This is a genomic window from Enterobacter sp. MGH 16 (assembly GCF_000493175.1).
Taxonomy (GTDB): domain Bacteria; phylum Pseudomonadota; class Gammaproteobacteria; order Enterobacterales; family Enterobacteriaceae; genus Enterobacter; species Enterobacter roggenkampii.
Map to the genome: position 1 here is coordinate 2,660,258 of NZ_KI535695.1, position 57,671 is coordinate 2,717,928.

A 57,671-nucleotide genomic window follows, 5' to 3' on the forward strand; every position below is an offset into this window, starting at 1 on the left:
ATTTTAAGTTTATAAGGCGCCTGGCCCGTTAGGTTTAACGTGCCATCTTTGCGCTGCAGGCCGCTGAACAGTTTTTTACCTGTCGCGTCAGTCACTTCCAGCCAGCAGTCGGCACTGAAGTTCATTACCAGCGCGTTAGGGTCGGCTGCGGGTGTCGCCGTACCCGCCGGGCTGGTTGGCAGAGACGCTGCGGTATTGTCTGCAGGCTGAGTAGCCGCAGGCGCGTTCGCCGCAGTATCAACATTCGCCTGAGAAGGGGCAACCACCGCGTTTTGATCCTGAGCCTGAGGCGCAGCGGTGTTAGCCGTTGCTGCCGGAGCCTGCGCAGCATTGGTCGCTGTCGCATCTGGCGCTGCGGTCTGTGGCTCGCTGGAAGTCGCTGCACCGTCGGTATTCAGCGGCACGCTCTGGGCGTTATCCGTTCCGGCCTGGTTGAGTTCGGCGGAGGATTGATCGGCCATAGTGGTGATCTCTTCCTGCTGCGCCTTGTGGTTTTGCCACCACCACGCACCGGTCAGACCGACCACCACAAACAGCACCAGCCAGGTAAAGCTCATCAGCCAGCCATCACGTTTTTTACGACGTTTCCCCAGGGAGAAGGTCTGCATCGGCGCAACTTTTGCTGCACGGACCGGCGCCTGCTTCTCCATCATTGGCAGTAATTCGTTTTCGGGGATGTGCACCAGTTTTGCGTAAGAGCGGATATAACCGCGCAAGAACGTTGAAGCCAGATCGGCGGGTGCCTTATCTTCTTCAATATCGCGAACCGTGGAAACCTTCAGGCACAAGCGTTCTGCGACGGCTTGCTGGCTGAGTCCGAGTTGTTCACGGGCGTTGCGAAGACGAACGCCAGTGGAGAGTGCTTCATGTTGGTCGTGAGTGGCTTCAGTATTCATTCGCTACAACTACTGGTACGTGAAAAAAAGGGTTCAGGCGCCGGTGAGTCACAATGCCACCCGCACCGCGAAACTTCTGGTCAGTTAACCTTGAACACAGAGTATAAGACTGTCAGCCCGGAGATGACAGTACAGCCCTGCCCGTACGGCTAAACTGTTGTTACGTCGTTACATACTGCCCGAAAGTCGGATGAAACGCACCGTAATTATTGATCAGTCTTCACGAATCTGACTGATTATTCAGTAAGGTTATGTCTCACGGCGCAGATAATGCGCCGTGAGTGCATAATAATCAAACAGCTTTAACCGCGATCGTCTCGCCCTGCATGCGTTTACGCAGGGTACGCTTGGTACGGTCAATAACATCACCAGCCAGCTGTCCACATGCGGCATCAATATCATCACCACGCGTTTTACGCACGATGGTGGTGAAACCATACTCCATCAGCACCTTGGAGAAACGGTCGATACGGCTGTTCGAGCTACGGCCATACGGCGCGCCCGGGAACGGGTTCCACGGGATCAGGTTGATTTTACATGGCGTATCTTTCAGCAGTTCAGCCAGCTGATGCGCATGTTCGGTACCGTCGTTGACGTGGTCCAGCATCACGTACTCGATAGTGACGCGACCCTGGTTGGCGTTGGATTTCTCCAGATAGCGACGTACGGCAGCGAGGAAGGTTTCGATATTGTACTTTTTGTTGATTGGCACAATTTCGTCACGAATTTCATCGTTTGGCGCGTGCAGGGAGATCGCCAGCGCGACGTCAATCATATCGCCGAGCTTGTCCAGCGCAGGCACAACGCCTGAGGTCGACAGCGTGACGCGACGCTTGGACAGACCAAACCCGAAGTCATCCAGCATGATTTCCATCGCCGGAACGACGTTGGTCAGGTTCAGCAGCGGTTCACCCATCCCCATCATCACCACGTTGGTGATTGGGCGAGTGCCGGTCACTTTTGCCGCGCCTACGATTTTCGCAGCACGCCAGACCTGGCCGATAATTTCTGAAACACGCAGGTTACGGTTAAAGCCTTGCTGCGCGGTTGAGCAGAATTTGCACTCCAGCGCACAGCCAACCTGGGAGGAGACACACAGCGTCGCGCGGTCTTCTTCCGGAATGTAGACGGTTTCAACGCGCTGATCGCCCACCGCAATCGCCCATTTGATGGTGCCATCCGCGGAGCGCTGCTCTTCCACTACTTCCGGGGCGCGGATTTCAGCCACTTCTTTGAGCTTATTGCGCAGGACCTTGTTGATGTCAGTCATGTCATCAAAATTGTCGCTGCAGTAATGGTACATCCACTTCATGACCTGATCGGCACGAAACGGCTTTTCGCCCATCTCTTTGAAGAACTCGCGCATCTGCTGACGGTTCAGATCCAGCAGGTTGATTTTTCCATTTTTATTGGGAACCGCAGGAATGGCGACTTCGGAGGTATTCACTAATTCAGACATAATATTTACCGGCCTCGTTGTTACACGTTATGGCCCATGGAGGGTTGAATAGAAACGCCCCGGAAAGCGGTCTGCTCGTCCGGGGCGTTGCATTGTACAAAGTCTGGCGCAGGGATGCCACGTCTGGACGCGGCATTTACGAAAATAATGTGTAAACGAAACCGTTAAATTAACGGGTACGTGGACACACTTCGCCTTCTGCGAAGAAGAAAGCGATTTCGCGTGCAGCAGATTCAACAGAGTCAGAACCGTGGGTACCGTTCTCGGTGAAGCTGTCAGCGTAGTCAGCGCGCAGAGTACCTGCCAGCGCGTTGTCCGGGTTGGTTGCGCCCAGCAGGTCGCGGTGACGCTGTACGGCGTTTTCGCCTTCCAGTACGGATACCACGATTGGACCGGAGGTCATGAACTCAACCAGGCCGTCAAAGAATGGGCGACCTTCGTGCTCAGCGTAAAAGCCGCGCGCCTGCTCAACGGTCAGGTGCAGCATTTTGGTACCAACAATTTTGAACCCTGCAGATTCAAAGCGAGCGAAGATGCTGCCAATAACGTTTTTTGCCACCGCGTTTGGTTTGATGATGGAAAAAGTACGTTCAATAGCCATGATAACCTCTGTCAATGTTCTGTTGTTTTGCATACCTGAGTATGGTGTGGCGCGGATTATAAAGAGCTATAGCGCTATTGCCTATGGTTCTGCATAACATTTTTTTAAAATGAGACGAAGATTAGCAACAGTCCGGGTTTCGCATATCGTGTTGATGGTGAAAACAGAGCGGACACTGCTTTTCATCAGGCGTAAATGACCAGAAATGACGGTGGCACGTCAGGCAAACGGCTTCATATGCCAGTATGGCCACGTTTTTCGCCGTTCCTTCTGTTTGCGTCACTTTTATCGCCGCATGCTGGCATACCGCTTCGCAGCCGCAGCAACCGGTACAACGTCCGGTTTCGACGATCAGTTCAGCGTTCTCAAACCGAATCGCGTTTTCCGTACAACTCCGCCAGCACGCGCCGCACAATACGCACTTTCCGGCGTCGAGATCTATCTCTGCCTCACTAACCCCAGAAAACGCTCTGCGCAGTTCACGCTGACCGGGCACGACGCTACAGGTCCGGACATCCTCACGGGGAACGTGCATCAGCGCACGGCGGGCGATATTAACCTCGTTGACGGGTAAAAGTTTAAACGCCCATGCCGCTTCACCGCGTCGACGAAGCACAAGATTAAGCCGGGCAATCGCCAGCAGCCAGTCAGGATACTGCTCCACGTCGATACTGATAAAACGAACATGGTGCTGTGCATGCCAGAGCAGCAGTTCATTCACATCCGGCGCACGTTCAGTAAAAGGCCCGACAAGCGTATCGCCACACAAAAAGCGTTTTCGCGGCGTGATGCCGGTGATGGCCTCAGTGGGGCAAACAAACAGGCAGTCACCGCATTCAATACAGCGGTTCTCATCAACCGAGATATCTGCGTCCGTAAAAGAAAAAGCCTGCACGGGACAAACGTCAGCGCAGGCACAACAGGAAGCATGGCGAAAACGGCGACGGACGCACGCATGCGTCACGTCCATCGCCGGGCCAAACGTTAATCTGCCCATCAGCCAATACTGAAGAAAACGAAGCGCAGCATCAGCTCACCCGCAATCAGCAAGGCGCTGCCCAGCAGCATCGTGCCTCGCGCCGCTTTTAACCCGCCTGCAGCAAAGCACAGCATACCCACGACAGACACACACCAGCTCAGCAGATGCACGGTGCGCAGTTGTTGCAGCATCTGTAACGGCGCATGAGGGAACGTCACCACGGTGTTGTCCATAGCCGAGATGTCGGCCAGCCAGACGGGCTGCATCACCAGACGCACAAGCACCAGCAGCGTGATAATGACCACCGCCGCACGCAGAGTAGCCCGGGAACGCATCCCAACCGCCATGCAGGCTGAACCAATAATGCCCACCGAGCCGATAAACAGCACCAGCGTGTTGATATGCTGCCACGTCACCACGGACGCATGCATGTAGATCTGCGCCATGCAGAACACATCCACCAGCCCGACAAGGCCCGCCGCCGCCAGAAGCAGCTTCCAGCCTGGCTTTTTGGCGAACATCAGCAGCGTCGCGAGCCCCAGCGCCGCCAGGTAAAGGCTGGCAAAGATAATCTCACGGCTCAGCCAGGAGCTGGAGACATGGCGCAGCGCGTTGAGAGCATTGAGCGGATAGCCCATGTGCAGCGCCGAGGCGAGCAATCCTAGGCTTGCGAGCACAAACGCCCCGGCAGAAGGCAGAAGCGCGCTACGCTGCGAAGCATGCGCCCCCCCGAACGCCAGCCAGAGCGTCACGCCTACCGAGCCCTGCAGGAACAGTGTAAAAATCAGCAGCGGTAACTCATGCATGGCGTTTGCCCTCTTTCTCTGCACCCTGATGCGCTTTGATCACCAGATTCGGTTTTGTGATGGAAGAATCAGGCAAGCCTTTCACGTCACAGACCGCACCATACTTCGCCCGCAGTTCATCAATCGGCCCGAATTTAATCGCTTCGAGTGGACAGGTTGCCACACAGACGGGCTGCTCCCCCTTCGCCTGGAGATCCACACAGAAATCGCATTTTGACATCTGCCCGGTCTGCTCGTTGAGCTGTGGCGCGCCGTAAGGGCATGACCACGCACAGTAGCCGCAGCCGACGCACTTATCTGTATCAACGCGCACAATGCCGTCTCCCGGACGCTTGTGCATCGCCGTGGTCGGACAGTTTTTAGTGCAGATGGGGTCTGCACAGTGGTTACAGGAAATAGAGAGCGTGTAGGCAAACACATTGTTGCTGACGCCGCCCTGCCCGGTGGGGATGAAATTCCCGCCGTTGACTTCGTACACGCGACGGAAACGACGTCCGACCTCAAGGTTGTTTTTATCTTTGCATGCCACCTGGCAGGCTTTACACCCTGAGCAGCGTGAAGAGTCGATATAAAAGCCCAGCTGTTTGTCGCTCACCGGCGCGTAGTGTTTAAACTGACTCATGCTTTTGCCACCTCCACCAGCATGGTTTGATGTGAATTCCCTTTCGCAAGCGCGGTAATACGAGCCGAACTGAGCACATTCGCGCAGCCGCCTTTATCAATGCCCTTCTCATCCGGCTGCCACCAGGCACCTGCCTGCATGGCTACCACCCCAGGAATGATGCGCGGCGTAACCTCCGCCGGGATCTCACAAATGCCGCGTGCGTTATGGATACGCACGGTATCTTCCTGCGCAATGCCGCGCTTCTGCGCGTCCTGAGGGTTAATCCACAGCTTTTGCTGCTGCGCCTCAATCAGCCACGGGTTGGCGTACTGGGTAGAGTTGGCGCGGTTTTTCCCTTTCCAGGTGATCAGCTGCAGCGGGAAGGTTTTCGCCAGTTCGTCTTCCGGCCCTTCATGGGCAGGCACGTAGTGCGACAGCGCCGGAATCTCCGGGTGCTGCATGTCGTACAGACGCTTCGAGAAGATCTCAATTTTTCCGGACGGCGTCGGGAACGGATGATTTTGCGGGTCGCGAATGTTGTCTTCAAAGGCGACAAACGGCGCGCTTTTGAAGAGATGCTGACGCGTCTTTTGCAGCGTCGCGAAGTCTGGCAGGTTTTCCTCCGGCATCGACAGCTTTGTCTGCTCCCAGATGTGCTCAATCCACGCCTTTTCGTCACGCCCTTCGCTGAATGCCGGTTCGACACCAAGCTTAGCAGCGACCTCCCGCAGCCAGTCGTAGTCTGAACGGCGCTCAAATTCAGGCTCAATCAGCTTTTCCGACAGGATCAGATAGCTTGCAGTACCCCAGGTTTCGCCGATATTCCAGCGTTCCATAAAGCTGGTTTCCGGCAGGAGAAGATCGGCGTATCGGGCGCTCGGCGTCATAAACAGATCGCTCGCGACGATAAACTGGATTTTCGACTCGTCTTCCAGCACGCGGGTTGCCTGATGAAGATCCGGGTTCTGGTTAGCCAGATAATTGCCCGCCAGCGAGAAGAGGATGCGGATATTGCTGTCCAGCTTTTCGGCATCCTTCAGGCCGACTTCCGCCGTTACCTGAGAGGCATCGTCGGCGGCCTGCACCCAGTTCATCACCGATATTTTGGCTTTCACCGGGTTATCCGGCATCTCCGGGCCTGCGGCAAATTTACGGTTAGCACAGCCGCCATAGCCAGCCGCCCAGCCGCCTTTCACCCCAACGTTACCCGTTAGCGTGGCCAGTAACGTCGAGCCGCGCGCGGTGCGCTCGCCGCAGTTATGGCGCTGCGGTCCCCAGCCCTGGATCAGCGCGGCAGGCTTCGTCGTGGCATAATCGCGCGCCAGCTGGCGAATGGTTTGCGCAGGCACGTGGGTGATCCTCTCTGCCCACTCGGGCGTTTTTGCGACGCCATCTTTTGCGCCGCTCAGGTAAGCCATCAGGGATTCATTGGCCGGAACGCCTTCCGGCATAGCGTCTTCATCAAAGCCCAGGGTATAGCGCAGAATAAAGTCGCGATCGTGCAAGTTCTCCATGACGATCACGTACATCATGGCGTCCATCAGGGCGTTATCGGTTGTTGGCAGCAGCGGGATCCACTGGTCGGCAAGGGAGGACACCGTATCTGAATAGCGCGGATCGACAACGATGAAGCGGGTGCCGTTTTGCTTCATCTTCTGGAAGAAGTAGTTGCTGTGACCAAAAATCGTTTCCGTCGGGTTATGTCCCCAGAGGATGACCAGCTTGGTGTCCAGCAGCGTGTCCAGCGAGCTGCCGCTGGCGGCGGTACCGTAGGTATAGGGCGTTGCCGCTGCGGTGTTGCCCATACTGACCGAGTGATAGCTTTCGAGATAGCCACCCGTTAAATTAAGCAGACGACGAACCATTTTATCGCCGGAGAACGTTCCTCCCGAAACTGCGGTGCCAACATGCACATAGCGCGAAGCAGCACCGTATTTTTGCGTAATGGTTTTTAATTGATTCGCAATAAGCGTTGTGGCTTCATCCCAGGTAATACGTTCGAATTTTCCTTCGCCACGTTTACCCACGCGTTTCATTGGATATTTAAGCCGATCGGGATGATAAACAAATTTCCGATACGCGCGTCCACGAACGCAGGCGCGCATCACCGGCATTTGAGGATCCAGTTCATTATCCGGACGCGTAGAGATGCGTGTGACCACGCCGTCGCTGACGTGCGCCCGAATATCGCATTTCCCGCCACAGTCAAAGGTGCTGCAGGTTTGAATGACTTTTTCTTCGGGTTCGTTCTCTGCCGCAGGCATTGTCGCCGCCTGCGCTTTTCCGCCTTTTACCACAAACGGCAGAGCGGCAAGCGCGGACCCGGCCTGAATAAAGTGACGCCGGGAGAGAGCGGGATTAAGACTCTCTCTCAGTTTCTTATTTTTTTTCATTGCTCGTTCCTTCAAATAAAAACGCATTCTCGTTTTTTTGCAGAACCGAACATTGATAATTATCAAGCTAACCCTTCTGGATTATTTTAATAAGCCATTTCGAAATTCACCGTCGCTATTTGGCCAGTTTCATCCATTACCATTAATTGATATTCACCCGGCAAATATAATTTCAGCGAATATTTATATTCATGTCCCTCTAAAGGCTCGCCATTTAAAAACCACCATCGCTGCCCTTCTCCACCGCTGGTTGAGAGAGAAAGCGTTATAGTTGTCTCACCCGGAAGACGCTTGATGACGGCCCCCTCTCTGACCCCTGACAGCATAAGCGGCGCGATATTGCTGTTATCCAGAGGCGGGCAAACTGTTGATGCTGCCGGGAGACGCGCCGCTCTTTTTTCCGCAGCGGGCAGCCACGGCTCCAGCGGCAGCGGCCAGACATCCAGGACTTTTTCAGTAGCATCCGGGCAATCTGCGGCCACGCGTTTGCCGGTTTTATCCAGCCAGACCGGGAAACGAATGCCGCGTATGCCCTCCTGTTCAGGGAGAAGCAGCGTGGGCGGTTCACTCCCTTCCAGCAGCCAGGTCGACAGGCGACGTCGACAGTTTTCACTGCCTTCCGGTAGCGACTGGCCGCCCGGCCAGCAGATCACGCCCCGCCCGACGCTCTCCGGACGCGGATCGCGCGGCAGGCGGGCTTCGTCTACCGTTGAACGTGACTGAAGCAGATTATTGACCTGGTTTAACAGCGGAACCGCGCTGGCAAACCCAAACTGTCCCGCCACGGGCGTGCCGTCCGGTCGTCCGGTCCAGATGCCTATCACATAACGGGCATTCAGACCGATGGCCCAGGCATCACGGTACCCGTAGCTGGTGCCGGTTTTCCACGCCAGCGGCGCAATCTGTGGCAGCGCATTATCCGGCAGCGGCTGCGCTTCATTGGCAAGAATACGGCGAATAATCCACGCCGAGCCTGGCGATAACAGCGGGCGTTCAGTCAGCGGATCGCCCGGCTGTAACCGCAGCCTTCCCGCCTTACCGTGTCGGGCAAAGGCGCTATAGGCCGCAGTGATATCTGCCAGCCGCGCGCCCGCCCCGCCGAGGATCAGAGACAAATTCGGCTGTGCCCCCGCAGGCAGGATCAGCGGCAAGCCTGCGTTGCTTAGCATCCCGGCAAATCGTTTTGGTCCGTAGGCTTCCAGCACCTGAACGGCCGGCAGGTTGAGGGAGCGGACCAGCGCTTCACTCATGCTGACCGGTCCATGGAACCCGCTGTCAAAATTCCCGGGACGATAATCACCGGTTTTTCTTGGCACATCCTGAAGCAGCGAGGCGGGATGGATCAGGCCATCATCCAGCGCCATGCCGTAGATAAAGGGTTTTAAGACCGATCCTGGGGATCGGATCGCATTCACCATATCCACATGGCTAAAACGCGTGTCATCGTTGATATCCACCGAACCAACCCAACCGCGTACTTTCATATCGGTATGATCGACCACGATCATCGCCAGCGAGCTGCGGGCCGGCAGACGCGATTTCCAGTTCATCGCCAGCTCTTCCAACTGCCGCTGCAGTCCGGCATCCAGCGTGGTGACAATTTTCGTGTCGCGACTTTTGCCGAGCATCATGCGTGCAAAGAGCGGCGCCAGCTGCGGCATCTGCCGGGGCGCCAGCCATACTGATTCCTCACGGGACTCTTTGACCTGCTTTGCGGACCAGACGCCCTGCGTCGCCATGCGGTCGAGCACTTTATTGCGCGCCGCTTCGGCCCGTTCAGGCCAGCGGTCCGGGCGTAAACGACTCGGTGCCTGCGGCAGCACCGCCAGCAGCGCCGCGTCGGAATAGCTGAGCTGCGACGGCGGCTTGCCCAGATACGTCCAGCTTGCCGCTCCCACGCCCTGCAGCGTACCGCCAAAAGGGGCGCGATTGAGATAGAGCGTCAGGATTTCGCGTTTGGAAAGATGCCACTCCAGCTGCATGGCACGCCAGAGCTGGCGAATTTTGCCGCCAAAGGTGCGCGGATGCGGGTCCAGCAGTCGCGCGACCTGCATGGTGAGCGTGCTTCCGCCAGAGATGACTTTCCCGGAACTGAGATCCTGCCAGGCGGCGCGCAGGACAGAGAGCGGGTTTACGCCGGGGTGATCCCAGAACCAGCGATCTTCGTACTGGATCAGCGCCTCAAGATAACGGGGAGAGACCTCTTCGATCGTCACCGGATAGCGCCAGATCCCGTCGCTATCGGCAAAACGCCAGAGCGGCGTGCCCTTCTCATCCACCACCACCCGGGCAGGGTTAACCTCTTTCAGCGGCAACGGCCACAGGCGATCGGCGACGAAAATCAGCCCCCCTAAAATGAGAAGCGCTCCCGCCAGCCACAGCCAGCGGGAGCGTGTCAGACGTGCCATTCGCATATTACGGAACAACAATCAGCGGGCCGCTGGCCGCCCCCGTTGCCCGCCACTGCGGAACGTACATAGACTCCACCATCGGCACCGGGACCTGGTAGGTTCCCGGCGTCACGGCGCGCGCCAGATAAACCAGCGTGACCGGCTGACCTTCATTTACCGGCACGGCGGCCACAAAGCGGTCGTCGCGGAATTCCATATGCTGAATGTCCGCCTGCTGCATCTGGCTGAGCAGGTTCTGCACCTCACTGCCGCTGTCCTGCAGGCTGGCGCTGCTGCTTGCCAGGTTCTGGTTTTCCAGCTCCAGCCCCGCAGGCAGGAGATCTACCACCAGCGCGTCCGGCACGTTCTGGCTGGCTTTAACTTCCAGCCACACCAGCACCAGCTCGCCGCTCTTCAGCGAAGAGAGTGATTTCGTACTGCCGTCGGTTGCCAGGATATGACGTTCGACCTGCAACACGTTCGCGCTCGGCTGAGGGGCATATTCCGGATAGCCGGTGCTGTCCAAACGTACCCAGAGCGGTGTCGTTCCGGTATTGGTGACCTGCAGCGCGCCAAGCTGGTCGCCGCTCACGTTTTGTACCTGCGCTTTATCGCCACCTGATGCGGAATCTGACAGGGAGGTTTTCGCCTGCCATGCACCGGACAGAGTTTGCAGCGAACGTCCGGCCAGGAACAGCGCGTTGCTCTCCTGAGTGGACAACCAGCGCTGGCTGAAGGCCTGTTCAGACAGGGCATTCAGCAGCGTATTTTGCGCATCCGGCAGCAGTTTGTACTCCTCCAGCAGGGAGAGCATCAGCGCGTTATCGCGAAGCTGGCTGCCGTAATCGGCCATCCAGGTTTTGCTGTCGTTGCGCGGCGTTTTGAGCGCCAGATCCAGCGCCTGCTGGCTGCGCGGGGCATCGCCCATCAGCCTGAGCGCCATGCCCAGCTGCATCAGCGGCAGGCCGGACGCCGCCTGAGCGTGACGATCCCAGATTTCACGCAGCGCGCCCAGCGGCGCTTTTTGCTGACGAGCCAGCACCAGGGCGGCATAGGCCTGAACGGCAAATTTACTGGCCTGAGTATCGTCGCTGTAGCGAATGGACATCATGCCCGGATCCTGCAGATAGCGCAGCAACCGGCTATTGGCGTTATTCACCGCATCGGCAGGCACGCTGTAGCCCTGCTCGCCCGCCCGCACCAGAAAGTCAGTCACGTAGGCCGTCAGCCAGTACTCTTCCGGACCGTTTTTATCCCACAGCGCGAACCCGCCGTCTTCACGCTGCATCTGCAGCAGACGGGAAATACCGATATCAATGGCGGCACGGCGTTTATCGTCCGTATCACCTTTGATGCCAAGCGCCGTCAGCTGCGCCGCGTTAGTGTAGAGCGACGGGAACAGGCCGCTGGTGGTCTGCTCCAGACAGCCATACGGATAGGCCTGCAGTTCGCGAATATAGCGCGCCAGGTTGAGCGGTGGTTTGCCGCTCAGCAGCAGTTGCCCCTGCAGGGTGGCAGAAGAGAAACCGTTACTGTGCTGCGCCGGTGCGGTCCAGGACTCGCCAGGGTTGAGCATGGCACCGGTATTCACCGTCTGTGCCGGGAATGCCGGACGCACGCCGATTTTCCAGCTCTTCTGCTGTGGTGCAAAGGTCTCGCCCGGAAGCTGCAGGCCGGTAACCTGTGCTGTTACCTCTCCGTCACCATACCCCTCCAGCGCACGCACCGGAATAAACAGGGTGGTCCGCGCCCCCGGAGGCAGCTGCACCGGCTGCGGCTGCTCACCTTCCAGCGACAGTTTGCCTGTCGCGGTCAGGGCAACGTTCAGCGTTTGCGGCTGGTCGGTCAGGTTGGTGAGATCCAGCGTCAGGCGTGAGGTGTCTCCACTTGCCAGGAAGCGCGGCGTGTTGAGCTCGGTAATAACCGGCGCGGCCACCACAACCTTGCTTTCGCTGCTGCCAAAATCGTCTTCCGTCCAGGCCTGCGCCATCAGACGCAGCTCGCCGTTGAAATCACCAATTGGCAGCGTAATCGTGCCTTCCCCGTTGGCATCCAGCGTAACCGGCTGTGCCTGCTGGGCAATGATGGTGACGTGGTTCACCGGCGGTTTGCCGCCGCGCTTCAGTTCATCCCCATCGCCACCGAAGCGCAGCGCGGCCAGACGACCCTGCCCTTCAATGACCTGGCCGTATATATCGTAGATATCCGCGCCGTAACGCTTCTGGCCAAAGAAAGCCTGCCACGGATCCGGCGTGACGTAATCGGTAATGTTCAGCACGCCGCTGTCCACCGCCGAGACCAGCACGTTCACCTTCTGCGGCACGGCCCCCTCTTTCACGCTGGCTTTCACCTTCACCGAGAGCGTCTGGTTTGGACGCATTTTCTGCGGGTTATCGAGCGCAATATTCAGGCGGCGATTTTCATCGCCCATCGGCAGATGCAGCAGACCGACCGCACGTTTCGGCGTGGCGGATTTGGATTTATCGCCCGGACGCACCACCAGCGTGCTGAGGTAAAGATCGTGACGTTTCCACGCTTTATCCACCGGAATGGAGAGATCGAGACCGTTTGCCGGCACGTCGATCTCTTTCCACCACAGCGGCCCTTCGCTGGATTCGATCATCGCATAGCCCTTGCCTGCGGCCGGCGCGGCGATGTGCAGTTGGATGGTGTCGCCCGGCTGATAGGCTGGCTTATCCAGTTTCAGCGTCACGCGGTCAGGGCGCGCGGCCCCAGTGCCATCGCTGTTATCCTGCCAGCTGTAGCCTGCCCAGAAGCGCACGCTGCTGACCATTTCATCAGGCGCTTTGACTTCCAGACGATAAGAGCCCCACTCTACCGGGAAGGTAACTTTACCCGTTTCATCGGCCTTAAGCGTCAGCTCCTGCTCGCCTTCGACCAGGTCTTTCTGATCGAACTGAGACTGCCAGCCTTCGCTCTCAGACCAGTTCCAGAAGTAGTCCCGACGCTCGCGAATCAGACGAACCTGTAACCCGGAAACGGCCTTTTTCGCGCCGCTGGCATCGGCATACACGATGTCGAAACTGGCGTTGCCGTTCTCATCAACAATCGGCTGGTTGACGGTCGTATCGGTGCGGTAGTCGTAAACGGCTTTACTGGCGAACTGAGGGCGAATACCCGGCAGCTCAGCCGCCGGCCAGATAGCCTGCTCAGCGCGACGCGTTACCGGACGACCGCCCGACTCCAGCAGGCTGGCCTGCAGGATCAGCTGCAGCGGAGAGTGCACCTCTTTCCACTGGCTTTCGGTAGAAACCTGCCCACGCCCCTGCTCGTCCAGCGTAAGCTGAACTTCATCCAGGCTGCGGCTCAGGTTCTCTTCGGCGATATCACCAAACTGGAAGCCCGGCAGCGCGGCCACCGCGTCACGCAGCGGACGCAGGAAGAGCTGGCCCTGCAGAGAGTTACCGTTGGCCGGTGCGCCATACAGGTAATAGCCGACCACGTTAAAGTCGACGTTATCCTGCGGTGAAACCGGCGTTTTTTGTCCGCTCAGGTTGAGCGCCATGCGCTCTGGCATGAAGTCTTCGACGTGGAAGTCCCACAGGCGCTGCAGGTTATCGCCCGTGTTGGCGCGGATATGCCACATGCCGGTCTGCGCCCCGCTGTCCAGCGGGTAGTTGAATCGGTAGAGACCGTTTTCAGGCTGAACAACGATCGAGCGAGCCACCTGACCGTCAGGGCGCAGCACGTCAAGCTTCACGGGCTGATCGGGAAGCGGTTTACCGTCACTGTCGCGCAGCAGGCCGTTGAGGATCACCGTTTCGCCCGGGCGATAGAGATCGCGTGGGCCAAACATGAAGAATTGCTTGCTGTAGCCCGGGCTCCCGGCAATATCAAACTCCGCCAGATCAAGAGCCGGTAGCTTGAGGTCAAGCAGCGTGGTCTGGCCGTCTTTACTCGCCAGAATCAGGGCAGCCTCTTTGTCGGTCTCAAGCTTTGCGTGGCCATCGCCGTCGCTTTTCGCTTCGGCAAGGGTCTGCCCTTTGTCATTCAGCAGGGTAACGGTAACCCCGGACTGCGCCGCACCGTTCTCCAGACTCTGGGTGAAGATGTCCAGGCGATTATGATAACGGTGAGCGGACAGGCCAATATCGCTTAAGGTAAAGAGCGTCGCGGCGTTGCTGTAGTTATAGTGCCCGGCCTGGTTCATGACCGCGATGTAAACCCCAGACTGCTGGAGCGGTTTAATATCCTTCAGGGGCAACAACAATTTTTCGCGCGTGTTGCGCGCCGGATTAAGATCGAAGCGACCGGTGTAAACCAGCTCCGCCATCTTTAGCAGGTTGTCGGATTCCCAGTTGGTGAGGGAGTTGCGGTATTCCCACTGGCTGACAAAAGAGGCCAGCGATTCCGGCTTCACGCGGTAGAAGTTCACGTCCACGTTGTTGACGTTAAGCGCCATCACCGGCAACCCTTCCACCACCTTGCCCGGCAGCAGCGAGCCGCGGCTGGCAAACCCGACAGTAGGCTCGACGTCCCGGGTGATGAGGGCTTTTTCATAATCAATGCCGAACGTCGCCTTATTCAGCGCCTGCAGGCCCCGTTCAACGGTGACGACCAGGTTGCGGTTGGGCTCCAGATGACGCAGGCGAAGCTCTTTCAGGTTAGGCGCAAGTTCCCACGCCCCGTCAACTTTGCCGCTTTTTTTGTCCACGACATGCACGGTTTTCGCGAAATCCTGATCGGGATTCAGCGGAACCGAGAATGTCAGCACCAGCGTGGCGGCACCGTCGAGCTGAACTTCAGAAGCATCCAGCAGGGTCAGCGCTTTTCCCTGACTCTGGGCGGCTAGCTTAGCCAGCGTTTCAGCATTTGGCTTTTCCGCGGCTTTTGGTGTGGATGCGGTGGATGCCGCGGGAGCCGCAGCCTGAGGTTTATCGTCACTGTTATCACAGCCGACAAGCGTAAACGTGGTAAGCAGCGCAAGAGAGAGCGCGGCTAAGCGAAACGGTTTCATCCTTTGTCCCTGGCCCAGAGGGGGCCTGTTGGTCGTCGTCCGGATAAGTATTATCCGCAAGTTTCATTAATTCAAAAAGTCCAATTTTAGAATCTGGAAAGCGCCTCGCAGAATGACATCACGCCGCTACGCCGGGATGGAACCGCGATCACAGCGCATAACGTCATATGTTACCTTTCACGTCATTTGTTTTTAAAACAAGAAGATAGCTGGATAAACACATCTGAAGACTGCTAGTTTTATGACCATGACGCACCCCGAGTGCGCGGTTCAAAAAGAGAGAAAGCCATGAAACGAGCCGTGAACGCCCTACAAAATTTCGGAAAATCATTGTACGGACCGGTGCTTATCTTACCGATCGTCGGTCTGTTTATCGCCTTTGGTAACGTGCTGGGTAACGGTAATCTCGCCGAGTACCTGCCGTTTCTCGGTCATCCGCTGATTCAGCATCTTGGTCAGTTGATCGCAAAATCTGCCGTGTCGGTGCTGGTTAACCTGGCGCTGGTGTTTGCCGTCGGTATGCCGATTGGCCTGGCAACGCGCGATAAAGGCTATGCCGCGCTGATTGGTCTGGTCACCTTTGTCGTATTCATCAACGCCATGAACGTCACGCTGCAGCTGCAGGGCGCGCTGGCGCCAGCGGCGCAGATGAAAGCGGCCGGACAGACGATGGTACTGGGCGTGCAGGTGCTGGAGATGGGGGTCTTTGCCGGGATACTGACCGGAGCGCTTTCCGGCTATCTGTACAACAAATACTCCGGCGTACAGTTTAACGGCGCGATGGCGATTTACTCCGGCCACTGTTTTGTCGCCATCGTCATGCTCCCCGTCTCCATGCTGCTCGGCGTGGTGATGAGTGAGCTTTGGCCCTTTGCCCAGCACGGCATCAGCGCCCTGGCGCTGGCCATCAAAGGTTCCGGGCCGTTTGGCGTGGCCATCTACGGTTTCCTGGAACGCATTCTGGTCCCCACCGGCCTGCACCATCTGGTTTATACGCCGTTCCTCTATACCGAGCTGGGCGGCACGCAGGAGGTATGCGGCGCAACCTATCAGGGCGCGCGCAATATCTACTTTGCCGAGATGGCCTGCCCGGACGTGAAGCAGCTCAGCAGCACCGTGGTGTGGGACGCCCGCGGCATCAGCAAAATGTTTGGCCTGCCTGCCGCGGCGCTGGCGATGTATATGACCGCCAGGCCAGAGCGTAAAGCGGCGGCGAAAGCGATTCTGATCCCGGCGGCACTGACTTCGCTGCTGGTCGGCGTGACCGAGCCGATTGAGTTTTCCTTCCTGTTTGTCGCCCCGCTGCTGTTCGTGGTGCACGCGGTGCTGACCGGCATCGGCATGATGCTGTTCTCGCTGCTGGGCGTTCACGCCATCGGCGCCAACGGGATTATCGACTTCATCCTTTACAACCTGCCGCTCGGCACGGCCAAGTCCAACTGGCCGATGTACATCGTTGTCGGGCTGATCATGTTCGCCCTCTACTTTGTGGTATTCCGCTTCCTGATCCTGCGCTTCAACATGAAAACGCCGGGCCGTGAAGATGAGGACCAGGAGACGCGCCTCTACAGCAAGCAGGAGTACCAGGCGAAGGGCAATAACGACGGTCTGGGCGAGTCCATCGTGGTGGGGCTGGGCGGTCGGGAAAATATTGAAGTGGTGGACAACTGCTACACCCGCTTGCGCGTCACGGTAAAGGACGTCGCCATTATCGACGAGCCGCGCCTGAAGGCGACTGGCGCGAAAGGGATTATCAAACAAGGTAACAACGTTCAGGTGGTCTACGGGCTGCATGTCAAAAAAATGCGAGAAGCCGTTGAGACGTTTCTCTGAAAGGAGCTAAAGATGTTAACACCCCCATTCATTCTGTCGATTGCCGGCGGCGGCAGCACCTACACGCCGGGCATTGTGAAAAGCCTGATGGTGCGCCTGCAGGATTTCCCGCTGGCCGAAATTCGCCTTTACGATATCGACGAAGCGCGTCAGAACACCATTGCGCCGGTCGTCGAGAAGGTCATTCGCGACCACAGTCAGCGCATCACATTTACCGTCACCAGCGACCCGGAAGTGGCCTTTAGCGGCGCGCATTTTGTCTTCGCCCAGATGCGCGTCGGCCAGTACAAAATGCGTGAGCAGGATGAGAAGATCCCGCTGCGTCACGGCGTGGTGGGCCAGGAAACCTGCGGCCCCGGCGGGCTGGCTTACGGCCTGCGCACGATCCTGCCGATGGTGGAGCTTATCGATCTGGTCGATCGCTACGCGCATGAGAAAGCCTGGATCGTGAACTACTCCAACCCGGCGGCGATCGTCGCGGAAGGCGTGCGCCGCCTGCGCCCGAACGCAAGGGTGCTGAACATCTGCGATATGCCGGTTGCCGCGATGCGCAATATGGGCGCCATTCTGGGCGTGGATCGTCATAAACTGGAAGTGGACTACTTCGGCCTGAACCACTTCGGCTGGTTTACCCGCGTGCTGGTGGACGGCGAAGACAAGCTCCCGGCGCTGCGTAAGCATATCGCGAAGTTTGGCCTGCTGACGGAAGATGCGGCTAAAACCGACCCTCAGCACTCGGATCCGTCGTGGGTGAAAACCTGGCGCAATATCAAGCCGATCATGGACAACTTCCCCGAGTATCTGCCGAACCCGTATCTGCAGTATTACCTGATGCCGAACCAGATTGTGGCGCATCAGAACCCGGACTATACCCGCGCCAACGAAGTGATGAACGGGCGCGAGAAAAAGCTGTTCGCCGCCGCCGAAGAATATCAACGCACCGGAATTTTACCGGATGCCTTCCACGTGGGCGTCCACGGTGAATTTATCGTTGACGTCGCCTGTTCGCTGGCGTTCAACCTGCGAAGCCGCCATCTGGTGATGGTGGAAAACCGCGGGGCGATTACCAACCTGCCGTACGATGCGGTGGTGGAAGTTCCCGCTTATATCACCGCCGAAGGCCCGGAACCGATTCGCGTCGGCCAGGTGCCGCTGTTCCATCAGACCCTTTTGCAACAGCAGCTCGCGTCTGAACAGCTGCTGGTAGAGGCGACAATCGAAGGCAGCTATGAAAAAGCGTTGCAGGCATTTACCCTGAACCGCACCGTGCCGACCATGGAACATGCAAAAGCGATTCTGGATGAGATGATTGAAGCCAACCGCGACTACTGGCCAGCGCTGCAAAAAGCCTGGCAGGACGGCGAACCGGTGAAAAAATAGGGGCTTGCTCGCGAGTTGAACGTGGTTTGCTTGTCGGTGTCAGAAAAAACACCGACAATCCTTTTTTACGGAAAAGAATGGAGGCAACCCATGTCCACCTCATATTTTGTCGCTGCCGACTGGCTGATTGAGCACGGCGGCGATCCGGAAGTTCAGATTATCGACGCGCGTATGGCCCCGCCGGGGCAAGAGCATCGTGACGTGCCCGGTGAATACCGCGCAGGGCATCTGCCGGGTGCGGTATTTTTTGATATCGAAGCCCTCTCCGATCACACCTCTCCCCTGCCGCACATGCTGCCGCGCCCGGAAGCGTTTTCCGTGGCGATGCGCGAGCTGGGCGTCAGCAAAGACAAACACCTCGTTGTCTATGATGAAGGTAACCTCTTTTCCGCGCCGCGCGCGTGGTGGATGCTGAAAAACTTCGGCGTGGAAAAAGTCTCGATTCTGGCGGGCGGCCTCGCGGGCTGGAAACGTGACGAGCTGCCGCTTCAGCAGGGTGACGTCACGCTGCCGGAAGGCGAATTCGATGCGACCTTTGACGCCCACGTGGTAAAACGCCTGACCGACGTGCTGGTCGTGAGCCATGAAAAAACGGCGCAAATCGTCGATGCCCGTCCTGCTCCGCGCTTTAATGCCGAAGCGGATGAACCGCGTCCGGGGCTGAAGCGTGGACATATTCCGGGCGCGCTGAACGTGCCGTGGGGCGACCTGGTGTTTGAGGGCGAGCTGAAAACCACCGACGAGCTGCGCGCCATTTTTGAACGTCAGGGCGTGGATTTGCATCGTCCGATTATCGCCAGCTGCGGTTCCGGCGTAACGGCCTGCGTGGTCATTCTGGCGCTCGCCACGCTCGGCGTAAGCGACGTCACGCTCTACGACGGCGCCTGGAGCGAATGGGGCGCGCGTGACGACCTGCCGGTTGAACCCGCGAAATAATGGATAACCGCCTGGCCACGCTGTTAACGCGCGGGGCGTCATTGACCCGCGCGGAGTATCGCGTCCTCGCCCACCTCACGGAGCATCCGCTGCTGGTGGGCAACATCACGGTTCGCGAGCTGGCGCAGGCGACGTTCGTTTCTACCGCCACCATCATGCGGCTGTGCCAGAAGCTGGGGTTCAGCGGCTTTAGCGAATTCATCTGGCACTGCAAGCAGCTGCTCTCCGACACGCCGCATATTGCCGCTCAGGCGCAGTCGCGTCCTGAACTCCCGGTGCTGTTTAACCAGTTTATCGCCAACTATCAGCACACCTTTCAGTGGGTTACCCAGGACAAACGCCAGCAGTTTTCCGACCTGCTGCGCCAGAAAGAGAGTTTCTTTCTCTACGGGGCCGGGTTTTCTTATCTGTTTGCGGAGTACCTGACCAAGAAGCTACAGGTAATGGGCAAAACGGCGTTTATCTCCGGACCGGGCGACAGCCGGAACATTTTTCTCAGCAATGCCGCCCGCTATCAGGTGTTTATTGCCGTCTCGCGCAGCGGCGAAACGGAGCAGGTGCTGGATAAAGCGCGGATAGCCAAAAACGTCGGCATGACGATCGTCGCGTTTACCCGCGCCTCGGCCAACACGCTGGCGGAGATGGCCGACGTGCACTTTGCGCTCTATGACGAAGCGGTGCACTTTGCCGCCGAAGCCGCAGGGGTGACGTCGTTTGAGTCGAATCTGGTGCTGCTGATGGATTTACTGCTGCTGGAAGCAACGGGGTGATATTCACCCCGCTGTCATCAGATGATGCGGTTAGTTTTGAGATCGCGCAGGAAGCCGCCCCAGCGACGCTCATAGAACGGCGTAATGTGCTCGGTAATAAAGTGGCTAATGCCCTTCTCACCGTTTTTCACCTGGCAGATATCAATTGGTTCATCGCCCGGTAGCGTGTCGGTCGCCACGCTTCCCGCTGCCTGAACGATCTCGTCGAAATCGCCATCGGCTTCAATACCGATCAACAGCACCGGCTTTTCGTCCGCGCGCTCTTTGATGGAGCAGAGAAACGCGCGCCTGACGGGCTTGAGCGTTTTGAACAGCGTCGTCAGGGAATCAATCATCTGCGCGGGTGGCTCGGCCACTTCAGAGAGCAGCAGCGTTTCGCCCCCTTCCAGCACTTCCTGCGTGCTGAGCGGGTTGCCCTCTTCGCCAATCAGGTGGCTGATTTCACGTGGCGTAAACTCTTTCCCGGTCGGCAGCTTCGCGTTCAGGAACAGCGTCTGGCCGAGCGTCATTTCAAACAGGGTACGCACCGGCATCACCACGAACGCCTGTTCATCTTCTACCGCTTTCTGCAGCGCTTCCAGCGAGGTGAAGAACGGGATCACCGACGTGCCGTCGTCTTTCTCCCAGTGCAGCAGATCCAGCGCGCTGTCTTCTACGACCTGTTCACCTTCAGCCGCAGTGCCCGGCACCCAGACGGTGGATTCCAGCAGCGTGCGGAAAAAGGCCGGACGGTGGGCGGGCTCGGTCGCCGCCTGCTCCAGCAGGGTTTCTAATTCGTTTTTGGTATCTGACATAGTTTGGCTACTTCACACTTGCCCGGCGGCGCTACGCTTGCACGGGCCTACGGGTTTTGTAGGCCGGGTAAGCGTAGCGCCACCCGGCAAAAAAGATTACTCAGCCGTCAGCAGGTTCGCCACGGTACGCACGCCCAGACCGGTCGCGCCTGCGGACCACTGCTCAACCGCCGCTTTACGGTAGGTTGCGGAGCAGTCAATGTGCAGCCAGCCCTCGTGGTAGTTCTCAACAAAGTGAGACAGGAACCCTGCTGCGGTGCTTGCACCCGCCGGGTACGCCGCGCTGGCGGTGTTGTTCAGCTCGGCAAAGTTAGACGGCAGCTGGCTACGGTGGAACTCGGCCAGCGGCAGACGCCAGAACGGTTCGTTTTCCGCCGCGGCGCTGGCCAGCAGGCGTGCGGCCAGCTTGTCGTCAAAGCTGAACAGCGCGTGGTAGTCGTTACCCAGCGCGGTTTTCGCCGCACCGGTCAGAGTCGCCATGTCGATGATCAGCTCAGGCTTCTGGGCAGATGCGTCGATCAGGCCATCGGCCAGCACCAGACGGCCTTCGGCGTCAGTGTTCATCACCTCAACGTTTTTGCCGTTACGGTAGCGAATGATGTCGCCCAGTTTGAAGGCGTTGCCGCTGACCATGTTGTCCGCGCAGCACAGGTACAGCTTCACGCGCTTTTTCAGACCGCGGGTGATGGCAAAGGCCAGCGCGCCGGTGATGGTGGCCGCGCCGCCCATGTCGGACTTCATGGAGTCCATGAACGCGCTTTGCTTCAGGCTGTAGCCGCCGGTGTCGAAGGTAATGCCTTTACCCACCAGGCAGGCAAAGACAGGGGCGTCTTTATCGCCGGTTGGGTTGTAATCCAGCGCCAGCAGCACCGGTGGACGCTCGGAGCCGCGACCCACGGTGTGGATACCCATGTAGTTCTGCTCGCGCAGGTCTTCACCCTTGGTGATGCGGTAGGACATCTTATCGCCCGCCACGCCGCACAGGAGATCAACGGCGCGCTGCGCCAGTTGCTCAGGGCCTAATTCTTCCGCCGGGGCGTTGATGGTGTCGCGTACCCAGTCGATAATTTGCAGGCGGCTTTCCAGCTCTTTCTGATCGGCTTCGTCGAGGTTCGCCCACTCAATTTTGCGGGTGCCTTTCGGCCCTTTATAGCCCGCCCAGAACGCCCAGCTGCGGTCGGTGTCCCACCCTTCGCCTTCCAGCGAGACATGCTTAATGCCCAGACCGTCAATTTTACGCGCGGCGCGTTGGATCAGACCCAAATCATCATTGCCCGTCAGGTGCAGGGTAATACCGTCGTTATTAATGCTGTAGGTGGCTTTCTCGCCCCAGCGCGCGTCGGCAGGCTGATTCGAGAGCGTAATCTTCATCGCTTCGGTCATTTTATTTTTCCTTATTAGCAACTAGCAAACGGGCCGCCTGAAGGCAGCCCGTTTTGTTATTTATTCTGCTTCATCTAACCAGACTAACAGAATCGCCTCCAGAATTTTTTCATTGGATGCGTTTGGATCGTCGTCGAAATCCTCTAAATCGCAGATCCACTGATGCATATCGGTGAATCGTACGGTCTTCGGATCGAGATCCGGATTCGCGTCGTAGAGCGCTTCGCCGATTTCACGGCTGTCTGTCCACTTCAGTCCCATATTAATGCTCGCGTGCGTGGTTGATGGTGTAGCGTGGGAACTCCACGACCAGATCTTCATCGGTCACCGCTGCCTGGCAGCTTAAGCGGCTGTCTGGCTCCAGACCCCATGCTTTATCCAGCATGTCGTCTTCGTCTTCGGTGCTCTCGGCAAGAGAGTCAAAACCTTCACGCACGATGCAGTGGCAGGTGGTGCAGGCACAGGATTTTTCACAGGCGTGTTCCACTTCGATACCTGCACGCAGGGCTACATCGAGAATGGTTTCACCGGTCTTCGCTTCCAGAACAGCGCCATCCGGACAGAGGTCCGCATGAGGCAAAATTACAATCTTTGGCATATTAAACCTCGTCCACGGACTGGCCTTTCAGCGCGACGCGGACAGATTTGTCCATGCGGCGAGCAGCGAAGTCCTGGGTTTGTTTATCAACGTTTTTAATGGCTTCTTCTATTGCGTCAGCGTCATCGCCTACTGCGACAGCGCTTAAGCGCGCGGCAGCGTCGTCAATCACCTGGCGCTCAGCGGCGCTTAACAGCGCGGCATCGGCAGCGAGCGCGCCGTTCAGGCTCTCCAGCACGCGGGCGGCTTCAACTTTTTGTTCAGCCAGCATACGCGCCTTCACATCCTGCTCGGCGTAGCTCATTGAGTCCTGAATCATGGAGGCGATTTCGCCATCGGTCAGGCCGTAGGACGGCTTAACCTGAATAGACGACTCGACACCGGTCGATTTTTCCATCGCCGTGACGCTCAGCAGACCGTCGGCGTCCACCTGGAAGGTGACGCGAATATGCGCCCCGCCCGCCGGCAGCGCCGGGATTCCGCGCAGCGCAAAGCGGGCCAGAGAACGGCAGTCCTGCACCAGCTCGCGTTCGCCCTGCATCACGTGGATGGACATCGCGGTCTGGCCGTCTTTAAAGGTGGTGAACTCCTGCGCGCGCGCCACCGGAATGGTGGTGTTACGCGGGATCACTTTCTCCACCAGGCCGCCCATGGTTTCTAAGCCCAGCGACAGCGGGATGACGTCCAGCAGCAGCATTTCGCTGTCCGGCTTGTTGCCAACCAGAATATCGGCCTGAATCGCGGCGCCGACGGCAACCACTTTGTCCGGGTCGATGGAGGTCAGCGGCGTGCGGCCAAAGAATTCGCCCACGCGCTCGCGCACCAGCGGCACGCGGGTCGAACCGCCCACCATGACCACTTCCAGCACTTCGCTAGCCTCAACGCCGGCATCTTTCAATGCGCGACGGCAGGCCAGTAAGGTGCGTTTCACCAGCGGGGCAATCAGATCGCTGAACTGATCGCGAGAGATCTCACCCTGCCAGCCCGCAACATTGACGGTAACCGTCTGCGCATCGCTCAGGGCGATTTTGGCGTCGATGGCCGCATCCAGCAGTTCACGCTGTATGCGCGCATCGCTGCGATCGCTGATGCCCGCCTGCTCGCGGATGTAGTCCGCCAGCAGATGGTCGAAGTCATCGCCGCCCAGCGCGGAATCCCCGCCGGTCGCCAGCACTTCAAATACCCCGCGGCTCAGGCGCAGGATAGAGATATCAAACGTCCCGCCGCCGAGATCGTAAACCGCGATCACCCCTTCCTGACCAGAATCGAGGCCGTAGGCAATCGCCGCCGCCGTCGGTTCGTTCAGCAGACGCAGCACGTGCAGGCCCGCCAGACGCGCGGCGTCTTTGGTGCCCTGACGCTGTGCATCATCAAAGTAAGCGGGAACGGTGATCACCACGCCGTCCAGATCGCCGCCGAGCGTCGCCGTAGCACGCTCCGCCAGCGCTTTGAGGATGTCAGCAGAAACACGAATCGGGTTCAGCAGACCGGCCGCGGTCGCAATCATCGGCAGGCCGTTTTCACTGGCCTGCAGCTGATACGGCAGATGCGGGTAGCGGGTCTGAATATCGGCCAGCGAGCGGCCCATCATGCGCTTGACGGAGCTGATGGTATTCGCCGGATCGCGCGCGGCGTTAGCGCGAGCGTCATAGCCGACCGCGCGACCCTGCTGCTGGTAGTGGACCACGGAAGGCAGCAGATGGCGGCCCTGCTCGTCAGCCAGCGTTTCCGCCTGGCCGCTGCGCACGGTCGCCACGAGGGAATTGGTGGTGCCCAGATCGATACCCACCGCCAGACGACGCTGGTGCGGTGCGGCACTTAAGCCAGGCTCACTAATTTGTAATAAGGCCATAATTGCTTCCGAAATTAAAAATCGAGCAGCTTTTCTTCGAGTTGTTCAGCACTGCTTCGCAGTTTATCGAGAAAACGGAGTTTGCGCACAGTTTCTGCCGCCACGTTCCAGGTCTCGTTGTTCAGTTGCTCCACCATCTGCTGATGGCGGGTATCGAACATGCCCTTCACGCGCGTGATGAAGCTTTCCAGACGCGCTTCGTCTTTGGCCTGTTCAATCTCATCCAGCTCTTCGCGCAGCTCCAGCTGCTCCATCAGAAACGCCGTGTCGCGCACGGTGTGCTGTTCGCTCGCCAGATCAAAACCGTGGAGCGAGAGCAGATACTCAGCGCGCGCCAGCGGATGGCGCAACGTCTGCCAGGCCTGGTTGATGGTCGCGGATTGCGACACCGCAGCCAGCTGCTCTGCCTGAGTACCGCTCGCGAATTTGTCCGGATGGTACTGACGCTGCAGATCCTGAAAACGGATCGTCAGCGCCTGAAGATCGATCGGGTATTGAGCGGGTAGTCCGAAGAGAGTGAAGTAATCCATAACAATCTCAGGGGTAGCCTGTTAGAACAAACCCCACGCGTAGCGGGTAACGCCACGGTGGGGTTTCGGATGACGCGCGGTTAAACGTGGAAGCTTTCGCCGCAACCACACTCGTCTTTGACGTTCGGGTTCGTAAATTTGAACCCTTCGTTCAGCCCTTCTTTGACGAAGTCCAGCTGAGTGCCGTTGAGGAATTGCAGGCTTTTGCCATCGACCACCACCTTCACGCCCTTGTCTTCAAACACGATGTCGTCAGACGCCGGCTCGTCAACAAACTCCAGTACGTAAGCCATACCAGAACAGCCGGAGGTACGTACGCCCAGTCGCAGGCCAAAGCCTTTACCACGGTTCGCCAGAAAAGAGCTTACTCGCGCGGCAGCGCTGTCGCTAAGGGTAATCGACATACTCAAACCTCAATTATTTTGCTTCACGTTTGCTTTTGTAATCCGCAATGGCGGCTTTGATCGCGTCTTCTGCCAGAATTGAGCAGTGAATTTTCACCGGTGGCAGTTCGAGTTCTTCAGCAATATCCGTGTTCTTGATTGCCTGTGCTTCGTCCAGAGACTTGCCCTTCACCCATTCGGTGACGAGGGAGCTGGACGCGATAGCAGAACCGCAGCCGTAGGTCTTGAAGCGCGCGTCTTCAATGATACCTTCATTGTTGACTTTAATCTGCAACTTCATCACGTCGCCACACGCTGGCGCACCGACCATGCCGCTACCAACAGATTCGTCGCTGTTGTCAAAAGAGCCAACGTTGCGCGGGTTTTCGTAATGATCGATGACTTTTTCGCTGTATGCCATGATTGAATTCTCCTTATGTACCGATTAGTGATGTGACCATTCAATGCTGTTCAGATCCACGCCCTGCTTGAACATTTCCCACAGTGGAGAAAGGTCGCGCAGACGGCCAATGGAGTTGCGAACCAGCTTGATGGTGTAGTCAATCTCTTCTTCGGTAGTGAAACGACCTAAAGAGAAACGGATAGAGCTGTGTGCCAGCTCGTCAGTCATACCCAGCGCGCGCAGCACGTAGGATGGCTCAAGGCTTGCAGACGTACAGGCAGAACCGGAAGAAACCGCCAGGTCTTTCAGCGCCATGATCAACGACTCGCCTTCAACATAGTTGAAGCTGACGTTGAGGATGTTCGGTGCGCCCTGCTCGAGATCGCCGTTCAGATACACTTCTTCCATATCTTTCACGCCGTCCCACAGACGGTTACGCAGCGTGCGCAGGCGTGCCATCTCGGTTTCCATCTCTTCTTTTGCAATGCGGTAGGCTTCGCCCATGCCCACGATCTGGTGAACAGGCAGCGTACCGGAACGCATGCCGCGCTCGTGACCACCGCCGTGCATCTGTGCTTCGATGCGGATACGCGGTTTACGACGAACGTACAGCGCGCCGATGCCTTTCGGGCCATAGATTTTGTGGCCGGAGAAGGACATCAGGTCAACTTTCAGCTGGCTCAGGTCGATAGGCAGTTTGCCCACGCTCTGGGTCGCGTCCACGTGGTAGATGATACCGCGCGCGCGGCACATTTCGCCGATGGTCGCGATGTCTTGTACCACGCCGATTTCGTTGTTGACGTGCATGATGGAGACCAGAATGGTGTCATCACGCATGGCCGCTTCGAGCTCTTTCAGATCGATGATGCCGTTGCTCTGTGGCGCCAGATAGGTGACTTCGTACCCTTCACGCTCCAGCTGGCGGCAGGTGTCCAGCACGGCTTTGTGTTCGGTTTTGCTGGTGATAATGTGCTTGCCTTTTTTCTGATAAAAGTTGGCTGCACCTTTGATCGCCAGGTTGTCGGATTCGGTCGCACCGGAGGTGAAAACAATCTCACGCGGGTCGGCACCCACCAGGTCAGCAATCTGATTACGGGCGATATCAACCGCCTCTTCAGCATGCCAGCCAAAACGGTGTGAACGGGAAGCTGGGTTACCAAAGTTTCCGTCCAGGGTCAGACACTGCATCATTTTCTCGGCAACACGCGGGTCCACCGGCGTGGTTGCGGAGTAATCGAGATAAATCGGTAATTTCATTGCTCTTTAAACTCCGTACATCGCTTCAATGCAAGGAATCAGGCAACCGGCTGGATGTACGACCGAGTACACGGGGCGAGTCTACGCCCCGGCCTGATTCTGAAATACTTATCGTTTTATTACGCGCGTAATTTGACGTCGATAGCGTCCTGCGCGCGGGTGCTGCGTTGGGAATCATGGCTGTGCTGACGGCCCGAAACATCCAGAACTTCCTGGTTATTCACCAGCTCACCGAGGGTGATGTTGTTCAGGAAGCCGGTCAGACGGTCGCTCAGATCGCGCCACAGCGCGTGGGTCAGGCATTTATCGCCGCCCTGGCAGCCGCCTTTACCCTGGCAACGGGTCGCGTCAACGGATTCGTCAACGGCGCTGATCACTTCGCCAACTGCAATACTGCCCGCGTCTTTACCCAGCAGATAACCGCCGCCTGGGCCACGAACGCTGGAAACCAGTCCATTTTTACGCAGTCTGGAGAACAGCTGTTCCAGATAAGAGAGGGAGATCCCCTGTCGTTCAGAAATATCAGCCAACGGAACCGGGCCCGCTTCGGAGTTGAGCGCAACGTCCAGCATCGCGGTCACGGCATAACGCCCTTTAGATGTCAGTCTCATGTCTTACTTAACCTCAAACTCGCCCCTGCCCGGGGTTTTTTATTGTAAAATGGGGTATTGCATAGCAGGGCCAAGTCTGACATTCCTGACTAAAATGGTCAACTATTTACTTGACTGTTTTAGTCAGGTATTTAACCTTCTGTGCCGTTTTTTTGTCGGGTGGCGCTTCGCTTACCCGACCTGCGGTTTTGTAGGCCGGATAAGCGAAGCGCCACCCGGCGAACAGACGACACTACTCTTTATTTTTCTGCTCAATCGACGCCAGGATCCCGCGCAGGATGTTCAGCTCCTGGCTTTCCGGACGCGCGCGGGTGAACAGACGGCGCAGCTTGTTCATCACCTGACCCGGGTGGCCTTCGCGGATGAAACCGGTCGAGAGCAGCGTCTGCTCCAGGTGACCGTAGAAACGCTCAAGGTCGTCCACCAGCGGGTAAGCCGTCTCTTCTTTAGGCTCAACCTCTTTTTCCTGCGTTGCGAGCCACGCCATACGCACTTCATAAGCGATAACCTGCACCGCCATCGCCAGGTTCAGCGAGCTGTACTCCGGGTTTGCCGCAATCGCCACGTGATAATGACACTTCTGCAGCTCGTCGTTGGTCAGGCCAACGCGCTCGCGGCCGAACACCAGCGCAACCGGTGCTTGTTCAGCCTCAGAGACACTTTTCAGGCCGCATTCACGCGGATCGAGCATTGGCCACGGCAGCGTGCGCGAACGCGCGCTGGTACCGACAACGAGGCTGCAGCCGGCCAGCGCTTCGTCAAGGGTATCGACGATCTGGGCGTTGCCGATCACGTCGCTGGCTCCGGCCGCCAGGGCGATGGCCTGCGAGTCTGGCTTCACCAGCGGGTTAACCAGCCACAGGTTCGTTAAGCCCATGGTTTTCATAGCGCGGGCAACGGAGCCCATGTTGCCGGTGTGCGATGTTTCGACCAGCACGATTCGAATGTTTTGCAGCATAATTTTTAATGTCTGGATTCAGTGTCTGAAGAATATTCGGGCATATTATCATAAACGGGAGACATAATCCGATCCCGCTGCTATACTCTGCGCCGATTTTCCTGTTCTTTAACATCCAGTGAGAGAGACCGATGCATCCGATGCTGACCATCGCCGTGCGCGCAGCGCGCAAGGCGGGTAATGTAATTGCCAAACACTACGAAACGCCAGACTCCGTAGAAACCAGCCAGAAAGGCAGCAATGATTTCGTGACGAACGTCGATAAAGCCGCAGAAGCGATTATTATCGAAACGATCCGCAAATCTTACCCACAGCACACCATCATCACCGAAGAAAGCGGTGAACATGAAGGTACCGATCAGGATGTTCAATGGGTTATCGATCCACTGGATGGCACCACCAACTTCGTCAAACGCCTGCCACACTTCTCTGTGTCTATCGCCGTACGCATTAAAGGCCGTACTGAAGTCGCCGTTGTGTACGATCCAATGCGTAACGAACTGTTCACCGCGACCCGCGGTCAGGGCGCGCAGCTGAACGGCTACCGTCTGCGCTGCAGCAACGCACGCGATCTTGACGGCACCATCCTGGCGACCGGTTTCCCGTTCAAGGCGAAACAGCACGCGACCACCTATATGAATATCCTCGGCAAACTGTTCACCGAATGCGCGGACTTCCGTCGCACCGGTTCTGCTGCGCTGGATCTGGCCTACGTTGCCACCGGCCGCGTTGACGGTTACTTCGAACTCTCACTGAAGCCATGGGATTTTGCAGCGGGCGAACTGATCGCGCGTGAAGCAGGCGCCATTGTGTGTGACTTCACCGGCGGCCATAACTATATGTCTACCGGCAACATCGTTGCGGGTAACCCACGCGTTGTTAAAGCCATGCTGGCAAACATGCGTGATGAACTGAGCGATGCGCTGAAGCGTTAATCCAGTTTGTTAAGCCCGGTGGCGCTACGCTTACCGGGCCTACAAAATCCCTCAGCACGCTAGAAAGGCCGCAATCCCCTTCCCACCGGCACCGCGCTCATCCACATCGTCACCGCTGCCACCAGCAGAATCACTCCCCCCGCCAGCGCAAGCGTTGTCCACCCTATCTGTCGCCACAGCACCGGCGTTTTACTGCCGCTGAGTTTGACCGCCAGCTGACGGAAGCTGTGAACCAGCAGCGCTAAAGACGAAATGGTGAGAGAGGTTCCTGCCGCCATCGCCACCGCCGAGAGCATTCCCCAGCCAAAGACACCTATTATCTTACTGAACAGCAGCACCATAATGGCACCCGAGCACGGGCGCATCCCCATCGAGAGAATAATCATCAGCCGGGCGCGCCAGTCGTCGCCGTTCTGTAATTGTTCCTGCGTGGGCAGATGCTGATGACCGCAGCCGCAGTGTTCATCATGAACGTGGTGCGGCGTAAAGGATTTGAATGTGGGCTTTTTCAGCAGCGCGCGCAGTTTTTTCAGCGCCCGCCAGCAGAGGATCAGCCCCAGCACGCCCACCAGCGCATAGCTGCCCTTCTCCAGCCAGAAGCTGCTCATGTGCAGCTGGCGCGCCGGAAGCTGTAATAGCGAAAGCACAACAACAACCAGCGCAATCGCCACGCCGCCCTGAAGCAGCGAAGAGGCCAGCGTCAGGCCGATGCTCGATTTCAGCTTAGACGGATGGGTGGCAAGCCAGGTGGTGATGACGATTTTGCCGTGCCCCGGCCCCAGCGCGTGCAGAACGCCATAGACAAAACTGAACGCCAGCAGCGAGCCGCCCGCTTTGGCCGGGTTCTCGGCCACCGCCTTCAGCAGTCCGCTCATCTGCTGGTTGACTTCACGCTGCCAGATAATGCTTTTCATCATCACCTGCGGCCAGGCCTGCCACAGCCACAGCGCCCCGCAAACCGCGAACAGCAAAAAGAGCGCCAGCGGCCAGAGGTGAAGCCAGCGACGCGGCTTGCGGATGGGAGAGGAGATCACTGACATTGTAACGTCACCTCCTGCGCGAACTGTTTACCCAGCTCCATGTCCTCAGGCGGGGCATCTGCTTTATCCAGCGAGATCGCAAAGTTCAGCGTCTCTTCGCTGGGTTTCGGGGTGTGCACGCCAATTTTGCAGCTTTTTTGCAGCGCGTCCGGCAGCCGTACGTCGCTGTCTTTGTCATAGCGCATGTCGACATAGTAAGTAGGGTCAAAAGTGGAAAAGCGGTACGTTTGCCCGGCCAGCGGCTGAGGATGCGCCAGCGGAAGCACGAACGTCAGCACCGCCTGATGCCCGTCACGCGTCATCCCGTATTCCGTTGGACGGTTCTGAAATTTGACCTTTTGTCCGTTATGCCAGAATTCGGTGAAGTAGTGCTGGCCGAGCACGTTGGCCATTACTTCCGCTGCCAGCTTTTTCCAGATGTCGTCGCCGGGCTTCGCGTTTCCCGCATCATAGAGCAGGTCAGCCGAGGTGATTTCATCCATCGTCCAGCGCATTTTCAGGCCGCTCAGCTGCGTGCCGTCGGTGACCAGCTCGGTCTGGAGGCCAATAAAACTGTGAGGGTGGGCGCTGGCGGTGAAGGTGATAACCGCCAAAAATAACGCCATCGCACTTTGTTTAACTGTTTGCATCAATTCCTCACGTCAAAAATTCTGTGATGTTCCCCTGCAATCCTGAGTGAAAGGCCTGCCGGCGCGCTTTTCAGCGCTCATCCTTTAGCTATTCTTATCAAACATTCACACTGGATACCCGACAGATGATGACGACGCTTGAAATTCCATCTGTGCTTTCCAGTTCGCAGCGCCGCTGCCAGGTGCTTTTGATGCTTTACCTGCCCGATGCTGCCGTCACCGCACAGAGCATAATCGCTGCCAACGGCGTGGACGACGCGATGGCACGGCAAGATATAGCCGAGACGCGCGATGAAATCCAGCGCTATCACCGGCTGGATATCGTTGCGCACCACGACGGCTGCTACCGGATTGAAGGCACAGCCCTGAATCAGCGTTTATGCCTGCTGCACTGGCTGCGCCGGGCGCTGCGGCTCTGCCCGCAGTTTGTCTCGCACCAGTTTACCCCCGCATTAAAAACCGCGCTTAAACAACACGGCATCGCGCGCCCGCTTTACGACGATGCGAACCTGCGGGCGCTGATCGGCTTCTGCTCACGCAAGCTGCAGCGCCAGTTTGAATGCCGCGATGTGCAGTTTTTACAGCTCTATCTGCAATATTGTCTTATTCAGCACCAGCTCGGGAATACGCCGCAGTTTTCGCATGCCCAGCGCAGCTGGACCCAGTCGCGGGGAGAGTATTTTACGGCGCAGGAGATTGTCCGCCACTGGAAGCGGCGCGTGCCGCAGGGCGCGCACGTGGATGAACAGCTGTTTCTGGCGCTGCTGTTTATGATGCTCCGCACGCCCGATCCGGTTCTTGATAAGCACCAGCAGGATCAGCGTCTACGCCGGGCCATCGTGCGCATGGTGGCCCGTTTTCGCTCGCAGACCGGAATGAACTTCAGCGATGAGCAGGGGCTGACCGATCAGCTTTATATCCATCTGGCTCAGGCGCTGGACCGTTCGCTGTTTGAGATCGGCATCGACAACAGCCTGCCGGAGGAGATCCACCGCCTTTATCCCCGGCTGTTACGCACCACGAAAGAGGCGCTGTTTGAGCTGGAGGCGGAGTTTGGGCTTCGTTTTTCCGACGAAGAGATGAGCCTCGTGGCGGTAATTTTCGGCGCCTGGCTGATGCAGGAGACCGATCTGCATGAAAAACAGGTGATCCTGCTGACGGGAGACGATAAAGCCAGTGAGGAACAGATCGAACAGCAGCTTCGCGAGCTGACGCTGCTGCCGCTCAACATTCGCTACCTGACGCTGCAGGCTTTCCAGAAAGAGGGGGCGCCGCGCGAAGCCGCGCTGGTTATCACCCCCTACCCGACGGCCCTGCCGCTGTTCTCGCCGCCGCTGATCCATGCCGTTGAGACACTGAACGCGCAGCAGCAAGAACATATTCGCGCCATGCTGGAATCATAGCGACGCGCGGGCGGCCACTTTAGGTCGAACAACAATGGCGGGCAAGGCGACGAGCGCCATCACCCAGAAGACGCCGTGCCCCAGATGCTGATAGAGGAACCCCGCAAACACCGTCATGATCGCGATACTGCCCCCCATTGCCACTGCCGAATAGACGGCCTGCAGGCGAATCACGTCCCCGCCCTCGCGCGCTGCGATATAGCGCATGGCCGCCAGATGGCACACGGTAAAGGTGCCGCAGTGAAGAATTTGCGCCACAATCAGCCACGGCAGATCGGTCGTCCAGCCCATAATCCCCCAGCGCGCCACGCCGCACACGGCGGAAAGCAGCAGCAGGTCACGCGCGCCAAAGCGACGGAACAGTTTTTTGCTCAGGGCAAAGATAATGACTTCGGCCACCACGCCCAGCGACCACAGATAGCCCACGGCGGAAGCGGAATATCCTGCGCCTTGCCAGTAGATGGCGCTGAAACCATAGTACGCCGCATGTGCCCCCTGAAGGAGGCATACGCACGCCAGAAAACGCCAGCTCTGTGCGACCAGGCTCCGCCATGCGGGCCAGCCCGCGCTCTCCTGATGGCGACTTTCCCCTTGCGGCATCACCGACGGTCGCAGAAGCATGCCCAGCAGCATCGAGGCAATACCGATACTCAGCAGGGCAAGAATGGCGCGGTAATCGTAAAGGCTGACCAGTTTGCCCACCAGCGCCGAGCCAATCACAAAGGCGATAGAGCCCCACAGGCGCACGCGACCGTAGTCCATGGTGATCTGTTTCTGCCAGGTGTTCGCCAGGGCATCCGTCAGCGGCACCAGCGGTGAGAAGAACAGGTTAAAGCCGACCATCACCACCATCAGCCAGGCAAACTGGTGGCTGACCCAGAAGCAGGTCACAAAGACCAGGGTCAGCAGAGCCAGAATGCGTACGGCCTTGATCAATAAGGAGGGATCGCTGACGCGCGGGGCGATCAGCAGGCTGCCGAGGAAACGCGCCACCAGCCCGGCCCCCAGCAGGACGCCGATGGTCTCAGGCGTCAGGCCGATACCCTTAAGCCAGACGCTCCAGAAAGGCAGAAAAATGCCGTAGCTAAAGAAATAGGTGAAATAACTGAGCGCCAGCCAGCGCGTGGAATGCAAGACCATGAATCCCTCCCGAAATCGAGGCCATAGTCTGGCGAGAATATAAAAATTAAGCAAGTAGATAGCCTGCTATAAATTAACGAAAAATTAACATCTTGTGCAGTCGTCTGGCTTATGGCAGGGAATGAAAATGTGTATTACGTTTAAATTACTCCACTTGCAGAGGTATTTCTGCCATGAACTCACTACGTTATCTCGATTTTGGTCAGTCGCATCATCTGCTGCTGCTCATTGGCCGCATCGCGCTTGTCGTGCTGTTTATTATCTTTGGTTACCCGAAACTGACGGGGTTTAGCGGTACCGTACAGTATATGACCTCGCTGGGTACGCCGATGCCCATGCTGGCGGCCATTATTGCGGTGGTGATGGAAGTGCCTGCTGCGATCCTGATCGTACTGGGCTTTTTCACCCGCCCTCTCGCGGTACTGTTTGTGTTCTACACCCTCGGAACGGCGGTGATTGGGCATCACTACTGGGATATGACCGGTGATGCAGTCGTACCGAATATGATTAACTTCTACAAAAACGTCAGTATTGCTGGCGCCTTTATTTTGCTGGCGATTGTCGGGCCTGGCGCCATCTCCCTGGACCGGCGTTAAGCCATAAAAAAAGGCCGCATGCGCGGCCTTTTTTATTTCTGCAGGGCAGAGAAATTATGCGTATACCGGGAAGCGTGCGCAGATATCCAGAACTTTACCTTTGACGCGCTCGATAACCGCTTCGTCATTGATGTTGTCCAGAACGTCACACATCCAGCCCGCCAGCTCTTTTACTTCCGCTTCTTTAAAGCCGCGGCGGGTTACGGCCGGAGAACCGATACGGATACCGGAGGTCACGAACGGGCTCTTCGGATCGTTTGGCACGCTGTTTTTGTTCACGGTGATGTTGGCGCGGCCCAGGGCAGCGTCAGCTTCTTTACCGGTCAGGTTCTTATCAACCAGATCCAGCAGGAACAGGTGGTTTTCAGTCCCGCCGGATACCACTTTGTAGCCACGGTTCAGGAACACTTCCACCATCGCTTTGGCGTTCTTAGCAACCTGCTGCTGATAAACCTTGAATTCTGGCTCCATCGCTTCTTTCAGCGCGACCGCTTTTGCCGCGATAACGTGCATCAGCGGGCCGCCCTGCGCGCTTGGGAACACCGCGGAGTTCAGTTTTTTGTACAGCTCTTCGTCACCCCCCTTCGCCAGGATCAGGCCACCGCGTGGACCCGCCAGAGTTTTGTGGGTAGTGGTGGTCACAACGTGAGCGTGTGGAACCGGGTTAGGGTAAACGCCTGCGGCAATCAGGCCCGCTACGTGCGCCATGTCAACGAACAGGTAAGCACCGATGCTGTCTGCGATTTCGCGCATTTTTGCCCAGTCAACGATACCGGAGTAAGCAGAGAAGCCACCGATGATCATCTTCGGTTTGTGCTCTTTAGCCTGCTTCGCCATGTCTTCGTAGTCAATTTTACCGGACTCATCAATACCGTAAGGGATGATGTTGTACAGTTTGCCGGAGAAGTTAACCGGGGAGCCGTGAGTCAGGTGGCCGCCCTGCGCCAGGTTCATACCCAGAACGGTATCGCCCGGCTGCAGCAGCGCGGTGTAGACCGCGAAGTTAGCCTGAGAGCCAGAGTGCGGCTGGACGTTTGCATAGTCAGCGCCAAAAAGTTCTTTCGCACGATCGATAGCCAGCTGCTCAACGATATCAACGTACTCGCAACCGCCGTAATAGCGTTTGCCCGGGTAACCTTCAGCGTATTTGTTGGTCAGCTGAGAACCCTGCGCCTGCATCACGCGCGGGCTGGTGTAGTTTTCGGAGGCGATCAGTTCGATGTGCTCTTCCTGACGTACTTTTTCCTGCTCCATAGCCTGCCACAGTTCGGCATCATAATCGGCAATGTTCATTTCACGCTTTAACATCCGCATCTCCTGACTCAGCTAACAAGTAAATTTTGGCCTGAAAAGGCAGTCCTGTTGGACGACGGGCAACAGTATAACTGATTAGTTCTGTGATAACAGGTCTTGACAAACGATTTTACGCAAACGTTTTCCTACCCGCCACGCAAGGGTTTGAGGAATAAAGCGCTCGCCCTTTCCAGCGGATTTCTTTTCAGGTTTGTGATGCATATTTTTCATCTTGCAAAGAACCATTTACAACGCAGGGGTATTTTTTATAAGATGCATTTAAAATACATCATTTAAATAACATCAGAAGGACGCGCTCATGCTCGACGCTCAAACCATCGCTATCGTAAAAGCCACTATTCCCCTGCTGGTGGAAACCGGCCCTAAACTCACCGCCCATTTCTACGATCGCATGTTCACGCACAACCCGGAGCTCAAAGAGATTTTCAACATGAGCAACCAGCGTAACGGCGATCAGCGTGAAGCGCTGTTCAACGCCATCGCGGCTTACGCCAGCAATATTGAAAACCTGGCTGCGCTGCTGCCCGCGGTGGAAAAAATCGCGCAGAAACATACCAGCTTCCAGATCCAACCCGAGCAGTACAACATCGTCGGCACTCACCTGCTGGCGACGCTGGACGAAATGTTCAGCCCGGGTCAGGAGGTGCTGGACGCGTGGGGTAAAGCCTACGGGGTGCTGGCAAACGTGTTTATCAACCGTGAAGCACAGATTTACAGCGAAAACGCCAGCAAGAACGGCGGCTGGGAAGGCACCCGCGCGTTCCGCATCGTTAAGAAAACCCCGCGCAGCGCGTTAATCACCAGCTTCGAGTTTGAGCCGGTGGACGGTAAGCCGGTGGCCGATTACCAGCCAGGACAGTATCTGGGCGTGTGGCTGAAGCCTGAAGGTTTCCCGCATCAGGAGATCCGCCAGTATTCTCTTACCCGCAAGCCAAACGGCAAAGCCTACCGCATTGCGGTGAAGCGTGAGGACGGCGGTCAGGTTTCCAGCTGGCTGCACAACGAAGCTAACGTGGGCGACGTGGTCCATCTGGCCGCGCCAGCGGGCGACTTCTTCATGGCCGTTGAAGCGAATACCCCGGTGACGCTGATCTCTGCGGGCGTCGGCCAGACGCCGATGCTGGCGATGCTCGATACGCTGGCAAAATCACACCACGGTGCGCAGGTTAACTGGTTCCATGCCGCCGAAAACGGCGACGTGCACGCCTTTGCGGATGAGGTTAAAACGCTCGGAGCCTCCCTGCCGCGTTTCACCGCGCACACCTGGTATCGTCTGCCGACGGAAGCAGACCGCGTAGCCGCACGGTTTGACAGCGAAGGTCTGATGAATTTAAGCCAGATGGAAGGGGCGTTTAGCGCGCCGGACATGCAGTTCTACGTCTGCGGGCCGGTGGCGTTTATGCAGTATGCCGCGAAGCAGCTGGTGGGGCTGGGTGTGAACAAAGACAGCATTCATTACGAGTGCTTCGGCCCGCATAAGGTGCTGTAATCGCCCGGCGGCGCTTCGCTTGCGCGGGCCTACGAAGAGTTTTGTAGGCCGGGTAAGCGCAGCGCCACCCGGCAAGAACGTTAAATCGCCGCGTCGTCTTCTTCGCCGGTACGGATACGGATCACGCGCGCCACGTCAAAGACGAAGATTTTACCATCGCCAATCTTGCCGGTCTGCGCCGTGCGGATAATGGTGTCCACACAGGTGTCGACGATATCGTCGCTGACCACGATTTCAATTTTCACTTTCGGCAGAAAGTCGACCATGTACTCTGCGCCACGGTAAAGCTCGGTGTGGCCTTTCTGACGACCAAAACCTTTCACTTCCGTCACAGTCATCCCGGTGATGCCAACTTCCGCCAGCGCTTCACGCACATCATCCAGTTTGAAAGGTTTAATAATCGCATCAATCTTTTTCATGGTGGGTCCTTAAACTCTTGCCTGTAAGCTGCCTCGTAATCGATTGCTCACAGTACCATATTCAGGCAAATTTTGCGGTACTACTCTTTAAAATCGTTCGCTTCCAGCTCGTGGCGCGAGAGCAGCTTGTAAAACTCGGTGCGGTTGCGTCCGGCCATGCGCGCCGCGTGGGTCACGTTGCCTTTGGTGATCTGCAATAGCTTGCGCAGATAGTTCAGCTCGAACTGGTTACGCGCTTCGGCAAACGTCGGCAAGGCCGTGTTTTCCCCTTCCAGCGCCTGCTCCACCAGCGCGTCGCTGATGACCGGTGAGGAGGTCAGCGCCACGCACTGCTCAATCACGTTTACCAGCTGACGGACGTTACCCGGCCAGCTTGCGGCCATCAGCCGCTTCATCGCATCGGTGGAAAACGCGCGCACGAACGGTTTATGGCGATCGGCCGCCTGGCGCAAAAGATGGTTCGCCAGCAGCGGGATGTCTTCCGCACGTTCGGCCAGCGCCGGGATCTTCAGGTTGACCACGTTCAGGCGGTAGTAGAGATCTTCGCGGAACTCGTTGCGGGCCATCACTTTTGGCAGATCGCGGTGGGTAGCGGAGATAATTCGCACGTTAATATCGATATCGCGGTTGCTGCCCAGCGGGCGCACTTTGCGCTCCTGCAGCACGCGCAGCAGCTTGACCTGCAGCGGCGCGGGCATGTCGCCAATCTCGTCCAGGAACAGCGTGCCGCCTTCCGCCGCCTGGAACAACCCTTCACGGCTGCTTACCGCACCGGTGAATGCGCCGCGGGCATGGCCAAACAGTTCGGATTCAAGCAGCTGCTCCGGGAGCGCGCCGCAGTTAATCGCAATAAAGGCGTTCTTGCTGCGCGGGCTGGCGTTATGAATTGCCTGCGCGAGGATCTCTTTCCCGGTTCCGCTCTGGCCGTTGATGAGCACGCTGACGTCCGACTGCGCCACCATCCTCGCCTGTTCCAGCAGGCGCAGCATCACGGGGCTGCGCGTGACGATAGATTCCCGCCAGGCTTCATCCCCCGCCGGAGCGGCATGTTCCAGCGCGCTGTCGATAGCCTTATACAGTGCGTCTTTGTCCACCGGCTTGGTCAGGAAGCTGAACACCCCCTGCTGCGTCGCGGCAACCGCATCCGGGATCGACCCGTGCGCGGTCAGGATAATCACGGGCATCCCCGGCTGCTGCTTCTGGATCTCCGCAAACAGCTGCAGGCCGTCCATTTCATCCATCCGCAGGTCGCTTATCACCAGATCGATTTTCTCGCGGCTGAGAATTTTCAGCCCCTCCAGCCCGCTTTCCGCGGTCACGACGCTGTAGCCTTCACTCACCAGACGCATCCCCAGCAGCTTTAACAGACCGGGATCGTCATCCACCAGTAAGAGATGGGCTGGTTTACGGCTCGTCATGCTTCACATCCTCTTGTTTCGGCGTATCGCTGTCCGGCGCAGCGGAAGAACTCCCCGGCTGATATTTACGCGACGAGAGCTGTCTTTCGATATCGGTCAGGTTCTCCAGCTTACGCGTCGTGGTATCCAGCTGCGTACGTAAATGTTGCTGCTGTTGGCGCAGCGTATCCAGCTCGCTATCGGTTGACTGTTGCAGCTTGCTGTAGCGGGAGCGCTCTTCAGAAAGCTGAAGCTGTAGCGTCTGCCCCTCGCGCCAGAGCTGGTATACCGGGCGAATCTGTACCGGAAGATTGACGACAAAGGTGTCCAGCCGGGTCACGTTGGCGCGGCGTTCGACGGGGGTGATTTTCGCATCTGCGAGTAAAATCCCACGCTTGAACGCGTCCTGCCAGGTATCATCATCCAGCATCGCCGCTTTCGCGCGGGCGTCGACCGGCGCCAGACGCTGGGCGCAATCTATCCCGCGCAGCCAGAACAGCGGGTTACTTTCGACGTCATGGCCTGAGAGGTTCCAGATGTCGTCACAGCGGGTTGAGAGGAAATCAGCCAGCTGGTTATCGGGCCATTTATCTTCTTGTTTATCGCTAATCGCACTTTGCGGCACATGGGAAACACACCCTGCCAGAAATACACAGGGCAGGCTCAGGCGAAACGTGCTGCGGGAAAACACCGCGCGTACGGCGCGGGAAAAGACGTGTGACATACTCACCAGACATAGATTCATTTTATTGATTTTTCCGGCTCAGGGGCAGTTCAATACGGAAGCAAACATCCGAACGTTCGTCCGTGGCGATGTTAAGCTCACCCTGCATGCGTCGTATGCAGTCCCGGGCGATGCTTAAGCCCAGACCACTGCCTTTCACCGCACCTTTACGCTGATGACTCCCCTGGAAAAAGGGCTCGAAGATCATGGTTTTTTCGTCATCGGGGATCGGGGTGCCGGTGTTAGCGACGTCTATAAACACCCGGGAACCCTTCGTATAGCTTCGGATATAAATGTTACCGGATTCAGTACCATAGTGCACCGCATTGGAATAAAGATTATCCAGCACGCTCATTAGCAGCATGGGTTCAGCGAGACAGGTCGGCGCATTCAGCTCTACACCGGTATGCATCATTTTAGCTCTTGCTGGCAGGCTATGGGCGGAGATCACCATATCCACCAGCGGTTCAATGTCGACGTTTTCCAGTACGACCGCTCCGTCAGCCAGCTTGCGGTTGTAATCCAGCAGCTGCTCAATCAGCTTCTGCAGATTGCGACTGCTGTTATCCAGGATCTCGACAATTTCTTTCTGTTCGGGCGTAAGCGGCCCAGCCACTTCGTCCGCCAGCAGCTCCGTCCCTTCGCGCATGCTGGCCAGCGGCGTTTTAAGCTCATGGGAGATATGGCGCAGGAACTGATGACGCTGTGATTCAAGCCACGCCAGGCGCTCGGACAGCCAGATGATACGCTGACCGACGGAACGCAATTCGCGGGGACCTTTAAAAGCGACCGTATCCCCGAGCGATTTCCCCTCCCCCAGGCGGTTGATCATCCGCTGGATACCCTTCACCGGGCCGATGATCATGCGGGTAAAGAGCAGCACCAGCCCGAGGCTCACGAGGAACAGCACCAGCGCCTGCCAGCCGAAGAACTGGCCGCGCTCGGCAATCTCCTGCTGAAGCTGCTGGCCACGAGAGAAAATTACCGTGCGGGTTGACTGCACCATCTCGGTATTGGCGTTGGCGAAGGCTTCCAGGCGCGCGGCGGCGGCGGTATCGGGTCCACTGTTGTGGCACTGCAGCTGCGCAAGATCGTTCAGATCCTGACGTAACGCCTGATACAGCTTGTCGTCAGGCAATACGCCGGCGTGGGCGTCCAGCATTTCGCTGTAGCGCTTGCGCTGACTCTGGTACACCTTTTCCAGCGTGCGATCGTCAAGCACGCAGTACTGACGATAGCTACGCTCCATCTCAAGCGCGGCGTTGGTCATGGCTTCACTGCGTCTTGCGTCAATAAGCGTCGTGCGGTTCGTCAGTGCCGCCTGGGCACTCAACGCGTTCAGGCTTTGCCAGGCCTGCCAGGCAAGGATCAGCAACGGCAGCAGGATCAGCAGGAAGGCCATCATCACGAGCTGTCGCAGGGAACGGGGAAAAACGGGCCAGCGTTTCAACGCATTACTCTCTTAATGGGGATATACGCAGAGCGTAACTGAGTCTGCCCTTCAGATACAACAAAGCCGGGTAAAAACCCGGCTTTGTCATGGAATGAGGCGGTGCCTAACTCGACGTTTCGCCCTGGCCTGATAAAGCATCGCTATGATCAGTAGTTGGACGGCAGGCACCTTTTTGTGCGTCATTCGAAGTTTATGTAGCACGTCCCGAAGGGGCTGACATAAGAAGGTGAATGAGCCACTGGTTAATATTATGCAACACCCATGCCAAAATGCAAAACAAAATATTAACACATTGAAATATATGATTTTTACCCGTTTAACCGGTTAATTATCGGTTGAATGATTTCCAGGCTAAGTGTCGCTGTTCAGCAACACCTTAACGGGAACCTTTTCTACAGTATATAAATCAATAGGTTAAATGTCTCCTTTTGGAGACACCCAAACCAGAGGGTTGTCGCGATTTTGCGACAGAGACAAAAAAGCCCGGTGGCGCTCGCGCCTACCGGGCCTACAGTCAGGATGCTGAAACTTAACCCAGCTGCTTACGGGCGTTGCGGAAGATGCGCATCCACGGGCTGTCCTCGCCCCAGTTTTCCGGGTGCCAGGAGTTGCTCACGGTGCGGAACACGCGTTCCGGATGCGGCATCATGATGGTGGCACGACCGCTTTCGCTGGTCACCGCCGTAATACCGTTGACGGAACCGTTCGGGTTAGCCGGATAGGTTTCTGTTACCTTGCCGAAGTTATCGACAAAGCGCAGCGCTACCAGACCTTTGCTCTCCAGCTGAGCCAGATGCGCAGCATCACGCACCTCTACCTGACCTTCACCGTGGGAAACGGCGATTGGCATCTGTGAACCGACCATACCCTGCAGCAGCAGAGACGGGCTCTGGGTCACTTCCACCAGGCTGAAGCGCGCCTCAAAGCGGTCTGACTGGTTACGCACAAAGCGCGGCCAGGCTTCGCTGCCCGGGATCAGCTCGCGCAGGTTAGACATCATCTGGCAGCCGTTACACACGCCCAGCGCCAGCGTCTGCGGACGGTGGAAGAAGGTTTCGAACTCGTCGCGCACGCGGCTGTTGAACAGAATGGACTTCGCCCAGCCTTCGCCCGCGCCCAGCACGTCGCCGTAGGAGAAGCCGCCGCACGCCACCAGCGCCTGGAAATCTTCCAGACCGGTACGTCCGGCCAGCAGATCGCTCATGTGGACGTCGATAGCGTCAAAGCCCGCGCGGTGGAAGGCAGCCGCCATCTCAACGTGGGAGTTAACGCCCTGCTCGCGCAGCACCGCCACTTTCGGACGCGCACCGGTCGCAATGTACGGCGCGGCGATGTCTTCGTTGATGTCGAAGGAGAGCTTCACGTTCAGGCCTGGATCCTGATCATTGGCCTTCGCGTTGTGCTCCTGATCGGCACATTCCGGGTTATCACGCAGGCGCTGCATCTGCCAGGTGGTTTCCGCCCACCACATGCGCAGCGTGGTGCGGCTTTCGCTGAACACGGCGTGACCGTCAGCTTCAATGACGAAGCGGTCGCCCTGAACGGCTTTACCCAGATAGTGTACGCAGTCAGCCAGGCCATGCTGCGCCAGAATCGCTTCAACCGCATCGCGATCCGCCGCACGCACCTGAATCACGGCGCCCAGCTCTTCGTTGAACAGCGCCGCCAGACGGTCTTCGCCAAGCGTCGCAATGTTCGCTTCCACGCCACAGTGGCCGGTGAAGGCCATCTCTGCCAGGGTCACCAGCAGGCCGCCGTCGGAACGGTCGTGGTAGGCCAGCAGCTTACGCTGCGCCACCAGCGCCTGGATGGCGTCGTAGAAGCCTTTCAGCTGCGCTACGTCGCGCACGTCGGCTGGCTTATCGCCGAGCTGACGGTAAACCTGCGCCAGCGCGGTAGCGCCCAGCGCGTTGTGGCCTTTACCCAGGTCAATCAGCAGCAGGGCGTTATCTTCGGTCACCAGCTGCGGCGTAACGGTGTGACGCACATCTTCCACGCGGGCAAACGCGGTGATCACCAGCGACAGCGGAGAGGTCATCTCGCGCTGCTCGTTGCCTTCCTGCCAGCGGGTTTTCATCGACATGGAGTCTTTGCCCACCGGAATGGTCAGGCCGAGGGCAGGACACAGCTCCTCACCCACCGCCTTCACGGCTTCATACAGGCCCGCGTCTTCGCCTGGGTGACCGGCAGCGGCCATCCAGTTTGCGGAGAGCTTAATACGTTTGATATCGCCAATCTGCGTCGCGGCGATGTTGGTCAGCGCTTCACCAACGGCCAGACGGGCAGAGGCCGCGAAGTCCAGCAGCGCGACCGGGGTGCGTTCACCCAGCGCCATCGCTTCGCCGTAGTAGCTGTCGAGGCTCGCGGTGGTCACGGCGCAGTTCGCCACCGGGATCTGCCACGGGCCGACCATCTGGTCGCGGGATACCATACCGGTCACGGTACGGTCGCCGATGGTCACCAGGAAGGTTTTCTCTGCCACAGCAGGCAGGTGCAGCACGCGGTTAACGGCTTCTGCCACGGTGATGCCCTGACGATCCAGCGCTTTGCCCGCCGCCTTACGGGTCTGCACGTCGCGGGTCATCTTCGGCGTTTTTCCGAGCAGGACGTCGAGCGGCAGATCGATCGGCTGGTTGTCGAAATGGGTGTCGCTCAGAGTCAGGTGCTGCTCTTCGGTCGCTTCACCGATGACGGCATACGGCGCGCGCTCGCGGCGGCACAGCTCGTCAAACAGCGGCAGCTGATCCGCCGCAACGGCCAGCACGTAGCGCTCCTGGGATTCGTTACACCAGATTTCCAGCGGGCTCATGCCAGGCTCATCGCTCAGGATGTCGCGCAGGTTGAAACGACCACCGCGGCCGCCGTCGCTCACCAGCTCCGGCATGGCGTTGGACAGACCGCCCGCGCCCACGTCGTGGATAAAGAGGATCGGGTTAGCATCGCCCAGCTGCCAGCAGCGGTCGATCACTTCCTGACAGCGACGCTCCATCTCCGGGTTGTCACGCTGCACGGACGCGAAGTCGAGATCCGCATCAGACTGGCCGGAGGCCATAGACGAGGCCGCACCGCCGCCCAGACCGATGTTCATTGCCGGGCCGCCGAGCACGATCAGCTTCGCGCCGACGACGATCTCGCCTTTCTGCACGTGATCGGCACGGATGTTGCCGATCCCGCCCGCCAGCATGATCGGTTTGTGGTAGCCGCGCAGCTCTTCGCCGTTGTGGCTGTCCACTTTCTCTTCATAGGTACGGAAGTAACCGTTCAGCGCCGGACGACCAAATTCGTTGTTAAACGCCGCGCCGCCCAGCGGGCCTTCGGTCATGATATCCAGCGCGGTCACAATGCGCTCTGGCTTGCCGAAATCTTCTTCCCACGGCTGTTCAAAGCCCGGGATACGCAGGTTGGAGACGGAGAAACCGACCAGACCCGCTTTTGGTTTTGCACCACGACCGGTCGCCCCTTCGTCACGGATTTCACCGCCGGAGCCGGTCGCCGCACCCGGCCACGGGGAGATCGCCGTCGGGTGGTTGTGGGTTTCAACCTTCATCAGGATATGCGCGGGCTCCTGATGGAAGTCATAGCGCCCTGCTTCGCGATCGGCGAAGAAGCGGCCCACCTCAGAACCTTCCATCACCGCGGCGTTGTCTTTATAGGCAGACAGCACGTGGTCAGGCGTTTGCTCCATGGTGTTTTTGATCATTTTGAACAGCGACTTTGGCTGCTGTTCGCCGTCAATAATCCAGTCGGCATTGAAAATCTTGTGGCGGCAGTGCTCCGAGTTCGCCTGCGCGAACATGTAGAGTTCAATGTCGTTCGGGTTACGGTTGAGCTTAACGAACGCATCCTGCAGGTAGTCGATTTCGTCTTCTGCCAGCGCCAGGCCGAGACGCAGGTTGGCGTCAATCAGTGCCTGACGGCCCTGCCCCAGCAGGTCCACGCTCTGTACCGGCGCAGGCTGATGGTGGGAGAAAAGCTTCTGCGCGTCATCAAGAGAGGCAAATACGCTCTCCATCATGCGGTCGTGCAGTTCAGCCGCAACCGCCTCCCACTGCGCGTCGCTCAGGGTAGAGGCTTCCACGTAGTACGCTACGCCGCGCTCCAGACGGTTAATCTGGCTCAGGCCACAGTTGTGGGCGATGTCGGTGGCTTTGGAAGACCAGGGGGAGATGGTGCCCGGACGCGGCGTCGCAAGGATCAGTTTGCCGGTTGGCGTATGGCTGCTGAGGCTTGGGCCATACTTGAGCAGGCGTTCCAGCTGTACGCGCTCCTCTGCATTCAGGGGGGCATTCAGGTCAGCAAAATGGACATACTCAGCGTAAATATTGCTTACCGGAAGGTCGGCCGCCTGAAAACGTGCCAGCAGTTTGGTAATACGGAAGGCAGACAGTGCAGGCGAACCACGCAGAATTTCCATCATAAGTCTCTCGTCTTCGAAGCGCCGGGGCGCTTTCAGTGTGCGCAAGGGGGGAAAACGGGCGTCATTATAGAGAATCCTGAGCGCCGACGAAACCGTTTGCGTCGAAATAAAATTGGCAAAGAGATTTAACAATAGATGTGACCTGTCTCTCTAATTGGTTGCCAAGTGGCGCAAGTTTACGCAAAATGCCGCTCATTCAATGGCAAACCTTATTGTTAACATGGCTACAGCAGACTGAGGCAACCGGCGTCGCAGAGAATTAACTAATTGAAAAAATTAAAGATTAATTATCTGCTCATCGGCATTGTAACGTTGCTGTTGGCAGTGGCCCTCTGGCCTTCCATCCCCTGGATCGGCAAAGCCGAAAACCGTATCGCCGCCATTCAGGAGCGGGGGGAATTGCGCGTCAGTACCCTCAACTCTCCGCTGATTTACAGCGACATCAACGGCAAAATCATTGGTCTGGATTATGAACTGGCACAGCAGTTCGCCGATTACCTTGGCGTAAAGCTGAAAATCACCGTCCGCCAGAATATCAACCAGCTGTTTGACGACCTCGATAACGACGATGCCGATATGCTGGCCGCCGGGCTGGTGTATAACAGCGAGCGCAGCAAAAACTATCAGCCAGGCCCGACCTACTACTCCGTTTCGCAGCAGCTGGTTTACCGCGTCGGGAGCCTGCGACCGCGCTCGCTGGCGTCGATTAACGATCGGCAGCTGACGATTGCCCCCGGTCACGTGGTGATTGACGATCTGCGCGAGCTCAAGGAGAAGAAATATCCGGACCTGAGCTGGACGGTGGATGCGAAACTCGGCACAACGGAGCTGCTGGAGCAGGTAAAAGATCAGAAAGTCCCCTACACCATCGCCGATTCGGTCGCGATCAGCCTGTTCCAGCGCGTGCATCCTGAAATCGCCGTGGCGCTGGACGTCACCGACGAGCAGCCTGTGACCTGGTTTACTCAGCTCGACGACGATCAGACCCTCTCTGCCGCGATGCTCGATTTCTTCAACACCATGAATGAAGACGGTACGCTGGCGCGCCTGGAAGAGAAGTACCTCGGGCATGGTGATGACTTTGACTACGTTGACACCCGCAGCTTCCTGCGTGCGGTAGACAGCGTCCTGCCGGACCTGCAGCCGCTGTTCGAAAAATACGCCCAGGAAATTGACTGGAAACTGCTGGCGGCTATTTCTTATCAGGAATCCCACTGGGATACCCAGGCCACGTCTCCGACTGGCGTACGTGGTTTGATGATGTTAACCAAAAATACCGCGCTGAGCCTGGGCGTCAATGACCGTACCGATGCGGAACAGAGCATCAGCGGCGGCGCGCGCTACCTGCAGGATATGATGGCCAAAGTCCCGGAAACGGTACCGGAAGAGGAGCGGATCTGGTTCGCGCTGGCGGCCTACAATATGGGCTATGCGCATATGCTGGATGCGCGAGCGCTGACGGCCAAAACGAAAGGCAACCCGGACAGCTGGTCAGACGTAAAACAGCGGCTGCCGCTGCTGAGCCAGAAGCCATGGTATAACAAGCTGACGTACGGCTACGCGCGCGGGCATGAAGCCTACGCTTACGTGGAAAATATCCGTAAATATCAGATTAGCCTGGTCGGGTATCTGCTGGAGAAAGAGAAAGAGGCGACAGAGGCCAAACGGCTGGCCCAAAGTTACCCTGTCGTGGCGCCGGACGAGCTTAACCGTCCGTCGGCTTCAATTCTGCCTTTTGCTGCTTTTTCTGCTGACGGCGCATTCGAAAGAAATCGCTTAATAGCCCCGAACACTCTGGTGCAAGCACCCCGCCGATAGTCTTCACCTGGTGGTTCATCCCCGGGTGACCCAGCACGTCCATCAGTGAACCGGCCGCACCGGTTTTTTCATCCCGCGCACCGAAGACCAGAGTCCCGATCCGGCTGTGCACCATCGCCCCGGAGCACATTACGCACGGCTCCAGCGTCACATACAGCGTGGTATCAAGCAGGCGATAGTTTTGCAGCACCAGACCGCCCTGACGAAGCGCCATGATTTCGGCGTGCGCCGTCGGATCGTGGCGGCCAATGGGACGGTTCCACCCTTCACCAATCACCTGGTTATTGTGGACCAGCACGGCGCCCACGGGCACTTCGCCCTCGTCCCAGGCACGCTGAGCGAGCGTTAGCGCGTGGCGCATCCAGTATTCATGTGAGAATTCAGGGTTGGACAACGGTTGATACTCCAGTCGAAAAGCGGGCGGCATTATACACACCCCTTATGGATAAGACTATTCGAGTTGCTGAAGTTCACCTGATGGCGTGACGCGCCAGCGGTGCTGGCAAAAATAGAGCAGCGGGTTGTCCTGCTTGCTGTCGCTGTAGCCGCTGTACAGGCGCAGTGGCGTGCCGATACGTTTTTCCAGCTGGACCACTTTTTCATGCCCCAGGCAGCGCATCGTCAGCACCCAACCGCCGTAGCCGCGGGCAATTTGCGTGGCGATAAGATTCACGCGCGGTAGCCAGGGGGTATCAAAGTAGACCTGCTCCACCAGCGTCTGCGGGGAGCCGGTAATCAGCCAGATGTCGGCATCGTTCGCGTCGAGATAGCCGGTCAGGCGCGCCTGCACCACCGGGAACGCGGCAACGTGGCCGCGGAACCACTGCGCAAAATCCTGCTCGAGCTGTTTGAGGCGCGCTTCGCTGTGCCCAAACGTACATCCCCACAGCAGCAGGCTCATTGGCCATCGCGCCGCACGGCCCTTCACCAGCAGCGCGATCCCAATAACCGGTAAGAGCGGTAGCACGAGCAGCGCATTCAGAGGCTGACGCCGCAGCAGGTAACGCATAAACGTACCAAACATATCCTGCTGATGCAGCGTGCCATCCAGGTCGAAAAAGACAACGCGACGCCCGTGATTTGCCAAACCTTACTCCTCTGGGTCGTTGAAACCTAACAGCCAGGTAAACAGGAACCCGGCGATCACCGCTACTAAATAGCCTAACAGATAGAGCACCACTTTTCCGGTCACGATGGTTAATGCCAGCGGTAACCCCGAGAGACCAAAGGTGATGACGGTGGCAACTTTCCAGTAGCTGATCAGCGCCCCGCCTACCGCGCCGCCCAGACAGGCCGCGAGGAACGGTTTACCCAGCGGCAGCGTAACACCGAAAATCAGCGGCTCGCCAATGCCGAGCAGTCCGACCGGGAGTGCGCCTTTAATCATTTTTTTCAGACGCGCGTTGCGGGTTTTCATCAGTACCGCAATTGCCGCGCCGACCTGCCCTACACCCGCCATCGACAGGATAGGCAGCAGCGCGTTATAGCCGTGCGCCTGCACCAGCTCGACGTGGATTGGAACCAGCCCCTGATGCAGGCCGGTCAGCACCAGCGGCAGAAAAGTACCCGACAGCACCGCGCCCACTAACAGGCCGCCGCGGTCAATCGCCAGCGACGCACCGTGGGCAATCGCCTCAGAGATCCACCCGCCTAACGGCTGGAGGGCCACAATCGCTACGCTACCGGTAATCAGCGTGGTCAGCAGCGGGTTGAGGATAAGCTCAATCGAGCCGGGCAGAACCGCGCGCAGCCGTTTCTCGATCCAGCACATCAGGATGACCACCAGCAGCACCGCGATCACCCCGCCGCGGCCCGGCTGAAGCGCCTCACCAAACAGCGTAATCTGCGCCAGCTGCGGGCTGGACAAGATGCCCGCCATCACCCCGCCCATCGCCAGCGATCCGCCAAACACCTTCGCGGTATTCACCCCGACCAGAATGTTCATGATGGCGAACACCGCGCTGCCGAAGATCCCGAGAATCCCCAGCAGGTTCGGATACTGCGTGGCAAAGTCCCCCACAATATCCGGCCGCTTGAGGATATTGATGATCCCGGTGATCAGGCCTGAGGCAATAAACGCCGGGATCAGCGGAATAAAGACATTTGCCAGCTGTCGCAGCGCGTCGCTCATCGGGGCTTTGTATTTCGCCTTTGCCTGGGCTTTGGTGCGCTCAGCCTCGTCAATCGATACGCTCGCACTCACGCCCATCAGCGCGCGCATGGCATCGACAACCTGCGCCGCTTTCCCTGGGCCGACGATCAGCTGGTGCTGCTGCCCCTGCTTCACGTAGCCGCTGACGCCGGAAAGCTGCTTCAGACGCGGCACGTCAAGCTGGTCGTCGTCATGCACCTCGACGCGCACGCGCGTCATGCAGTTTTCGAGACGCTGAATATTTTGTTCCCCACCAATCCCCTGCAGGATACCGCTGGCGAGCGCTGCTGTTTTGTCCATACACGCCTCTGTTAGTGTTCTAATGCCGCCCGTAAGAAACCGTTATGCGCATCGAGTTTGGCTCTTGCGGCCGCCGCATCCAGCCCGCTTAAGATCATCAAAATGGCCGGTTTAACATCGTTATCGGTCTCTTTGAGTACCGCTTCCGCCTCTTCGCGGCCTGCGCCCGTCGCCTCCATCACCATGCGGCAGGCTCTGTCCACCAGCTTGACGTTGGTGGCCTGCATATCCACCATCAGGTTCTGATACACCTTGCCGAACTTCACCATCGCGCCGGTGGAGATCATATTGAGCACCAGCTTTTGCGCGGTCCCGGATTTCAGGCGCGTGGAGCCGGTGAGCGCTTCCGGCCCGACAACTGGCGAGATGGCAATAGCGGCCGCCTGCGCAATCGGTGAGCCGGGGTTGCAGGAGATGGCGACCGTCGTGCAGCCGGTCTGGTTGGCGTATTCCAGCCCGCCAATCACGTACGGCGTACGCCCGGATGCCGCCAGCCCGACCACCAGATCCTTCGCGGTCAGATTAAGATCCTTCAGGTCATCCTCGCCCAGTTGTTTGTTGTCTTCCGCCCCTTCAACGGCTTTCAGCAGCGCACCGGGGCCACCGGCGATCAGCCCAACTACCAGACCATGCGGGACCCCAAAGGTTGGCGGACATTCTGACGCGTCCAGGACCCCTAAACGCCCGCTGGTCCCCGCCCCCATGTAAATAATGCGTCCACCGGCCTTGAGGGCTTCCGCAGCCGCATCGACCGCTTTCGCCACCTCTGGTAATGTCTCTTTCACTGCCTGCGCGACCAGCGTATCCTGTTGATTAAAGCGGTTAACCAGCTCCAGGGTGGAGAGCGCATCCAGATCCATGGTTTGCGGGTTACGTGTTTCAGAAACAAGTGAGCCAAGATTCATTTTTGTACCTCAAGAATTTTTAATTCATAATAATCACACTATAATGGAATATAAAATTCATTCAGGCGAGCAAAATCCGTATTTGCGCAGATAATCACATTTTCGCCAGGAGACCGTATGAACTGTTTAATTCGCATTCGCCAGCGCTACGCAGGCTTTGCCCAAAGCGACAAGAAGCTGGCGGATTTTCTGCTTTCTCAACCCGACCACGCGCGCCATCTCAGCTCGCAGCAGCTGGCGAGTGAAGCCGGGGTGAGCCAGTCCAGCGTGGTGAAATTTGCGCAGAAGATTGGCTTTAAGGGATTCCCTGCCCTCAAGCTGGCGATCAGTGAAGCGCTGGTCAGTAACCCTAACCCGCAGTCCATGCCGGTGCATAATCAGATCCGCGGAGACGATCCGATGCGGCTGGTCGGCGAAAAGCTGATCAAAGAGAACGTGGCGGCCATGCATGCGACGCTCGATGTGAATACGGAAGAGAAGCTGCTGGAGAGCGTGGCGATGCTGCGCGGCGCGCGGCGGATCGTTCTGACCGGCATCGGCGCGTCCGGACTTGTGGCGCGTAACTTTGGCTGGAAGCTGACAAAAATTGGCCTTAACGCCATCGTCGAGCAGGATATGCACGCCCTGCTGGCGACCGTACAGGCGATGGATCCTGACGATCTGCTGCTGGCGATCTCCTATTCCGGCGAGCGCCGTGAGATCAACATGGCCACCGACGAAGTCCTGCGCGTCGGCGGTAAAATTCTGGCGATCACCGGTTTTACGCCGAATGCCCTACAGCAGCGGGCCACGCGCTGTTTATATACCATTGCCGAGGAACAGGCCACTCGCAGCGCGGCTATCTCGTCCACCAGCGCACAAATGATGCTGACGGACCTGCTGTTTATGGCACTGGTGCAGCAGGATCTGGAGCGTGCGCCCGAGCGCATTCGCCACAGCGAAGAACTGGTAAAGAAACTGGTTTGACGCGTATAATGCCCGCCCAGTTTGTGTTGTTTCTGAGAATTTCCTGATGGCGCTGTTAATTACCAAAAAATGCATTAATTGCGATATGTGCGAGCCCGAATGCCCGAACCAGGCCATTTCGATGGGCGACAGCATTTATGAGATTAACAGCGACCGCTGCACCGAATGCATCGGCCACTATGAGACGCCGACCTGTCAGAAAGTGTGCCCGATCCCCAATACCATCCTGAAGGATCCGGCACACGTCGAGAGCGAAGAGCAGCTGTGGGATAAGTTTGTCCTGATGCACCACGCGGACAAACTTTAACTTTCGATGATCACCGTTGCGCTAGCATAGTGACGCTCATCCGCGATCGTCACGTGGACGTGATTCACGCCGAGCTTCTCTGCCAGCTTTTGCGCCTCGCCCCATAAGCGCAGGCTTGGCTTACCCAGCTCATCGTTAAACACTTCAAACTGGTTGAACGCCAGACCGTTACGAATGCCGGTCCCGAAGGCTTTGGCGGCCGCCTCTTTTACCGCAAAACGCTTCGCCAGAAAACGCACCGGCTGCTGATGCGCTTCCCAGATGGCCCATTCGTTATCGCTCAGCACGCGCCTTGCGAGGCGATCGCCGCTGCGGGCGATAACCGCTTCAATACGGGCTATTTCCACGATATCGGTGCCTAAGCCCAGAATGGCCATTACTGACGCGCTTCCAGCATCAGGCGTTTCATTTCCGCGACCGCCTCTTTCAGGCCGCTCATCACCGCGCGGCCAACGATCGCGTGACCGATGTTCAGCTCGTGCATTTCCGGGATGGCGGCAATGGCCTTCACGTTATGGTAGGTCAGGCCGTGACCGGCATTGACCTTCAGACCCAGGCTCGCCGCGTAGGTGGCCGCTTTAGCAATACGCTCCAGCTCTTTCGCCTGCTCGGCATCGTTTTTGGCATCGGCATAGCAGCCGGTGTGAATTTCGATATACGGCGCGCCCACGTCGGCTGCCGCTTTAATCTGGGTGAAGTCGGCGTCAATAAACAGCGAAACCAGGATACCGGCATCAGCCAGGCGCTTGCAGGCATCGCGCATTTTGTCGAGCTGGCCGGCCACGTCCAGACCGCCTTCGGTCGTGACTTCCTGGCGTTTTTCCGGCACCAGACAGCAGAAGTGCGGCTGGGTCTCACAGGCAATCGCCAGCATCTCTTCGGTGACCGCCATCTCCAGATTCATACGGGTGTCCAGCGTCTGACGCAGAATGCGAACGTCGCGGTCAGTGATGTGGCGACGGTCTTCACGCAGGTGAACGGTAATGCCGTCGGCGCCAGCCTGTTCAGCGATAAACGCCGCCTGAACCGGATCGGGATACGCCGTGCCGCGCGCATTACGCAGCGTGGCGATGTGATCGATGTTGACGCCTAACAGTAATTCAGCCATGACAATCCTCGGTATTTTGGTTCATTTCCCTCCCCCTCTCCCTCCGGGAGAGGGCTGGGGTGAGGGGGAAAAACGTTAACGTTTCGGCACAAACTGCCTGAATAATTCGCGGCTCTTTAAGGGCTTGCCGCCAAGATACGGCTTGAGGGCAATCCGGGTAAAGCGTTTTGCTGCGCGCAGGGTATCCTGATCGGGAAACTCGCGCTCATACAGCGCCCGGAGCTGACGCCCGGTAAAGGTGCTGTTGTCAATCACGACGCTGGCAATGAAGCCTTTTTCTTCGCGGTAGCGGTAGGTCATGGTGTCTTCCACTTCGTCACCGCTGCCCGCACAGTGCAGAAAATCGACCCCGTACCCAAGATGGCCCAGCAGCGCCAGCTCAAAACGCCGCAGCGCAGGCTCGGGCGTACCGGTTGCGCCAGCCAGCGCCTGGATACAGTGCAGATAATCAAAGAAAAGTTCAGAGAAGCGGGTCTCATGTTCAAGAACGCGTGAGATGAGTTCATTGACATACAGACCGCTGTAGAGCGTGATGCCGGAGAGAGGAAGCGCCAGGGAGACGGCTTCGGCGCCGCGCAGGGTTTTGACTTCCCCTCGCCCACCAAAGCGGACCAGCAACGGCGTGAAAGGCTGTAAGGCACCTTTCAGGTTAGAACGTTTGGAACGTGCGCCTTTTGCAACAAGGCGCACGCGGCCCGACTCTTCCGTGAAGACGTCCAGCATCAGGCTGGTTTCGCTCCAGGGACGACTATGCAGGACAAAGGCGCGCTGCCATCCATCCATATGCTCGTCGTCTTGTGTTACTGGTCTTCGCCGTAACCGAGGCTGCGCAGAGCACGCTCATCATCGGCCCAGCCAGATTTCACTTTCACCCACAGTTCAAGGTGAACCGGCGCTTCGAACATCTCCTGCATGTCCTTTCGGGCTTCGATGCCGATGGTTTTGATCTTGGCGCCTTTATTGCCGATCACCATCTTCTTCTGCCCTTCACGCTCAACGAGGATCAGGCCGTTGATGTCGTAGCCGCCGCGCTCGTTGCTCTGGAAACGCTCGATCTCCACCGTCACAGAGTACGGCAGTTCAGCGCCCAGGAAACGCATCAGCTTTTCACGGATAATTTCAGACGCCATAAAGCGCTGAGAGCGATCGGTGATGTACTCTTCCGGGAAGTGATGAATCGCTTCCGGCAGATGTTTGCGCACGATGCCCGCGATGGTATCCACGTTCAGACCCGTCTCCGCAGACAGCGGAACGATGTCGAGGAAGTTCATCTGGCTACCGAGCCACTGCAGATGCGGCAGCAGATCGGCCTTTTCCTGCACGTTGTCCACTTTGTTAACGGCGAGGATGACCGGCGTTTTGCCGTCGCGCAGCTTGTTCAGCACCATCTCGTCGTCCGGCGTCCAGCGGGTGCCTTCCACAACGAAAATCACCAGCTCCACGTCGCCAATCGAGCTGCTCGCCGCCTTGTTCATCAGACGGTTGATGGCACGCTTCTCTTCCATGTGCAGGCCCGGTGTATCGACGTAGATCGCCTGATACGCGCCTTCAGTATGGATACCGACGATGCGGTGACGCGTGGTCTGTGCCTTACGCGAGGTGATAGAAATCTTCTGCCCAAGCAGATTATTCAACAGGGTGGATTTGCCGACGTTCGGACGTCCGACGATGGCAATAAATCCGCAATAGGTCTTTTCTTCGCTCATTCCAGCTCCAGCATTTTTAACGCCTGTTCGGCGGCAGCCTGTTCAGCCTTACGACGGCTTGAACCTGTGCCCACCACCGGTTCACTCAGGCCACTGACCTGGCAATGGATGGTAAATTCCTGATCGTGCGCTTCGCCACGAACCTGCACCACCAGATAAGATGGCAGCGGCAGATGACGGCCCTGCAAATATTCCTGCAGACGCGTTTTGGGATCTTTTTGTTTATCGCCCGGGCTGATTTCGTCCAGACGGGTCTGATACCAGTTCAGGATCAGCTTTTCGACGGTCTGGATATCGCTGTCCAGGAACACACCACCAATTAATGCTTCGACCGTATCGGCAAGAATAGATTCACGACGGAAGCCGCCGCTTTTCAGTTCACCCGGCCCAAGACGCAGACATTCGCCCAGCTCAAATTCGCGCGCGATTTCCGCAAGGGTATTTCCCCGAACCAGCGTGGCACGCATGCGGCTCATATCACCTTCATCCACGCGCGGGAAACGATGATAAAGCGCATTCGCAATCACGAAACTTAAAATAGAGTCGCCTAAAAACTCGAGACGCTCATTATGTTTGCTGCTGGCACTGCGGTGGGTTAATGCCTGTTGCAACAACTCCTGATGATGAAAAGTGTAGCCCAGCTTCCGTTGAAGCCGATTAATTACGATGGGGTTCATGCGATACCAATAAATGAATGCGTCAAAAATGCAGCACACGAAACCGACCTGAGAAAACCAACGCGGTTTCGTGTGCCGTGGCACCCTTGCAGGGCCAACCTTAAACTTCGGGGGAATATTCTATACACAACGACAGGGGATGTCGTTAGTTCGAAGAGATTTATCGGTGAAATAATTCGTGTAGCCGCGTTAATTAGCGGCTACACGTTCATTTAGTGAGAATTAATGGATTTCGCCAATACGATTCAGGCGTACGCCGGTCGGCCATTCGCCTTCCTGCTTCTCAAAACTCATCCAGATCGCGGTCGCTTTACCCACCAGATTCGCTTCCGGCACAAAGCCCCAGTAACGGCTGTCCGCAGAATTATCGCGGTTGTCACCCATCATGAAGTAATGGCCCGGCGGTACAATCCAGCTTGCCAGCTGCTGGCCCGGCTGACGATAGTACATACCCACTTGATCCTGCGCGATTGGCACGGTGAGGATACGGTGCGTCACGTCACCCAGCGTCTCTTTGCGCTCAACCAGACGAATACCGTTATCTTTGGTTTCGCCTTTCGGTACCTGGAAGAATCCGCTGCTCGCTTCGCCGGCGTTGTGACGGGCAAAGGTCTGCACAAAGTCACTTGGCTCAACGTTCGAGTAAGTGATTGGTAGCGCGTTTTCACATGCAGTACCGGAGCTGCAGCCTGGCTGAACGGTGACTTCTTTCGCAACCGGATCGTAAGTCACTTTGTCACCCGGCAGACCTACCGCGCGCTTGATGTAGTCCAGGCGCGGATCTTCCGGATATTTGAACACCACGATGTCGCCACGTTTCGGATGACCGGTCTCGATCAGCGTTTTCTGGTAGATCGGATCTTTAATGCCGTAGGCAAACTTCTCTACCAGAATAAAATCACCAATCAGCAGCGTTGGCATCATTGAACCTGATGGGATCTGGAACGGTTCGTAAATAAACGAACGTACCACCAGCACAATCGCCAGCACCGGAAACACCGAGGCGCCCGTTTCCAGCCAGCCCGGTTTCGGACCGACCTTCTTCAGGGTTTTCGCGTCAATACCATCGCCAGTGGCTGCCTGTGCGGCAGCCTGACGTTCACGACGTTTTGGGGCGAAGATAAACTTATCCAGACACCACAGCAGACCTGTCACCAGGGTAGCAATGACCAGGATCAGGGCAAACATGTTCGCCATGCCAACTCCTTAGGGTTATTTGCCGTCTTTACCAACATGAAGGATGGCAAGGAATGCTTCCTGCGGCAGCTCGACGTTACCGACCTGCTTCATACGCTTCTTACCTTCTTTCTGCTTCTGCAGCAGCTTTTTCTTACGGCTGACGTCACCGCCATAGCACTTCGCCAGAACGTTTTTACGCAGCTGTTTCACGGTAGAACGCGCGATAATGTGGTTGCCAATGGCCGCCTGAATCGCGATATCGAACTGCTGACGCGGGATCAGATCTTTCATCTTCTCAACCAGCTCGCGGCCACGGTATGGCGCATTGTCGTTGTGGGTGATCAGCGCCAGCGCATCCACACGCTCGCCGTTGATCAGCACGTCCACACGCACCATGTTGGAGGCCTGGAAGCGTTTGAAGTTGTAATCCAGTGACGCATAGCCACGGGAGGTGGACTTCAGACGGTCGAAGAAGTCGAGTACCACTTCCGCCATCGGGATTTCGTAGGTCAGTGCGACCTGGTTACCGTGGTAAACCATGTTGGTCTGCACGCCGCGCTTCTCAATACACAGCGTAATGACGTTACCGAGGAATTCCTGCGGCAGCAGCATGTGACATTCGGCAATAGGCTCACGCAGCTCGTGAATATTGTTCAGCGGCGGCAGCTTGGACGGGCTGTCGACGTAGATCACTTCTTTCGAGGTGGTTTCAACTTCATACACTACCGTCGGCGCGGTGGTGATGAGGTCCAGATCGTATTCACGCTCCAGACGTTCCTGAATGATCTCCATGTGCAGCAGGC

The 57,671-nt window shown here is 57.6% G+C and carries 51 protein-coding genes (2 of these 51 running past the window's edge); 11 read left to right on the forward strand and 40 right to left on the reverse strand.

The genetic code is table 11. The features are described 5' to 3' along the window. The 9 genes from rodZ to L362_RS10385 all read right to left on the reverse strand — a co-directional run. Positions 1-896, reverse strand: partial view of a cytoskeleton protein RodZ gene (gene rodZ, locus L362_RS10425; RefSeq protein WP_023325867.1) — the 5' portion only. The gene continues 121 nt to the left of window position 1, outside the view; the window shows 896 of its 1,017 coding nt (coding positions 1-896); the start codon lies at positions 894-896; its stop codon lies off the left edge, out of view. Between the two features lie 292 nt (positions 897-1,188). Further along, a complete protein-coding gene (locus L362_RS10420; protein WP_014171168.1) occupies positions 1,189-2,355 on the reverse strand; it encodes a dual-specificity RNA methyltransferase RlmN in 1,167 nt (388 codons plus the stop codon). 169 nt (positions 2,356-2,524) lie between these two features. After that, positions 2,525-2,956, reverse strand: coding sequence for a nucleoside-diphosphate kinase (gene ndk / locus L362_RS10415; protein WP_003860625.1), 432 nt, complete (start codon positions 2,954-2,956; stop codon positions 2,525-2,527). 121 nt (positions 2,957-3,077) lie between these two features. Continuing rightward, positions 3,078-3,953 carry a 4Fe-4S binding protein gene (locus L362_RS10410; protein WP_023344680.1) on the reverse strand — a complete coding sequence of 292 codons (876 nt, stop codon included), beginning with the start codon at positions 3,951-3,953 and terminating at the stop codon, positions 3,078-3,080. Next, positions 3,953-4,741 (reverse strand): dimethyl sulfoxide reductase anchor subunit family protein, encoded by a 789-nt coding sequence (locus L362_RS10405; RefSeq protein ID WP_023344681.1) that lies wholly within the window; start codon positions 4,739-4,741, stop codon positions 3,953-3,955. The genes L362_RS10410 and L362_RS10405 overlap by 1 nt, the downstream gene beginning before the upstream one ends. Beyond that, positions 4,734-5,363 carry a DMSO/selenate family reductase complex B subunit gene (locus L362_RS10400; RefSeq protein ID WP_003860631.1) on the reverse strand — a complete coding sequence of 210 codons (630 nt, stop codon included), beginning with the start codon at positions 5,361-5,363 and terminating at the stop codon, positions 4,734-4,736. Before L362_RS10400 ends, L362_RS10405 begins: the two co-directional genes overlap by 8 nt. Beyond that, entirely contained in the window at positions 5,360-7,738 is a 2,379-nt protein-coding gene (locus L362_RS10395; RefSeq protein WP_023344682.1) for a DMSO/selenate family reductase complex A subunit, read from the reverse strand. The genes L362_RS10400 and L362_RS10395 overlap by 4 nt, the downstream gene beginning before the upstream one ends. Before the next feature lie 86 nt (positions 7,739-7,824). Beyond that, entirely contained in the window at positions 7,825-10,152 is a 2,328-nt protein-coding gene (gene pbpC / locus L362_RS10390) for a peptidoglycan glycosyltransferase PbpC (RefSeq protein ID WP_032637828.1), read from the reverse strand. Between the two features lies 1 nt (position 10,153). Beyond that, the gene (locus L362_RS10385) at positions 10,154-15,106 is read right to left on the reverse strand and encodes an alpha-2-macroglobulin family protein (protein ID WP_023344684.1); all 4,953 of its coding nucleotides are present in this window, start codon (positions 15,104-15,106) and stop codon (positions 10,154-10,156) included. Positions 15,107-15,394: 288 nt separating this feature from the next. On the opposite strand from L362_RS10385, the gene L362_RS10380 reads away from it, so the two are divergent. The 4 genes from L362_RS10380 to L362_RS10365 all read left to right on the forward strand — a co-directional run bounded on the left by L362_RS10380 (position 15,395) and on the right by L362_RS10365 (position 20,025). After that, complete coding sequence (locus L362_RS10380) at positions 15,395-16,939, forward strand: PTS transporter subunit EIIC (RefSeq protein WP_023344685.1); 1,545 nt, start codon at positions 15,395-15,397, stop codon at positions 16,937-16,939. Between the two features lie 12 nt (positions 16,940-16,951). Then, a complete protein-coding gene (locus L362_RS10375; protein WP_008502148.1) occupies positions 16,952-18,319 on the forward strand; it encodes a 6-phospho-alpha-glucosidase in 1,368 nt (455 codons plus the stop codon). A 90-nt stretch (positions 18,320-18,409) separates the two neighbouring features. After that, entirely contained in the window at positions 18,410-19,255 is an 846-nt protein-coding gene (gene sseA, locus L362_RS10370) for a 3-mercaptopyruvate sulfurtransferase (protein ID WP_023344686.1), read from the forward strand. Beyond that, a complete protein-coding gene (locus tag L362_RS10365) occupies positions 19,255-20,025 on the forward strand; it encodes a MurR/RpiR family transcriptional regulator (RefSeq protein WP_021241864.1) in 771 nt (256 codons plus the stop codon). Before sseA ends, L362_RS10365 begins: the two co-directional genes overlap by 1 nt. A 17-nt stretch (positions 20,026-20,042) precedes the next feature. Here L362_RS10365 and sseB read toward each other — a convergent pair whose 3' ends face one another. The 11 genes from sseB to trmJ form a co-directional block, all read right to left on the reverse strand. Beyond that, positions 20,043-20,819 carry an enhanced serine sensitivity protein SseB gene (gene sseB / locus L362_RS10360; RefSeq protein WP_008502151.1) on the reverse strand — a complete coding sequence of 259 codons (777 nt, stop codon included), beginning with the start codon at positions 20,817-20,819 and terminating at the stop codon, positions 20,043-20,045. Positions 20,820-20,915: 96 nt separating this feature from the next. Continuing rightward, positions 20,916-22,202 carry an aminopeptidase PepB gene (gene pepB, locus L362_RS10355; protein WP_023344687.1) on the reverse strand — a complete coding sequence of 429 codons (1,287 nt, stop codon included), beginning with the start codon at positions 22,200-22,202 and terminating at the stop codon, positions 20,916-20,918. Between the two features lie 60 nt (positions 22,203-22,262). Next, positions 22,263-22,463: a Fe-S cluster assembly protein IscX gene (iscX, locus tag L362_RS10350; RefSeq protein WP_003860650.1), complete on the reverse strand. Its 201-nt coding sequence runs from the start codon at positions 22,461-22,463 to the stop codon at positions 22,263-22,265. Position 22,464: 1 nt separating this feature from the next. Beyond that, entirely contained in the window at positions 22,465-22,800 is a 336-nt protein-coding gene (fdx, locus tag L362_RS10345) for an ISC system 2Fe-2S type ferredoxin (RefSeq protein ID WP_003860652.1), read from the reverse strand. Between the two features lies 1 nt (position 22,801). After that, positions 22,802-24,652, reverse strand: a complete 1,851-nt coding sequence (gene hscA / locus L362_RS10340) for a Fe-S protein assembly chaperone HscA (RefSeq protein ID WP_023344688.1) — start codon at positions 24,650-24,652, stop codon at positions 22,802-22,804. Between the two features lie 14 nt (positions 24,653-24,666). Continuing rightward, positions 24,667-25,182 (reverse strand): co-chaperone HscB, encoded by a 516-nt coding sequence (gene hscB, locus L362_RS10335; RefSeq protein ID WP_023344689.1) that lies wholly within the window; start codon positions 25,180-25,182, stop codon positions 24,667-24,669. An 80-nt stretch (positions 25,183-25,262) separates the two neighbouring features. Further along, positions 25,263-25,586 carry an iron-sulfur cluster assembly protein IscA gene (iscA, locus tag L362_RS10330; RefSeq protein WP_008502156.1) on the reverse strand — a complete coding sequence of 108 codons (324 nt, stop codon included), beginning with the start codon at positions 25,584-25,586 and terminating at the stop codon, positions 25,263-25,265. A 13-nt stretch (positions 25,587-25,599) separates the two neighbouring features. Beyond that, positions 25,600-25,986 (reverse strand): Fe-S cluster assembly scaffold IscU, encoded by a 387-nt coding sequence (gene iscU / locus L362_RS10325; protein WP_003860661.1) that lies wholly within the window; start codon positions 25,984-25,986, stop codon positions 25,600-25,602. 24 nt (positions 25,987-26,010) lie between these two features. Next, positions 26,011-27,225 (reverse strand): cysteine desulfurase, encoded by a 1,215-nt coding sequence (iscS, locus tag L362_RS10320; RefSeq protein ID WP_008502157.1) that lies wholly within the window; start codon positions 27,223-27,225, stop codon positions 26,011-26,013. A 119-nt stretch (positions 27,226-27,344) separates the two neighbouring features. After that, positions 27,345-27,836: a Fe-S cluster assembly transcriptional regulator IscR gene (gene iscR, locus L362_RS10315; protein ID WP_008502158.1), complete on the reverse strand. Its 492-nt coding sequence runs from the start codon at positions 27,834-27,836 to the stop codon at positions 27,345-27,347. Positions 27,837-28,068: 232 nt separating this feature from the next. Beyond that, positions 28,069-28,794 carry a tRNA (cytosine(32)/uridine(32)-2'-O)-methyltransferase TrmJ gene (trmJ, locus tag L362_RS10310; RefSeq protein WP_008502159.1) on the reverse strand — a complete coding sequence of 242 codons (726 nt, stop codon included), beginning with the start codon at positions 28,792-28,794 and terminating at the stop codon, positions 28,069-28,071. Between the two features lie 131 nt (positions 28,795-28,925). Here trmJ and suhB point away from each other — a divergent pair, with 131 nt between their 5' ends. Further along, positions 28,926-29,729 (forward strand): inositol-1-monophosphatase, encoded by an 804-nt coding sequence (gene suhB / locus L362_RS10305; protein ID WP_003860668.1) that lies wholly within the window; start codon positions 28,926-28,928, stop codon positions 29,727-29,729. A gap of 59 nt (positions 29,730-29,788) precedes the next feature. Here suhB and L362_RS10300 read toward each other — a convergent pair whose 3' ends face one another. Together L362_RS10300 and L362_RS10295 are read right to left on the reverse strand one after the other, a co-directional pair. Next, entirely contained in the window at positions 29,789-30,769 is a 981-nt protein-coding gene (locus L362_RS10300) for a nickel/cobalt transporter (protein ID WP_023344690.1), read from the reverse strand. After that, positions 30,760-31,398, reverse strand: a complete 639-nt coding sequence (locus tag L362_RS10295) for a DUF1007 family protein (RefSeq protein WP_023344691.1) — start codon at positions 31,396-31,398, stop codon at positions 30,760-30,762. The genes L362_RS10300 and L362_RS10295 overlap by 10 nt, the downstream gene beginning before the upstream one ends. Positions 31,399-31,523: 125 nt before the next feature. On the opposite strand from L362_RS10295, the gene csiE reads away from it, so the two are divergent. Further along, positions 31,524-32,801 carry a stationary phase inducible protein CsiE gene (gene csiE / locus L362_RS10290; RefSeq protein WP_023344692.1) on the forward strand — a complete coding sequence of 426 codons (1,278 nt, stop codon included), beginning with the start codon at positions 31,524-31,526 and terminating at the stop codon, positions 32,799-32,801. On the opposite strand, the gene L362_RS10285 is transcribed toward csiE, so the two are convergent. Then, positions 32,796-33,941: a 3-phenylpropionate MFS transporter gene (locus tag L362_RS10285; protein WP_023344693.1), complete on the reverse strand. Its 1,146-nt coding sequence runs from the start codon at positions 33,939-33,941 to the stop codon at positions 32,796-32,798. The two genes, csiE and L362_RS10285, sit on opposite strands and share 6 nt — an antisense overlap. Before the next feature lie 173 nt (positions 33,942-34,114). Between L362_RS10285 and L362_RS10280 the strand changes: the two genes are divergently transcribed. Further along, positions 34,115-34,537, forward strand: coding sequence for a DoxX family protein (locus L362_RS10280; protein WP_023344694.1), 423 nt, complete (start codon positions 34,115-34,117; stop codon positions 34,535-34,537). 54 nt (positions 34,538-34,591) lie between these two features. Here L362_RS10280 and glyA read toward each other — a convergent pair whose 3' ends face one another. Next, complete coding sequence (gene glyA, locus L362_RS10275; protein WP_008502165.1) at positions 34,592-35,845, reverse strand: serine hydroxymethyltransferase; 1,254 nt, start codon at positions 35,843-35,845, stop codon at positions 34,592-34,594. Between the two features lie 304 nt (positions 35,846-36,149). Here glyA and hmpA point away from each other — a divergent pair, with 304 nt between their 5' ends. Then, the gene (gene hmpA / locus L362_RS10270) at positions 36,150-37,340 is read left to right on the forward strand and encodes an NO-inducible flavohemoprotein (RefSeq protein ID WP_023344695.1); all 1,191 of its coding nucleotides are present in this window, start codon (positions 36,150-36,152) and stop codon (positions 37,338-37,340) included. Between the two features lie 80 nt (positions 37,341-37,420). On the opposite strand, the gene glnB is transcribed toward hmpA, so the two are convergent. The 5 genes from glnB to purL all read right to left on the reverse strand — a co-directional run bounded on the left by glnB (position 37,421) and on the right by purL (position 45,750). Beyond that, the gene (gene glnB / locus L362_RS10265) at positions 37,421-37,759 is read right to left on the reverse strand and encodes a nitrogen regulatory protein P-II (protein ID WP_003860685.1); all 339 of its coding nucleotides are present in this window, start codon (positions 37,757-37,759) and stop codon (positions 37,421-37,423) included. 80 nt (positions 37,760-37,839) lie between these two features. Next, positions 37,840-39,177, reverse strand: a complete 1,338-nt coding sequence (gene glrR, locus L362_RS10260; protein ID WP_021241871.1) for a two-component system response regulator GlrR — start codon at positions 39,175-39,177, stop codon at positions 37,840-37,842. After that, entirely contained in the window at positions 39,164-39,901 is a 738-nt protein-coding gene (gene qseG, locus L362_RS10255; RefSeq protein ID WP_023344696.1) for a two-component system QseEF-associated lipoprotein QseG, read from the reverse strand. The genes glrR and qseG overlap by 14 nt, the downstream gene beginning before the upstream one ends. A gap of 1 nt (position 39,902) precedes the next feature. Then, a complete protein-coding gene (gene qseE / locus L362_RS10250; protein WP_023344697.1) occupies positions 39,903-41,330 on the reverse strand; it encodes a two component system sensor histidine kinase QseE/GlrK in 1,428 nt (475 codons plus the stop codon). A gap of 532 nt (positions 41,331-41,862) precedes the next feature. Next, on the reverse strand, positions 41,863-45,750 hold the full coding sequence (gene purL / locus L362_RS10245; protein ID WP_023344698.1) for a phosphoribosylformylglycinamidine synthase: 3,888 nt from the start codon (positions 45,748-45,750) through the stop codon (positions 41,863-41,865). Between the two features lie 267 nt (positions 45,751-46,017). On the opposite strand from purL, the gene mltF reads away from it, so the two are divergent. After that, entirely contained in the window at positions 46,018-47,568 is a 1,551-nt protein-coding gene (gene mltF, locus L362_RS10240) for a membrane-bound lytic murein transglycosylase MltF (protein ID WP_021241875.1), read from the forward strand. Here the strand turns inward: mltF and tadA are convergent. The 4 genes from tadA to murQ are packed head-to-tail and all read right to left on the reverse strand — an operon-like array spanning position 47,456 to position 50,925. Beyond that, a complete protein-coding gene (gene tadA, locus L362_RS10235) occupies positions 47,456-47,995 on the reverse strand; it encodes a tRNA adenosine(34) deaminase TadA (protein WP_008502172.1) in 540 nt (179 codons plus the stop codon). The genes mltF and tadA overlap by 113 nt on opposite strands. A 24-nt stretch (positions 47,996-48,019) precedes the next feature. Further along, positions 48,020-48,655 (reverse strand): phosphatidylglycerophosphatase C, encoded by a 636-nt coding sequence (gene yfhb / locus L362_RS10230; RefSeq protein ID WP_021241877.1) that lies wholly within the window; start codon positions 48,653-48,655, stop codon positions 48,020-48,022. Between the two features lie 3 nt (positions 48,656-48,658). After that, entirely contained in the window at positions 48,659-50,020 is a 1,362-nt protein-coding gene (locus tag L362_RS10225) for a PTS transporter subunit EIIC (protein ID WP_023344699.1), read from the reverse strand. 11 nt (positions 50,021-50,031) lie between these two features. Next, the gene (gene murQ / locus L362_RS10220; protein ID WP_023344700.1) at positions 50,032-50,925 is read right to left on the reverse strand and encodes an N-acetylmuramic acid 6-phosphate etherase; all 894 of its coding nucleotides are present in this window, start codon (positions 50,923-50,925) and stop codon (positions 50,032-50,034) included. A gap of 117 nt (positions 50,926-51,042) precedes the next feature. Here murQ and L362_RS10215 point away from each other — a divergent pair, with 117 nt between their 5' ends. After that, positions 51,043-51,891: a MurR/RpiR family transcriptional regulator gene (locus L362_RS10215; RefSeq protein ID WP_023294330.1), complete on the forward strand. Its 849-nt coding sequence runs from the start codon at positions 51,043-51,045 to the stop codon at positions 51,889-51,891. A gap of 46 nt (positions 51,892-51,937) precedes the next feature. Further along, on the forward strand, positions 51,938-52,198 hold the full coding sequence (locus tag L362_RS10210; protein WP_008502177.1) for a YfhL family 4Fe-4S dicluster ferredoxin: 261 nt from the start codon (positions 51,938-51,940) through the stop codon (positions 52,196-52,198). Here the strand turns inward: L362_RS10210 and acpS are convergent. The 7 genes from acpS to lepA form a co-directional block, all read right to left on the reverse strand. Further along, positions 52,195-52,575: a holo-ACP synthase gene (gene acpS, locus L362_RS10205; RefSeq protein ID WP_008502178.1), complete on the reverse strand. Its 381-nt coding sequence runs from the start codon at positions 52,573-52,575 to the stop codon at positions 52,195-52,197. The genes L362_RS10210 and acpS overlap by 4 nt on opposite strands. Next, positions 52,575-53,306: a pyridoxine 5'-phosphate synthase gene (gene pdxJ / locus L362_RS10200; RefSeq protein ID WP_023325885.1), complete on the reverse strand. Its 732-nt coding sequence runs from the start codon at positions 53,304-53,306 to the stop codon at positions 52,575-52,577. The genes acpS and pdxJ overlap by 1 nt, the downstream gene beginning before the upstream one ends. A gap of 75 nt (positions 53,307-53,381) precedes the next feature. Next, on the reverse strand, positions 53,382-54,089 hold the full coding sequence (gene recO, locus L362_RS10195; protein ID WP_023344701.1) for a DNA repair protein RecO: 708 nt from the start codon (positions 54,087-54,089) through the stop codon (positions 53,382-53,384). A 17-nt stretch (positions 54,090-54,106) separates the two neighbouring features. Continuing rightward, positions 54,107-55,012, reverse strand: a complete 906-nt coding sequence (era, locus tag L362_RS10190) for a GTPase Era (protein ID WP_008502181.1) — start codon at positions 55,010-55,012, stop codon at positions 54,107-54,109. After that, entirely contained in the window at positions 55,009-55,689 is a 681-nt protein-coding gene (gene rnc, locus L362_RS10185; protein ID WP_003860711.1) for a ribonuclease III, read from the reverse strand. The genes era and rnc overlap by 4 nt, the downstream gene beginning before the upstream one ends. A 222-nt stretch (positions 55,690-55,911) precedes the next feature. Beyond that, positions 55,912-56,886: a signal peptidase I gene (gene lepB / locus L362_RS10180; protein WP_023344702.1), complete on the reverse strand. Its 975-nt coding sequence runs from the start codon at positions 56,884-56,886 to the stop codon at positions 55,912-55,914. A gap of 15 nt (positions 56,887-56,901) precedes the next feature. Beyond that, a protein-coding gene (lepA, locus tag L362_RS10175; protein ID WP_008502183.1) for a translation elongation factor 4 crosses the window boundary here: on the reverse strand, positions 56,902-57,671 show its 3' end. The gene runs 1,030 nt beyond the window's last position; the window shows 770 of its 1,800 coding nt (coding positions 1,031-1,800); its start codon lies beyond the right edge, outside the window; it ends in the stop codon at positions 56,902-56,904.

Bases quoted from the DNA above. Each gene is read 5' to 3' on its own strand.
- L362_RS10420 (WP_014171168.1), bottom strand. From the start codon at position 2,355: ATGTCTGAATTAGTGAATACCTCCGAAGTCGCCATTCCTGCGGTTCCC.
- ndk (WP_003860625.1), bottom strand. From the start codon at position 2,956: ATGGCTATTGAACGTACTTTTTCCATCATCAAACCAAACGCGGTGGCA.
- L362_RS10410 (WP_023344680.1), bottom strand. From the start codon at position 3,953: ATGGGCAGATTAACGTTTGGCCCGGCGATGGACGTGACGCATGCGTGC.
- L362_RS10405 (WP_023344681.1), bottom strand. From the start codon at position 4,741: ATGCATGAGTTACCGCTGCTGATTTTTACACTGTTCCTGCAGGGCTCG.
- L362_RS10400 (WP_003860631.1), bottom strand. From the start codon at position 5,363: ATGAGTCAGTTTAAACACTACGCGCCGGTGAGCGACAAACAGCTGGGC.
- L362_RS10395 (WP_023344682.1), bottom strand. From the start codon at position 7,738: ATGAAAAAAAATAAGAAACTGAGAGAGAGTCTTAATCCCGCTCTCTCC.
- pbpC (WP_032637828.1), bottom strand. From the start codon at position 10,152: ATGCGAATGGCACGTCTGACACGCTCCCGCTGGCTGTGGCTGGCGGGA.
- L362_RS10385 (WP_023344684.1), bottom strand. From the start codon at position 15,106: ATGAAACCGTTTCGCTTAGCCGCGCTCTCTCTTGCGCTGCTTACCACG.
- L362_RS10380 (WP_023344685.1), top strand. From the start codon at position 15,395: ATGAAACGAGCCGTGAACGCCCTACAAAATTTCGGAAAATCATTGTAC.
- L362_RS10375 (WP_008502148.1), top strand. From the start codon at position 16,952: ATGTTAACACCCCCATTCATTCTGTCGATTGCCGGCGGCGGCAGCACC.
- sseA (WP_023344686.1), top strand. From the start codon at position 18,410: ATGTCCACCTCATATTTTGTCGCTGCCGACTGGCTGATTGAGCACGGC.
- L362_RS10365 (WP_021241864.1), top strand. From the start codon at position 19,255: ATGGATAACCGCCTGGCCACGCTGTTAACGCGCGGGGCGTCATTGACC.
- sseB (WP_008502151.1), bottom strand. From the start codon at position 20,819: ATGTCAGATACCAAAAACGAATTAGAAACCCTGCTGGAGCAGGCGGCG.
- pepB (WP_023344687.1), bottom strand. From the start codon at position 22,202: ATGACCGAAGCGATGAAGATTACGCTCTCGAATCAGCCTGCCGACGCG.
- iscX (WP_003860650.1), bottom strand. From the start codon at position 22,463: ATGGGACTGAAGTGGACAGACAGCCGTGAAATCGGCGAAGCGCTCTAC.
- fdx (WP_003860652.1), bottom strand. From the start codon at position 22,800: ATGCCAAAGATTGTAATTTTGCCTCATGCGGACCTCTGTCCGGATGGC.
- hscA (WP_023344688.1), bottom strand. From the start codon at position 24,652: ATGGCCTTATTACAAATTAGTGAGCCTGGCTTAAGTGCCGCACCGCAC.
- hscB (WP_023344689.1), bottom strand. From the start codon at position 25,182: ATGGATTACTTCACTCTCTTCGGACTACCCGCTCAATACCCGATCGAT.
- iscA (WP_008502156.1), bottom strand. From the start codon at position 25,586: ATGTCGATTACCCTTAGCGACAGCGCTGCCGCGCGAGTAAGCTCTTTT.
- iscU (WP_003860661.1), bottom strand. From the start codon at position 25,986: ATGGCATACAGCGAAAAAGTCATCGATCATTACGAAAACCCGCGCAAC.
- iscS (WP_008502157.1), bottom strand. From the start codon at position 27,225: ATGAAATTACCGATTTATCTCGATTACTCCGCAACCACGCCGGTGGAC.
- iscR (WP_008502158.1), bottom strand. From the start codon at position 27,836: ATGAGACTGACATCTAAAGGGCGTTATGCCGTGACCGCGATGCTGGAC.
- trmJ (WP_008502159.1), bottom strand. From the start codon at position 28,794: ATGCTGCAAAACATTCGAATCGTGCTGGTCGAAACATCGCACACCGGC.
- suhB (WP_003860668.1), top strand. From the start codon at position 28,926: ATGCATCCGATGCTGACCATCGCCGTGCGCGCAGCGCGCAAGGCGGGT.
- L362_RS10300 (WP_023344690.1), bottom strand. From the start codon at position 30,769: ATGTCAGTGATCTCCTCTCCCATCCGCAAGCCGCGTCGCTGGCTTCAC.
- L362_RS10295 (WP_023344691.1), bottom strand. From the start codon at position 31,398: ATGCAAACAGTTAAACAAAGTGCGATGGCGTTATTTTTGGCGGTTATC.
- csiE (WP_023344692.1), top strand. From the start codon at position 31,524: ATGATGACGACGCTTGAAATTCCATCTGTGCTTTCCAGTTCGCAGCGC.
- L362_RS10285 (WP_023344693.1), bottom strand. From the start codon at position 33,941: ATGGTCTTGCATTCCACGCGCTGGCTGGCGCTCAGTTATTTCACCTAT.
- L362_RS10280 (WP_023344694.1), top strand. From the start codon at position 34,115: ATGAACTCACTACGTTATCTCGATTTTGGTCAGTCGCATCATCTGCTG.
- glyA (WP_008502165.1), bottom strand. From the start codon at position 35,845: ATGTTAAAGCGTGAAATGAACATTGCCGATTATGATGCCGAACTGTGG.
- hmpA (WP_023344695.1), top strand. From the start codon at position 36,150: ATGCTCGACGCTCAAACCATCGCTATCGTAAAAGCCACTATTCCCCTG.
- glnB (WP_003860685.1), bottom strand. From the start codon at position 37,759: ATGAAAAAGATTGATGCGATTATTAAACCTTTCAAACTGGATGATGTG.
- glrR (WP_021241871.1), bottom strand. From the start codon at position 39,177: ATGACGAGCCGTAAACCAGCCCATCTCTTACTGGTGGATGACGATCCC.
- qseG (WP_023344696.1), bottom strand. From the start codon at position 39,901: ATGAATCTATGTCTGGTGAGTATGTCACACGTCTTTTCCCGCGCCGTA.
- purL (WP_023344698.1), bottom strand. From the start codon at position 45,750: ATGATGGAAATTCTGCGTGGTTCGCCTGCACTGTCTGCCTTCCGTATT.
- tadA (WP_008502172.1), bottom strand. From the start codon at position 47,995: ATGCCGCCCGCTTTTCGACTGGAGTATCAACCGTTGTCCAACCCTGAA.
- L362_RS10225 (WP_023344699.1), bottom strand. From the start codon at position 50,020: ATGGACAAAACAGCAGCGCTCGCCAGCGGTATCCTGCAGGGGATTGGT.
- murQ (WP_023344700.1), bottom strand. From the start codon at position 50,925: ATGAATCTTGGCTCACTTGTTTCTGAAACACGTAACCCGCAAACCATG.
- L362_RS10215 (WP_023294330.1), top strand. From the start codon at position 51,043: ATGAACTGTTTAATTCGCATTCGCCAGCGCTACGCAGGCTTTGCCCAA.
- L362_RS10210 (WP_008502177.1), top strand. From the start codon at position 51,938: ATGGCGCTGTTAATTACCAAAAAATGCATTAATTGCGATATGTGCGAG.
- acpS (WP_008502178.1), bottom strand. From the start codon at position 52,575: ATGGCCATTCTGGGCTTAGGCACCGATATCGTGGAAATAGCCCGTATT.
- pdxJ (WP_023325885.1), bottom strand. From the start codon at position 53,306: ATGGCTGAATTACTGTTAGGCGTCAACATCGATCACATCGCCACGCTG.
- recO (WP_023344701.1), bottom strand. From the start codon at position 54,089: ATGGATGGATGGCAGCGCGCCTTTGTCCTGCATAGTCGTCCCTGGAGC.
- era (WP_008502181.1), bottom strand. From the start codon at position 55,012: ATGAGCGAAGAAAAGACCTATTGCGGATTTATTGCCATCGTCGGACGT.
- rnc (WP_003860711.1), bottom strand. From the start codon at position 55,689: ATGAACCCCATCGTAATTAATCGGCTTCAACGGAAGCTGGGCTACACT.
- lepB (WP_023344702.1), bottom strand. From the start codon at position 56,886: ATGGCGAACATGTTTGCCCTGATCCTGGTCATTGCTACCCTGGTGACA.